37 protein-coding genes and 1 pseudogene (1 of these 38 only partly in view) are annotated in these 57,671 nt (G+C 63.6%); 20 read left to right on the top strand and 18 right to left on the bottom strand.

The window, feature by feature from the left end:
* Positions 1-56: 56 nt before the first annotated feature.
* The 3 genes from CXQ96_RS04600 to CXQ96_RS04590 form a co-directional block, all read right to left on the bottom strand.
* The gene (locus CXQ96_RS04600) at positions 57-602 is read right to left on the bottom strand and encodes a heme-degrading domain-containing protein (protein ID WP_104116866.1); all 546 of its coding nucleotides are present in this window, start codon (positions 600-602) and stop codon (positions 57-59) included.
* Positions 603-676: 74 nt separating this feature from the next.
* Positions 677-1,453: an SDR family NAD(P)-dependent oxidoreductase gene (locus tag CXQ96_RS04595; protein ID WP_104116865.1), complete on the bottom strand. Its 777-nt coding sequence runs from the start codon at positions 1,451-1,453 to the stop codon at positions 677-679.
* Positions 1,450-2,169, bottom strand: coding sequence for a FadR/GntR family transcriptional regulator (locus CXQ96_RS04590; RefSeq protein WP_104116864.1), 720 nt, complete (start codon positions 2,167-2,169; stop codon positions 1,450-1,452). Before CXQ96_RS04590 ends, CXQ96_RS04595 begins: the two co-directional genes overlap by 4 nt.
* Positions 2,170-2,403: 234 nt before the next feature.
* Here CXQ96_RS04590 and CXQ96_RS04585 point away from each other — a divergent pair, with 234 nt between their 5' ends.
* The gene (locus CXQ96_RS04585) at positions 2,404-3,957 is read left to right on the top strand and encodes a GntP family permease (protein ID WP_219816090.1); all 1,554 of its coding nucleotides are present in this window, start codon (positions 2,404-2,406) and stop codon (positions 3,955-3,957) included.
* Positions 3,958-4,053: 96 nt separating this feature from the next.
* Here CXQ96_RS04585 and CXQ96_RS04580 read toward each other — a convergent pair whose 3' ends face one another.
* The 3 genes from CXQ96_RS04580 to CXQ96_RS04570 all read right to left on the bottom strand — a co-directional run bounded on the left by CXQ96_RS04580 (position 4,054) and on the right by CXQ96_RS04570 (position 7,389).
* Positions 4,054-5,025 carry a peptidase gene (locus CXQ96_RS04580; protein ID WP_104116862.1) on the bottom strand — a complete coding sequence of 324 codons (972 nt, stop codon included), beginning with the start codon at positions 5,023-5,025 and terminating at the stop codon, positions 4,054-4,056.
* 269 nt (positions 5,026-5,294) lie between these two features.
* On the bottom strand, positions 5,295-6,068 hold the full coding sequence (locus CXQ96_RS04575) for a glycosidase (protein ID WP_104116861.1): 774 nt from the start codon (positions 6,066-6,068) through the stop codon (positions 5,295-5,297).
* A 292-nt stretch (positions 6,069-6,360) separates the two neighbouring features.
* Complete coding sequence (locus tag CXQ96_RS04570) at positions 6,361-7,389, bottom strand: LacI family DNA-binding transcriptional regulator (RefSeq protein ID WP_104116860.1); 1,029 nt, start codon at positions 7,387-7,389, stop codon at positions 6,361-6,363.
* Between the two features lie 464 nt (positions 7,390-7,853).
* Between CXQ96_RS04570 and CXQ96_RS04565 the strand changes: the two genes are divergently transcribed.
* From CXQ96_RS04565 to CXQ96_RS04540, 6 genes are all read left to right on the top strand, one after another.
* Positions 7,854-9,074, top strand: a complete 1,221-nt coding sequence (locus CXQ96_RS04565; RefSeq protein WP_104116859.1) for an extracellular solute-binding protein — start codon at positions 7,854-7,856, stop codon at positions 9,072-9,074.
* Between the two features lie 7 nt (positions 9,075-9,081).
* Positions 9,082-10,074 carry a carbohydrate ABC transporter permease gene (locus tag CXQ96_RS04560; protein WP_104116858.1) on the top strand — a complete coding sequence of 331 codons (993 nt, stop codon included), beginning with the start codon at positions 9,082-9,084 and terminating at the stop codon, positions 10,072-10,074.
* Between the two features lie 9 nt (positions 10,075-10,083).
* Positions 10,084-10,947 carry a carbohydrate ABC transporter permease gene (locus tag CXQ96_RS04555; RefSeq protein ID WP_104116857.1) on the top strand — a complete coding sequence of 288 codons (864 nt, stop codon included), beginning with the start codon at positions 10,084-10,086 and terminating at the stop codon, positions 10,945-10,947.
* A gap of 26 nt (positions 10,948-10,973) precedes the next feature.
* Complete coding sequence (locus CXQ96_RS04550) at positions 10,974-11,750, top strand: ThuA domain-containing protein (RefSeq protein WP_104116856.1); 777 nt, start codon at positions 10,974-10,976, stop codon at positions 11,748-11,750.
* Entirely contained in the window at positions 11,747-12,883 is a 1,137-nt protein-coding gene (locus CXQ96_RS04545) for a Gfo/Idh/MocA family oxidoreductase (protein WP_308662491.1), read from the top strand. The genes CXQ96_RS04550 and CXQ96_RS04545 overlap by 4 nt, the downstream gene beginning before the upstream one ends.
* Positions 12,884-13,064: 181 nt before the next feature.
* Positions 13,065-16,613, top strand: coding sequence for a choice-of-anchor I family protein (locus CXQ96_RS04540; RefSeq protein WP_104116854.1), 3,549 nt, complete (start codon positions 13,065-13,067; stop codon positions 16,611-16,613).
* Between the two features lie 92 nt (positions 16,614-16,705).
* Here CXQ96_RS04540 and CXQ96_RS04535 read toward each other — a convergent pair whose 3' ends face one another.
* Positions 16,706-18,223 (bottom strand): sodium:solute symporter, encoded by a 1,518-nt coding sequence (locus tag CXQ96_RS04535; protein WP_258058864.1) that lies wholly within the window; start codon positions 18,221-18,223, stop codon positions 16,706-16,708.
* A gap of 70 nt (positions 18,224-18,293) precedes the next feature.
* Complete coding sequence (locus CXQ96_RS04530; RefSeq protein WP_181036354.1) at positions 18,294-19,142, bottom strand: MurR/RpiR family transcriptional regulator; 849 nt, start codon at positions 19,140-19,142, stop codon at positions 18,294-18,296.
* Positions 19,143-19,238: 96 nt separating this feature from the next.
* On the opposite strand from CXQ96_RS04530, the gene CXQ96_RS04525 reads away from it, so the two are divergent.
* Positions 19,239-20,477, top strand: coding sequence for an amidohydrolase family protein (locus CXQ96_RS04525; RefSeq protein WP_104116851.1), 1,239 nt, complete (start codon positions 19,239-19,241; stop codon positions 20,475-20,477).
* Between the two features lie 96 nt (positions 20,478-20,573).
* On the opposite strand, the gene CXQ96_RS04520 is transcribed toward CXQ96_RS04525, so the two are convergent.
* Complete coding sequence (locus tag CXQ96_RS04520) at positions 20,574-20,903, bottom strand: NIPSNAP family protein (RefSeq protein ID WP_104117036.1); 330 nt, start codon at positions 20,901-20,903, stop codon at positions 20,574-20,576.
* 246 nt (positions 20,904-21,149) lie between these two features.
* Between CXQ96_RS04520 and CXQ96_RS04515 the strand changes: the two genes are divergently transcribed.
* Positions 21,150-22,070 (top strand): nuclease-related domain-containing protein, encoded by a 921-nt coding sequence (locus CXQ96_RS04515; RefSeq protein WP_181036353.1) that lies wholly within the window; start codon positions 21,150-21,152, stop codon positions 22,068-22,070.
* Positions 22,071-22,150: 80 nt separating this feature from the next.
* Here the strand turns inward: CXQ96_RS04515 and CXQ96_RS04510 are convergent, their stop codons facing one another.
* The 8 genes from CXQ96_RS04510 to CXQ96_RS04480 all read right to left on the bottom strand — a co-directional run bounded on the left by CXQ96_RS04510 (position 22,151) and on the right by CXQ96_RS04480 (position 32,629).
* The gene (locus CXQ96_RS04510; protein ID WP_104116849.1) at positions 22,151-23,059 is read right to left on the bottom strand and encodes a hypothetical protein; all 909 of its coding nucleotides are present in this window, start codon (positions 23,057-23,059) and stop codon (positions 22,151-22,153) included.
* A 135-nt stretch (positions 23,060-23,194) separates the two neighbouring features.
* Positions 23,195-23,674 (bottom strand): GntR family transcriptional regulator, encoded by a 480-nt coding sequence (locus CXQ96_RS04505; protein WP_219816089.1) that lies wholly within the window; start codon positions 23,672-23,674, stop codon positions 23,195-23,197.
* A gap of 124 nt (positions 23,675-23,798) precedes the next feature.
* Positions 23,799-23,927, bottom strand: a complete 129-nt coding sequence (locus CXQ96_RS18775; protein ID WP_258058861.1) for a hypothetical protein — start codon at positions 23,925-23,927, stop codon at positions 23,799-23,801.
* Between the two features lie 35 nt (positions 23,928-23,962).
* The gene (locus tag CXQ96_RS04500) at positions 23,963-24,784 is read right to left on the bottom strand and encodes a PdxA family protein (RefSeq protein WP_258058860.1); all 822 of its coding nucleotides are present in this window, start codon (positions 24,782-24,784) and stop codon (positions 23,963-23,965) included.
* An 86-nt stretch (positions 24,785-24,870) separates the two neighbouring features.
* Positions 24,871-25,668, bottom strand: coding sequence for a PASTA domain-containing protein (locus CXQ96_RS04495; protein ID WP_181036352.1), 798 nt, complete (start codon positions 25,666-25,668; stop codon positions 24,871-24,873).
* A gap of 263 nt (positions 25,669-25,931) precedes the next feature.
* The gene (locus tag CXQ96_RS04490) at positions 25,932-26,414 is read right to left on the bottom strand and encodes a GntR family transcriptional regulator (protein WP_181036351.1); all 483 of its coding nucleotides are present in this window, start codon (positions 26,412-26,414) and stop codon (positions 25,932-25,934) included.
* Positions 26,415-26,477: 63 nt separating this feature from the next.
* On the bottom strand, positions 26,478-29,762 hold the full coding sequence (locus CXQ96_RS04485) for an exodeoxyribonuclease V subunit beta (protein WP_104116846.1): 3,285 nt from the start codon (positions 29,760-29,762) through the stop codon (positions 26,478-26,480).
* Positions 29,759-32,629 carry a PD-(D/E)XK nuclease family protein gene (locus CXQ96_RS04480; RefSeq protein WP_181036350.1) on the bottom strand — a complete coding sequence of 957 codons (2,871 nt, stop codon included), beginning with the start codon at positions 32,627-32,629 and terminating at the stop codon, positions 29,759-29,761. Before CXQ96_RS04480 ends, CXQ96_RS04485 begins: the two co-directional genes overlap by 4 nt.
* A 1,642-nt stretch (positions 32,630-34,271) precedes the next feature.
* Between CXQ96_RS04480 and CXQ96_RS04470 the strand changes: the two genes are divergently transcribed.
* The 11 genes and pseudogenes from CXQ96_RS04470 (at position 34,272) to CXQ96_RS04430 (ending at position 56,499) form a co-directional block, all read left to right on the top strand.
* Positions 34,272-39,446: a DEAD/DEAH box helicase gene (locus tag CXQ96_RS04470; RefSeq protein ID WP_104116843.1), complete on the top strand. Its 5,175-nt coding sequence runs from the start codon at positions 34,272-34,274 to the stop codon at positions 39,444-39,446.
* A complete protein-coding gene (locus tag CXQ96_RS04465) occupies positions 39,443-42,301 on the top strand; it encodes a helicase-related protein (protein WP_104116842.1) in 2,859 nt (952 codons plus the stop codon). Before CXQ96_RS04470 ends, CXQ96_RS04465 begins: the two co-directional genes overlap by 4 nt.
* Positions 42,301-43,602 carry a hypothetical protein gene (locus CXQ96_RS18595; RefSeq protein ID WP_219816088.1) on the top strand — a complete coding sequence of 434 codons (1,302 nt, stop codon included), beginning with the start codon at positions 42,301-42,303 and terminating at the stop codon, positions 43,600-43,602. Before CXQ96_RS04465 ends, CXQ96_RS18595 begins: the two co-directional genes overlap by 1 nt.
* A gap of 66 nt (positions 43,603-43,668) precedes the next feature.
* Positions 43,669-46,224, top strand: coding sequence for a DNA methyltransferase (locus tag CXQ96_RS04460; RefSeq protein WP_219816087.1), 2,556 nt, complete (start codon positions 43,669-43,671; stop codon positions 46,222-46,224).
* Entirely contained in the window at positions 46,221-49,271 is a 3,051-nt protein-coding gene (locus CXQ96_RS04455; RefSeq protein WP_219816086.1) for an McrB family protein, read from the top strand. Before CXQ96_RS04460 ends, CXQ96_RS04455 begins: the two co-directional genes overlap by 4 nt.
* Positions 49,271-50,512, top strand: coding sequence for an McrC family protein (locus tag CXQ96_RS04450; protein WP_104116841.1), 1,242 nt, complete (start codon positions 49,271-49,273; stop codon positions 50,510-50,512). The genes CXQ96_RS04455 and CXQ96_RS04450 overlap by 1 nt, the downstream gene beginning before the upstream one ends.
* A 9-nt stretch (positions 50,513-50,521) precedes the next feature.
* Positions 50,522-51,343, top strand: coding sequence for a hypothetical protein (locus CXQ96_RS04445; protein ID WP_104116840.1), 822 nt, complete (start codon positions 50,522-50,524; stop codon positions 51,341-51,343).
* A 752-nt stretch (positions 51,344-52,095) separates the two neighbouring features.
* Positions 52,096-52,614: pseudogene (locus CXQ96_RS18770) on the top strand (DEAD/DEAH box helicase); the annotation flags it as partial.
* The gene (locus CXQ96_RS18590; RefSeq protein ID WP_308662539.1) at positions 52,612-53,880 is read left to right on the top strand and encodes a hypothetical protein; all 1,269 of its coding nucleotides are present in this window, start codon (positions 52,612-52,614) and stop codon (positions 53,878-53,880) included. The pseudogene CXQ96_RS18770 and the gene CXQ96_RS18590, both read left to right, overlap by 3 nt.
* An 829-nt stretch (positions 53,881-54,709) precedes the next feature.
* Entirely contained in the window at positions 54,710-55,417 is a 708-nt protein-coding gene (locus CXQ96_RS04435; protein ID WP_104116838.1) for a DUF6308 family protein, read from the top strand.
* Between the two features lie 2 nt (positions 55,418-55,419).
* Positions 55,420-56,499: a hypothetical protein gene (locus CXQ96_RS04430; RefSeq protein WP_104116837.1), complete on the top strand. Its 1,080-nt coding sequence runs from the start codon at positions 55,420-55,422 to the stop codon at positions 56,497-56,499.
* On the opposite strand, the gene CXQ96_RS04425 is transcribed toward CXQ96_RS04430, so the two are convergent.
* Positions 56,486-57,671, bottom strand: partial view of a nuclease-related domain-containing DEAD/DEAH box helicase gene (locus CXQ96_RS04425; protein ID WP_104116836.1) — the 3' portion only. Its footprint extends 512 nt past the window's final position; 1,186 of the gene's 1,698 nt are visible here — the last part of the coding sequence; its start codon lies beyond the right edge, outside the window; its stop codon occupies positions 56,486-56,488. The two genes, CXQ96_RS04430 and CXQ96_RS04425, sit on opposite strands and share 14 nt — an antisense overlap.

The raw sequence follows: 57,671 nt of genomic DNA, 5'->3' as shown, positions 1-57,671 counted from the left end.
GCGACGGAGTACGACGCGACGTCGTCGGCGCGACGTTGTCCGGCGGCGACCTCCGGCTACAGCCCGTCGGCGGCGTGGAAGGTCCGCAGGGCCTCGACGACGAGCCGGTGGTCCTCGAGCTGTGGCAGCCCCGACACCGTCACCGTGGCCACCGGCCCCACGCCCCGGATGTAGAGCGGGAACGAACCGCCGTGGGCGGCGTGGGTCGCCGTGTCGAACATCGGGTTGTCCTCCACGCGGCCGCCGTTGCGGCGTGCCCGCAGGCCGACGAGCAGCGACGGCACGAAGTAGCGCGCGGCCGTCCGGCTCTTCGCGTCCAGCCAGTAGTCGTTGTCCGGCGTGGCACCGTCGAGCGCGGCGCGGAAGAGGATGTGGTTCGGCTTGCAGATGCTGATAGCGATCGGCAGATTGCGGCTCACGCCCAGCTGGACGAGCAGCTGCCCGAGGGCCACGGCGTCGTCGTTGGTGAAGCGCGTGAACTGCAGCTCCGCTACCTCGCCCTCGACCTGTGCGATCAGCGCCTCGAGTGACTCGGTGGGCTGGTCGTCGCCTCCGTCCGGGTCGAAGGGCAGGAGGATCGTGGAAGCGGCGTCATTGCTCATTGGGTAAATCTACGTGCTTCCGGCGGCTCGGCGGACGTCCGGACACCCACGGGAGACGAAGCATTGACACGGACTCAGGAGACCTGCAACCCACCGTTGATGTCGTACGTCGCGGCTGTGATGTAGCCGGCGTCCGGACCGACGAGGAAGGCGATGAGTGCCGCGATCTCGCTTACCGTGCCCACGCGTCCCACGAGGATGTCCCGCGACATCTCGCGCTTGCGTTCCTCCGTCAGCGTGCCGCCCATGATGTCGGTGTCGACCGGACCGGGAGCCACGCAGTTGACGGTGATGTTGTGCTCGCCCATCTCGCGGGCTACCGCCCGGGTGAAGCCGATGATGCCGGCCTTCGAGGCGCTGTAGGCGACCTTGGAATAGGTGCCGCCGCCTCGCTGGGCCGAGATCGAGGAGACGCTGACCACCCGTCCGAGCTTCCGCTCGATCATGCCGCGCAGCACGCGCTGGGTGACGAGGAAGGTGCCCGTCATGTTGACGGCGAAGACACGCTCCCACGCCTCCTTGGTCTCCTGCATGAACTCCGTCGGCGAGCTGATGCCGGCGAGGTTCCCGAGGGCGACGATCGGCGGCAGCTCGGCTTCGACGCGACTGATCGCGGCGTCGACGGATGCCTCGTCGGACACATCCGTCCCGACGCCGATCGCCTGCACCCCGTGCCGGCTGGCGATGTCGGCAGCGGCTTCCTCTGCCGCGGGTCCGTCGATGTCGAGGATGGCGACGGCCCACCCCTCACGGGCGAGGCGGTCCGCCGTCGCGCGCCCGATGCCGCGCGCGGAGGCGGCGCCGGTCAGGACTGCGGTGCGGTCGGTGGGAAATTCTGCTGCGTCGGTCATTCCGGTCTCCTCGGGGTGGTGCGGTGGATGAAATGTTCGTAGTCGCCGTAGGTCTGGTCGATATGGGCTTCCATCGCCTGCCGTGACCGGAGGGGATCCCGGGTGCGGATGGCCTCGAGGACGAGCCGGTGGTGCTCGATGGCGTGGACCTGCACTTCCCTGAACGCCGACGTCTCACGGCGCATCGAGTACAGGAGCTGGCCGAGGGGTCCGAGGACCACCGGGAGGAAGGGGTTGGCGGAGGCGCGGAACACGGCGTCGTGGAACGCGAGGTCCGCCGCCGTGACGGCGTCGAGGTCCTCGGCGGCGTGGGCCAACTCCAGGTCCCGAATGGCATCCTGCATGTGGTCGAGGTCCTCGTCCGTGGCATGGAGCGCTGCCAGTTCGGCTGCCCCGGTCTCCACCATGCGCCGGATCTCGAGCAGGCGGAGCGAGACGTCGGGGGTGTCGGCGTTGGCGGCCGCAACCCGGAGGATCGCCTCCAGATCGGTCCACTGGGCCGTCGGATTGACGTACGTCCCGAGCCCCCGCTTCACCTTCACGACGTTCTGGGCCTGCAGCTTCTTCAGTGCTTCGCGGACCGTCAGGCGGCTCACGTCCGCGGCTGCGGCAAGGTCTCCCTCAGCGGGCAGTGCTTCGTTCGGAGCGTAGTCACCCTGGACGATCCGCTCGAGGAGGTCCTCGAACACGGTCTGCGCAAGCGGCTTCCTGCTCATCGCAGCGACACCCGGAACGGGCCGTCGACGTCGGCGTGAGCCATCGGCGCGGGAGGCACCAGCGCTCCGACCATCCGCATCAACACCTTCGTCGAAATAGCCCTGTCAGACGTCATACTGCCGGTGCTAGTGTGACATCCAGCACAGTGCCCGTCAACGCGTCCGATGGGGCCGTGCGACCCACCTGGACGGGCAACGAGGCCCGCCCAGCGTCCCATCAAGGAGTACGTCATCGTGGATATACAACTTCTTCTGGCGTTGGTACTGGGGATCGCCACCATCATCGTCCTGGTGCTGAAAACGCGCCTCGACGCGTTCGTCGCCCTCCTGATCGCCGCGCTCGTCACAGGCATCGTCGCAGGGCAGGCTCCACTGGACATCGTCTCGTCCATCACCACGGGATTCGGCAACACGCTCGCAAGCATCGGTATCGTCATCGGACTCGGGGTCGGCATCGGCAAGATCCTGGAGGTCTCCGGTGCCGCCAATGCCCTCGCCCTCGCGTTCCTCCGGCTCTTCGGCAAGGGGCGGGAGCCCTGGGCCCTGAGCAGTGTCGGCGCCCTGGTCTCCATTCCCGTGTTCTGTGACTCCGGCTACGTCATCATGAATCCCCTGGCGCGCTCCATCGCCCGGGTCAAGCGCGCCGGGTACATCACGCTCGCGCTCGCACTTGGCTGCGGCATGACCCTGACCCACCACCTCGTGCCACCCACACCCGGTCCCCTCGCCGTCGCGGGCATCCTCGGCGCCGACCTGGGCGCCCTGATCCTCACCGGTCTGATCTTCACGGTCATCCTGCTGCCCGTCGTGGTGTTCTACGCGAAGTGGATCGGACCGAAGATCGAACCGACGATGTCCGAGACGGTGCGCGAGACCGTGTACGGAACGGCTGGTGCGGGAGTGCGCGGGTCGACCGGCACGGCGCTCGCGGACCGCACGGCGGCCGGCGATTCGACTTCGGTCGCCGGGCATGACGACGGCGGAGCGCACGTGCCAGACGGCATCACCTCCGGTACCACGTCCGACGGCAGTGAGATGCCGGCCGACCCGTCGGTGGACCTCGGCACTCCGCCTCCGGGTGCGAAGCCCCATCGTGTCGGGGCATTCGTCGCGTCCCTGCCCCTGCTCGTTCCGCTGTTGCTCATCATCCTCAACACGGTGAGTGGAGCGATCGATCAGAGCAACCAGGGGGTCGTCGGAACCGGGGAGTACGAGCCGTCCGCATGGGCCGTTCCGCTCGCGTTCGTCGGGAATCCGGTGGTCGCCCTCGTCATCGGCGTCATCCTCGCGGTGTACACGCTGCTGCCGCGCTGGACTCCGCGCACGAAGGTGCAGGGCTGGTTCGCGGACGCAGCAGCGTCCGCAGGCCTGATCCTGCTGATCACAGGTGCAGGCGGTGCCCTGGGGCAGGTGCTGCGAAGTTCCGGCGTCGGCGATGCGCTGGCCGAAGCCATCGCCGCAACGCCGCTGCCGGCCTTCCTCGTTCCCTTCCTGATCGCGACCCTCGTCCGCATCGCCCAGGGCTCCGGAACGGTCGCCATGATCACGGCCGCCTCGGTGACGGCCCCGCTCGTCGGGTCACTCGGCATCGACCCGATCGTGGCCGCGATGGCTTGCACAGCCGGATCCATGGTGTTCAGCTACTTCAACGATTCCTACTTCTGGGTCGTGACGCGTTTCGCCGGCCTCGAGGGCACTGCGGCACTCCGCGGGTGGTCGGGTATCACGACGGCGGTGTGGGCCGGTTCCATCCCGCTCCTGTTCATCGCGAACGCCGTGCTCGGCTGATCGGAGAACGCAGAAGGGCTGCCGGCAGAACTATCGGCAGCCCTTCGGCGTTCCCGGGCGCTGGGCCCGGCCTCACGCGAGTCCAGTGGCGCCCTCTCAGAGCTCCGGCACGCAGGGGCCTGCTCCCAGCCGCGCCAGACCGGCCCGGTCGCCCTCGCCGAACGAGACCCGGCCGACGTTCTCGTGGTACATCAGTTCGTTGGGGTCCTCGACGTGGTCGAGGCCGACGACGTGCGCCAGCTCATGCATGATGGTCGCCTTCAGGTAGGCGCGTCCGCCCGGGACCCGGAGGGTCCCGACGGCGTCCGGCGCGTCGAGCTGCACCTGTCCGCCCACGTAGACGAGAGGCTTGCCCGGTGTCTGGGCGTAGTCGCTGCCACCCAGTCCGGCCACGTCCCCCGCGAGGCCCGGGATCTCGGCCGGGCTCGTCCAGGTGATGAGCAGCGGCACCCACGCTTCCCCGTACAGCTCCGGCTGGTACAGGTCGCGCTTCTCGGTGGGCGCCTCCGTCGTCGTACCGTCGTCGACGAACTGCAGTCCGGTGGCGGCGGAGACCTCGGCGACCGCCTCCTGGATCAGGCCCTCCGTTCCGGCGGGTGCGCCGTCGGGCCGGACCACGTAGTGCACCGGACGGCAGGGGTCGTAGGCGACCCACTCCTGCGACTCGACCGGCGATTCCAGGAGGGAGTAGGCCGTCGACGCCGGTGCGCGTGGAGGGGTGCCGAGAGGGGCGTCGTGAGCGCCGACCCCGCGGGGCGGCACGTCGGCGCCGGGAACGTGCGGAAGGGCGACGGGCAGGACGAACCGGTCGAACAGCGACGGCGTGAGGTACAGGACGGCGACGAGCGCGAGAACCGCCGCCGTACCGAGCCGCAGCCGGGCACGAGCGGTCAGTCGGCGCCGGCGTGTCGTCGTGGTCGTCATCGTGGGGGCGGGACGCCAGGCCGGGGGAGCGGCCGGTCGACCGAGGGCGTCGTCGATGGACCACTGGGGGACCCTGCCCGACGGCGACCGGCGCACGCCGTCGGCCCGCGTGCCGCGGTCCTCGTGATACCACTCGCGATCCATCGACCCCATTGTCCTGCTACTCCCTCGTTCCGGCTGCTCTGCTCTATCCTGCGTGCATCTCGTGGTGGTTGTCGTGTTCCGGACGGCTCTTTGGAAAAAGCTGCGCAAAGGCTGCTGTGGTGCCTCCGAATGCGTGGCGGCGAGGCCTGATGCGTGTGGCAGGCGCACCCAGGTGCCGCTGCTCGGGACGACGGCGGAAGGGCCGGGAACGACGACGGCCCCGCCTGCTGCCGGGCGGGCAGCGGACGGAGCCGTCCGGACCAGAAGGCCTAGGAGGTCTCGATGTCCTTCGTGCCGTAGTCGAACCGGAAGGTCACGGCGGTGTCCGAGAGCAGGTGCAGCTCGTGGTTCTCGCCGTCCCGCACACCGAAGCGGCCGTAGTTCTCATCCCAGGAGCCGTTGACGACGATTTTGTACTGGTACGTGCCGGCCGGAAGGCGAAGCGTCTGCTTCCAGGCGTTCCCCGCCGGGTCAAAGGAGAGCTGGAGCTCGCGGACGTCGGTGGACCAGTGGCCGGCTTCGCCGAACAGCGGATCGAAGTCGCCGGAGAGCGTGACGGACTGCGGCTGGTCGTGCCAGGCGTCACCGGCGGTCGCAGCAGGAGCGGGTGCCCCGGTGTCAGTCGACGTATCGGCGGGCGCCCCGGAGCCCGCGGGCGCTTCCTCGGCGGATACCTCGAGGGTCGGTGTGACGTCCGGAGGTGTCGGGTCCTCGGCGAGGGGAGCTTCCGCCTGCACGGCCTGCGCCTCCTCGCCCAGCTGCTCGGGCGACTGCGGCGCGTGCGCGGGAGCCTCCAATGGCTGCTCGGGGATCGGCGCGCCGCTGATCATGGCGTTGACGAAGGAGTCCGGATCGGGGAAGGCGTTCACCGCGCGGACACCCTCCTCGGTGGCGGTCCAGCCGCCGCGGCCCTTGACGAGCCAGCCGGCCTTCACGAGCTTCGACGTCGCCGTCGTCAGCGCCTTGAAGCCGCGCGGTACGCCGCCCGCGAGCAGCTCGGATTCCTTCGCGTCGAAGGGGGCTGCTGCAACGGCCTGCGACATCAGTTCGCTGGGGGAGACGGACGTGCCGGATGCCTGGTGGTCGGCCAGTAGGGCGAGGGTGGTGCGCAGTCGGGCATTGGTGCGATTCCGGGGGGTAATGACGGTCTCCTTCGTGGGGTTCAGGCAGCTGCCTGCCGTCCATCACGACCGCGGGTGCACCGCCCGTGGAGCGGTAACCAGGAGCGAATCCCCACCCTGGCGATCCCGGAGGTGCCAGGGCTGATGACGACAGCACCCTGATTTTATCGGAGCGTCCGCCCTCCAGGCACGAGGCTTCGCCGGATGACGCCTTTTATTCGCGTACCCGGTCGCGACGCGGGCCCGTCGACCGTCCTTCCTCGAGCCTGCACATGACCAGTTCCTGCCGCAAGCCGGAGGCGCGGCCTTCCAGTTGATCGATCAGGGCCTCGACACCCATGCGGCCCAGCTCGGTGCTGGGAGAGGACATGACCGTCAGTTCCGGATCGGCCATAGCTGCCATTTCCGCGGAGGACCCGACGGAGAGGACGGACATGTCGCCGGGAACGTCGATGCCCTGGTGCCGTAGTCCGCTGACGAAGCCCGTGGCGGCCAGCTCGTTCTGGACGATCACGGCGGTGGTGTCGGGGAAGGAGCGCAGGAGCTCGTGGGCGGCTGCCGTGCCGGACTTCGGGCTCGCCTCGCACGTGAGGGCGGCCGGTTCGTGGCCGAGACGGTGCATCTCGGCCTCGAAACTGTGCCGCGACCGGCTGACGGGGCCGAAGGTCCGGAGGTCGCGGCTGCCCACCGAGTCGTCGAGCAGGGCGATCCGGGAGTGCCCGAGCCCCACGAGGTGGCGGACGGCCAGAACGAGCGTCCCCTCGAAGTCGATGTCCACATATGTCAGCGACCGCGGGTCGCGGGTGCGTCCGATAAGCACGAACGGCGTGCCGGACTTCTCGAGCTCCTCGACGCGCGGATCGTCGAACTGGACCTCCATGAGGACGACGCCATCGACCAGGCCGCTCGAGGTCAGCTCCGTGGTCTGGCCGGCGTCGTTGCTGATCGGCCACATCACCAGGTTGTAGCCGAGCTCCTGCGCCGCGGCGGCCGCACTGGTGAAGAACTGCACGACGGTTCCGCTGAAGGAATGCTGCAGCGCGGGAAACAGCAGTGCGATGATCCGCGTGCGTTTGCCCGCGAGGGCGCGACCGACGATGTTCCGGCGGAAACCGAGCTCGTTCATGGCGGCCTCCACCTTGGCGCGGGTGGCGGGGGCGACCGGTTTCGTGTTGTTGATGGTGAACGAGACGGTAGCGATCGATACGTTGGCCAGTCGCGCGACGTCCTGCATGGTGGCCATGGAAACCCTTCTCGGCGTGGAAGCGGCGCGTGTTCCGGCGCCTCGTACATCGTCAGCCCTATCGATGAAGTAAAGCGTTTAGATGCACCCTTGACAAGTCCGAGCGATACCGGGCAGACTCCTTCCCACGGTCCGGTTAAGCGTTTTACCAGCCGCAGAGGACATCCATTCGATGAGGAAGGAGTTGGGTCGTGCCGCAATCGCCCACGGCGTCCCTCCTCGGGAGGCCGTCCGTCCAGGCAGCAGAGTCCGGAGCTCGAACGGCGGCGCCCCGCCCCTTCGACCCCTGCACCCGCGCTGAAGGCCCTGATTCGAAACGGTTCGTCCGCGACCACGTCCGGGTCCGAACGCCTGCCCGGGCCGGAGCCCCGGCGCATAGCCTCCAGCACCACGGCACGTCCTGACAGCTCGTCCACCGTCATCAGTTCATCCGTTCATCAGTTCACCAGGCAAAGGAGCCCCCCATGAAGCGCAGAATGACCGGCCTCACCGCGATGGCAGTCCTCGCACCCCTCACCCTCACCGCGTGCGGCGGGGGCGGCGGCGGAAGCACGGCAGGGGGCGACGTCGAGTCCCTCACCGTCGTCGACTACTACAACAACGAACCCGACAAGACGCTGGTGCAGGAAGCCATCGACCGCTGCGCCACCGAGCTCGGCGTCACCATCGAGCGGGAGACCGTCCCCGGCAAGGACCTCATCCAGAAGGTGCTGCAGCGGGCGTCGTCGAAGACCCTTCCCGACGTCCTCATGATCGACAATCCCGACGTCCAGGAGATCGCCGCGACCGGCGGACTGTCACCGCTGAGCGAGTACGACGTCGACACGTCGGGCTTCGCCGAGGGCATGCTCGAGGCAGCGACGTACGAGGGCGAGGTCTACGGGCTGGCGCCCACGGCCAACACCCTAGGCATCTTCTACAACACCGAGCTGCTCGCGGCCGCCGGCGTCGAACCCCCCACGACATGGGACGAGCTGAAGGCCGCGGCCGCGAAACTCACCCAGGGCGAGACGTACGGCGTCGCGTTCTCGGGTATCGCCACGTACGAGGGCAGCTGGCAGTTCCTCCCGTTTATGTGGTCGAACGGCGGCGACGAGACCGACCTGACGAGCCCGGAGGTCGCCGAGGGCCTGGCGCTCTGGAAGGACCTCGTGGACAGCGGGTCGGCGTCGAGCTCGGTCATCAACTGGTCGCAGTCCGACGTCAAGGATCAGTTCGCGGCGGGCAAGGCGGCCATGATGGTCAACGGGCCCTGGCAGATCCCAGCCCTTCAGGAGAGCCCGGACCTCGCGTGGGACTCCGTGCAGATCCCGGTGAACGAGCCCGGCCAGACGTCGATCGCGCCGCTCGGCGGCGAGGTGTGGACGGTCCCGGTCACCGGGGATGACGCGAAGCAGGCCAAAGCCGCCGAGTTCGTGCAGTGCATCAGCAACGACGAGAACCAGCTCGCCCTCGCCGAGGCGCGCTACACCGTTCCGACGAAGACCACCCTCGCCGAGGAGTACGTCACCCGCGTTCCCGAGATGGAGTCCTTCACCGAGCAGGTGGCGAACGCCCGCTCGCGTACGGGCCAGCTCGGCGAGCAGTGGCCCGAAGCCGCGACGGTCATCTACAACGCCGTCCAGCTCGCCCTGACGGGCAAGGCCTCCGCTGAGGAAGCGTTCGAACAGGCCTCGGCGGGATAGCGCGGGCATGACTCCCCAGCGAGTATCAGAAACGGCGCCGGAGGCGTTTCCCGGAACACGTCCAGCGCCGACGACGGCGGCGCCCACTCCTGGTGCGCTGCCCCCGGTCCGCACGCGGAAGCGGCTCACCCGCGAAGGCGTGGTCCGCCTCCTGTTCGTCGCGCCGGCGGCCCTCTACCTCCTGCTGTTCTTCGGCTACCCCGTGGTCAAGAACGTCACCATGAGCCTGCAGGCCTACACCACGAAGACCTTCTTCACCGGTGAGGCGCCCTGGGTGGGGCTGGCAAACTACGAGGCGGTGCTGAACAGCAGCCTCTTCTGGCCCTCGATGGTCAACACGGCACTGTTCACGGTCGGGTCGATCGCGGGGCAGTTCCTCATCGGGCTGGCGCTGGCCTGCTTCTTCAAGCGGCGCTTCCCGCTGAGCAACTTCCTGCGCTCGATGCTCCTGCTGCCGTGGCTGCTGCCGCTGATCGTGTCCAGCGCCACGTGGCGGTCGATCCTCGACCAGGACTCCGGCATCCTCAACCGGTTCCTCGGAACCTTCGGGCTCGACGCCGTGCCGTGGCTGACCAGCCCGTCGGTGGCGCTCATCGCCGTCGTGCTGGTGAACATCTGGGTGGGCATCCCGTTCAACGTGACCATCATCTACGGGGGTCTGCAGGACATCCCGGACGAGTTGTACGAGGCGGGTGCGCTCGACGGTGCGACGGGCTGGAAGGCGTTCTGGAACATCACGCTGCCCAACCTGAAACCCGTCATCAGCGTGGTGCTCGTGCTCGGCGTCGTCTACACCATCAAGGTGCTGGACATCATCCTGGGCCTGACCAACGGCGGACCGGCGAACGCGACGCAGACGCTGTCCATCCGCTCGTACCAGGAATCGTTCATCAACTTCGAGTTCGGCGCGGGTGCTGCCTTCAGTAACATCCTGATCCTGATCTCGCTGGTGTTCGCCGTCATCTACCTCCGCGCCAACCGGCGCGCGGTCGACGAGTAGGGGAGAGACATGACCACTCTTGAAGCTCCGGCCCTCTCCGTTCCGGCGCAGCGCCGGGCGGGCAGGCAGCGTACGCGCTCCGCCGGCTACACCGCGCTGGGCATCGTGTTCCTCGCCGTCATGCTGTTCCCCGTCTACTGGATGGTGAACGCGTCGCTGCAGCCTTCCGGCAATACGCTCAACGCCAGTTTCTTCCCCTGGAACCCGAGCTTCGACGGGTACGCCCGGGCCATCTCGGAGCAGGGGGCCAACCTGGTGACGAGCCTGATCATCTCGCTGGGCACCGTGGTGTTCAGCCTGCTGGTCGCGGCGCCGGCGGCGTACGCGCTCGCCCAGTTCCGGTTCCGCTGGGTCAACATCGCCCTGCTGGCCATCCTGATCTCGCAGATGATCCCCGGGATCGTCATCGCGAACGCGCTCTACGCGGCGTACAACGACCTCGGGCTGCTCAACAGCATCCCCGGGCTGATCCTCGCGGATGCGACGCACGCCATCCCGTTCGTCATCCTCATCATGCGGGCTTTCATGATCGCGATCCCCACCTCGATCGTGGAGGCGGCGAGGGTCGACGGCGCGGGCCTGGTGCGTGCCTTCGTGTCGATCGTGCTGCCGATCAGCCGCAACTCGCTGATCACCGCAGGGCTGTTCGCCTTTCTGTTCTCCTGGAGCGACTTCCTGTTCGCCCTGACCCTCACCACCACGGACGAGGTGCGGCCGGTCACCCTCGGCATCTACCAGTACCTGGGCACGCAGGTGTCCAACTGGAGCGCAGTCATGGCCACCGCCGTCCTGTCCTCCCTGCCCGCGATCGCACTGCTGATCCTGGCCCAGAAGTTCATCGCTGCCGGTGCAACCGGCGGTGCCGTCAAGTAGTTCTCCATCCGAGAGTTAGGAACACCATGAACACCACACAACCAGTGCGGGTCCTCGTCTGGGGCGAGAACCGCCACGAGCAGGTCCAGCCCGAGGTCCGCGCGATCTATCCCGAGGGCATGCACACCACCATCCGCGAAGGCATCGAGGAGAACCTGGGGGAGCGGGCCCAGGTCCGCACGGCCACCCTCGACGACCCCGAGCACGGCCTCACCGAGGAGGTGCTGCAGTCCACCGACGTGCTCGTGTGGTGGGGCCACGCAGCCCATGCCGAGGTGTTGGACGACGTCGTCGAGCGCGTCCACCGCCACGTCCTGGCGGGCATGGGTCTGCTCGTGCTGCACTCGGGCCACTGGTCCAAGATCTTCGGCAAGCTGATGGGGACGTCCTGCACGCTGCGCTGGCGGTCCGAGCGGGACCGCGAAATCGTGTGGACGGTCAACCCCGCGCACCCGATCGCCCAGGGCGTGCCGCACCCGTTCATCATTCCGGAGCAGGAGATGTACGGCGAGTACTTCGACATCCCCGCGCCGGACGAGCTGATCTTCCTCAGCACCTTCAGCGGCGGCGAGGTGTTCCGCAGCGGCTGCACCTTCAAGCGCGGCTTCGGGAAAATCTTCTTCTTCAGCCCCGGCGATCAGGACTACCCGGTCTACCACCACAAGGACGTACGCAGGGTCATCGCGAACGGCGTCGAATGGGCGAAGACACTGCGCCCGGAGCGCACGGATCCCGTGCTGCTGCGCTACGAGACCGAGGACTTCTACACGGGCCACGGCTACCAGGGGGCGATGAGCACGTGATCACCTTCGCGACCCTCGATATCACCGGGCCGCTGCGCATCGTGCAGGTGGGCGCGGGCGGCATGGGCAGGGCGTGGATCCGCACGCTGCAGGCCAACGACGACGTCGAACTGGTCGGGCTCGTGGACCTCAACCTCGACACCGCGCAGTCCGCGGTGGAGGAGTTCGGGCTGGACGTGGTGCTGGGCACGAGCGTGTCCGAGGTTGCGCTCGCGACGGGTGCGCACGCCGTCGTGAACGTGACCGTGCCGGCGGCGCACCATCCCGTCAACGTCGAGGCGATGTTCGCCGGGCTGCCGGTGCTGTGCGAGAAGCCGGTGGCGCCGACCGTCGCCGAGGGGCTGTCGCTGGCCGCCGCGGCGGAGGTCTCCGGGCAGCTGCTCATGATCAGCCAGTCGCGCCGGTACTTCCGCGGTCTCACCGAGCTGAAGGCGATCACCGGCGGGCTGGGCGACGTCGGCGTGGTGACCACCGAGTTCTTCAAGGCGCCGCACTTCGGTGGATTCCGCGAGGAGATGGCGCATGTGCTCCTGGTGGACATGGCCATCCACCCGTTCGACGCCGTGCGGTTCCTGCTAGACCAGGATCCGGTGTCGGTGTACTGCGAGGAATTCAACCCGTCGTGGAGCTGGTACAGCGGTGACGCCGCGGCCACGGCCGTGTTCACCATGAGCGGCGGCACGCGCTACGTGTACACGGGCAGCTGGTGTGCCGACGGGCTGGAGACGTCGTGGAACGGTGCGTGGCGCGTCAACGGAGCCGGCGGATCGGCTGCGTGGGACGGGGACGGCTCGCCGGTCTCCGCGCTGGTGCCCGACGGCGCTCCAGCCTCGACCGCACCGGCTTCGCACGACGAGGAGATCGCCGGTGCGCTCGCGGAGTTCGTCGCGTCCTTGCGGTCCGGCGAGGTGCCGTCGGGGGAGGTGCACTCGAACGTGCTGAGCCTCGCGATGGTGGAGGCCGCGGTGCAGTCGGCGTCGTCGGGGCAGCGGGTGCTGATCGACGACGTCGTCGAGGAGGCCTACCGGGCCGCTGTGGCATCGGAACGGCGTGCGGACGTGCGCGCTGCGCTGGAGTCGTGGGGCTCCGCGAGGGCGCGCGTCGGGGAGGTTCAGGGCGCCCGGTCCGCGTAAGACCGGGCTGGTGTCGGGACGGCGATGGCCGGGCTGGTTGCAGCCCAGCCGTCGCCGTTCGCGCTTCCACCCCCCCACTGTCCCTGCCGTCGTCACTCCGGGTCCGCCGCGCATTCACCTCCCCGCCATCTTGGATTCGTACACAGGAAGGAACACCACCGATCCATCACCCGGGAGAAGCATGCCTCCGTCCAGTCCGTTTCATCGCGCGCTCACGAAGTGCGCTGCCGCCGGCGTTGCTGCCGCCGTCGCCGGAGCCTGCCTGTTGGCACTCCCGGCGGAAGCCGCCGTCGTGCCCGAACCCATCACCTACTCCGCTCCCGGCGCGGCGCTCGGGCTCACCCCGCTCGGCTCGTACGAGAGTGGCTTGTTCGACGAGTCGGCTGCCGAGATCGTCGCGTACCACGCGGGCACCAAGCGCCTTTTCGTCGTGAACGCACTGCTGGGTGCGGTGGACGTGCTCGACGCCACCAACGCGTCCGCGCCGGAGAAGCTCTTCACCCTGTCGGCACCCGGCGTCGCCAACTCCGTCGCCATCCGCCCCGACGGCCTCGGCATAATCGCGCTCGAATCGACGGTCAAGACCGACGCCGGGTCGCTCGTCTTCTTCGACGCGGCCGGTGAAGGCGCGATTCTCGGGTCGGTGCAGGTCGGGGCGCTGCCGGACATGGTGAGCATCTCCAAGGACGGGACGAGGGCCGTCGTCGCCAATGAGGGCGAGCCGAACGACGAGTACACCGTCGACCCGGAAGGCTCCGTCAGCGTCGTGTCACTGCCTGACACCGTGTCGGCTCCACAGCAGGAGGCCGTCCGCACCGCAGGCTTCGGAGCGTTCGAGGCCGGCGGAGGCAAGGCACTGCCCGACGGCGTCCGCATCTTCGCCGGGATTCCCGGCTCCGCGCGTCCGGTCTCGGAGGGGCTCGAGCCCGAGTACATCGCGATCGACGGTGATACCGCCTACGCAGCGCTGCAGGAGGCGAACGCCGTCGCCGTCGTCGACCTGGTCTCCGCCACCGTCACGGACATCTGGCCGCTAGGCGCCAAGGACCATGGGCTCCCCGGCAACGGGCTCGACGCCTCCGACCGGGACCCCCGGGACGCGCCGACGCAGAACATCCGCACCTACGAGGGACTTCACGGCCTGTACATGCCGGACGGCATCAATGCCTATGCAGCGGGCGGCCAGACCTACCTGGTCACCGCGAACGAAGGGGATGCCCGCGAGTGGGGCAGCTACGCGGAACCAGCCCGTGTGAAGGACCTTGGCACCGGCGATCTGCCGCCGCTGTGCGCGACGAGCCCCCTCGTCGGACTCACGGGTGACGCCCTGCTCGGTCGCCTGAACATCAGCACCGCGAGCGGCCTCACCGAAGCCGGTTGCTACGACGAGCTTCACGCGTTCGGCAGCCGCAGCTTCTCCATCTGGACCACCAGCGGACAGCAGGTCTTCGACTCCGGCCAGGACTTCGAGGAGATCACCGCCGCCGCCAGCCCGGAGTTCTTCAACTCGAACCACTCCGAGTCCAACCTCGAGGGGCGCAGCGACGACAAGGGCCCCGAGCCCGAGAACCTGGCCATCGGCGAGGTCGGCGGGCGTACGTACGCGTTCATCGGCTTCGAGCGCGTCGGCGGCATAGCGGTCTACGACATCACGACCCCTGCAGCCAGTACCTTCGTCACCTATGTCAACAACCGGAACTTCGCCGAGTCCGTCGAGGACGGCGGCAACCTGGCGCTCGCCGGCGACCTCGGGCCCGAAGGGCTGGCGTTCATCCCGGCGGAGGGCTCTCCCACGGGTCAGCCGGTGCTCGCCGTCGGCAACGAGGTCTCCGGAACCACGACACTCTTCGGTATCAACGACCTCACGGCTCCGGAGACGACCACCCTCCAGGTGCTCGGCATCAACGACTTCCACGGGCACATCGAGGCCGATGGCGCCGAGGCCGGAGCTGCCGTACTGGCAGGAGCGGTGGACGCGCTGACGGTGGAGAACCCGAACACGCTGTTCGTCTCCGCGGGTGACAACATCGGAGCCTCGACCTTCACCTCGTTCATCTCCGAGGACAACCCCACCATCGATGCGCTCAAGGCCGGAGGGCTCGACGCTTCCGCGGTCGGCAACCACGAGTTCGACAAGGGCTTCGCAGACCTCACCGAGCGGGTCCTCCCGCGCTTCGGCGGCACACAGTTCGGCCTCGGCGCGAACGTCTACGATGCCGCAACGGGCGAACCTGCGCTCGACGAGTACTACATCGAGGAGGTCGACGGCGTGAGCGTCGGCTTCATCGGTACCGTCACCGAGTCCACGCCGTCGGCCGTATCACCCGCCGGCATCGAGGGCCTGGAGTTCGGCAGCCAGCTCGAGGCAGCCAATCGGGTCGCAGCACAGCTCAAGGACGGCGACGAGGCCAACGGCGAGGCCGACGTCCTGGTGCTGCTGGCCCACGACGGGTCCGAGACCTCGGACTGCGCGACCATCGCCACCGAGGCGACGGTGTACGGCGAGTTGGTCCGTGGTGCGGACGCCGGGATCGACGCGATCCTCTCCGGCCACACGCACCAGCAGTACAACTGCTCGTTCCCCGTGGCAAGCCGGGAGGACGGCCGCGAGCGTCCCGTCCTGCAGTCGGGCCAGTACGGCACCACGCTGGACCAGCTGCAGATCGAGGTGAACCGGGCGGACAACTCGATCGTGTCGGTCACCTCGGCGCTCCTGCCGCTCACGGCCGACGGGAAGCCGCTGTACGCCGCGGATCCCGAGGTCGAGCAGATCGTCGCCGAGGCCGCAGCCGCTGCCGAGGAGCAGGGTGCACAGCCGGTCGGGTCGATCACCGCGGACATCCTTCGCGGCGGCGTCAACGGCTCCGACCGCGGCGTCGAGTCGTCGCTGGGCAACCTCGTGGCGGACATCCAGTTGTGGGCGACGTCGAACGAGGAGTTCGGCGGCGAGCCCGCGCAGATCGCGCTCATGAACCCGGGTGGCCTGCGGGCGGACCTGCTGTACGGCGAGGACGGCGTCGTCACCTACAAGGAGGTGGCCACGGTGCAGCCGTTCGCGAACACGCTGCTCACGATGGACCTCACGGGTGCGCAGCTGAAGCAGGTGCTGGAGGAACAGTGGCAGCCGGAGGGCGCGTCGCGTTCGAAGCTGCACCTCGGTATCTCCGAGGGCTTCACCTACACCTACAACCCGGACGCTCCGCGCGGCGAGCACATCGTCTCCATGAGCTTCGAGGGCGCGCCGATCACCGACAACCAAGTGTTCCGGGTGACGACCAACTCGTTCCTCGCGGCAGGAGGCGACAACTTCGTCACGCTCGCCGAGGGGACCAACCGGGCAGACACGGGCCAGGCAGACCTCGCAGCGACGGTCGCGTACTTCGAGGCGTTCAATCCCGTGGAGTCGGCGCCGCTGGGACGCGCGGCGGTTGCCGGTGAACCCACGCCTCCTACCGGTGACCCGACGGATCCTCCGACGGATCAGCCGACGGATCCGGCAACCGATCCGGCGGGCGACCCCCTCGCTGACGGCGGTGCCGGGAATGATTCCGGCAGTGGTTCCGGGGATGACGACGAATCCTACGGATGGGGCGGGAACCTGGCCCAGACCGGCGCCAACGTCCTGCTGATCGCAGGGATCGGACTCGTCCTCGCACTGCTGGGCGGCGTGCTCCTCCTGCTCCGGCGTCGGCGTCCCGGAACGGCCGAGGGTGGCAGCCCGCAGGGCTGATCCTCCACCCGACACAGAAGATCCCCCGGCGCGCGCTGCGCCGGGGGATCTTCTGCGTCTCTGCCGGTCGGCCCGTCATCGGCCCCGGAGTTCTAGGAGGCCCTGGTCTCCAGCGGGGGTGCGGTCGACGGCGTTCCTGCGTCGTCGCTGTCGTGCGGTACCGACCGGCGCGTCACGAGGCTCACGATCACCAGGGCCGCGACCGCGAGGGGCAGGGCGACCACGACGGCGTTGATCTCGGCGGCCCGGCCCGAGGACTGCCAGACCACGGTCGCGATGCCGCCGACGACCATCCCGGCGATCGCGCCCCACGACGTGGCGCGCTTCCAGAACAGGGCGGCCAGGACCACGGGGGTGATGGCCACGCCGTACATCGTGTACGCGTACATCTGCAGGGCGAGCACGCTCGGGAAGAACTGTCCCATGACGTAGGCGAGGACGGTCACCGCGAGGACGGCCCAGCGGCCGAGCTTCAGGGCACGCTGCGGATCGCGGGAGCTGTTGCGGCGCTGGAGCACGAGGTCGTAGACGATGTTGCCCGAGCAGGTGAGCAGGTAGGACGAACCCGTCGTGACGATCAGCGCGAAGGCGCCGGCGAGCAGGAGTCCGCCGATACCCAGCGGCACCAAATCCGTGCCCGCGAGGCCGAGGATTGCCTGTCCGGGTTCGATGTCGGGCAGCAGGAAGGACGACGACGACGCCAGCAGGATGATCGTGCCCAGGAGAACGACGGCGCCGACGAAGAAGCCGATCGTCGCCTTGCGGGCCGTGCCCTCACTCCGGCCGGCGGCCAGTCGCTGGTGCATGTTCTGGTCACCGAGGATGAGCAGGAACAGGGGCAGGAAGTAGCCCAGCAGCTGCACTGGGGTGAGGGTTCCGGTCAGCGACGTCAGGGCGGGGTCGAGGCGGTCGACGTAGCCGCCGATGCCGCCGACGTCGGCGATGAACACGACGGCCAGCGTGCCCACGAGCGCGAGGACGATGATGATCACGGAGATGAAGTCGGTCCAGGCCACGGACTTCAGCCCGCCGCCGAGGGCGAGGAACGTGATGAGGATGGCCGCGACGATCGTTCCCTGGGCGGTGCTGAGGGGCGTGATGATGCTCAGGATCGAGCCGGCGCCCGTGAACTGGTAGGCGGTGATGCCCACGAACGCGACGAGGATGATGACGGTCGCGATGATGCGCACGGGCCTGCCGAAGCGCACCTCGAGCATCTCGGGGATGGTGTGGTGCGACAGCCGCCGGACCTTCGTGGCCATGAAGTACAGGCAGATGATGCCGACCACGGTGCCGGCGAAGAAGAAGATGCCGGCTACGGGACCGTAGGTGTAGACGAAGCTTGCGCCGCCGATGATCGAGCCGGAGCCGACGAACGTCGCCAGCAGGGTGCCGGCGAGGACGGGCGCCGGAAGGGAGCGTCCGGCCAGCATGAAGTCTTCGCCGTCGGCGACCTTCTTCCTGCGGCTGAACCATGCGCCCACCAGGACCATGAGCAGGATGTAGCCCACGAGGATGAGAACGTGCACGGGTTGCATGGGGGAGAACCTCTCACTGATGCCCGGCGGACGCCGGTGCTTCAGAGCAGTCTGGTGTGATCCAGCTCCCATTGCAATAGATTATGCAATAGTTGTTGCAATTCTTCACGAGGACGAAACACGGCCGGACGGCGCCCGCGGCTCAGATGGGGTCGACGAGGTCCAGTTCGCTCCACAGTTCCTCGGTGTCCCGCAGGGCTGTCATCGTCCGGTCCGGGTCGCTGGAGGAGAGCTCGGCCAGAAGCGCCTGGACAGTCGCGACGGCGGCGACGGTGGAGGGCATGAACGTCACGCCCTCGCTCGGCACCAGCAGGGATTCCTCCGCCAGGTCCGTGATCGCCGTCTGGCGGTCCGCGATCGCCACGATGCGGATGCCGCGCTGAGCCGCGACCCGCACCACCTCGAGGACGAACTTGCTGGCCCGCCAGAGGTTGCAGCTCACGAGGCAGTCGCCGGGCGAGAGCATGCGGAGGCGGTTCACGAGCGCGGTGCCCGAGGAGGTGTGGAGCTCGATGTCACGGCCCATCCACTGGCCGACGTGCGCCAGCTGGAATCCGGCGGCCGCATAACTGCCCGTCGCCAGGACGATCGTCCGGTCGGCGGCGGCGATGATGGCCGCGGCCCGGGCCAGCTGCTCGGGGCTGATGCTGTCGGCCAGCCGCGTCAGGTTGCGGGCGTCGTTGGCGAGGGAGGAACCCGCCAGACCGATGGGTGGGACGACGCGCTCGCTGAGCAGCTTCTCCGCCGTCAGGGATGCAAGATACCGGTGGCGCAGTTCCGACTTGAGCGCGGACCACCCGGAGAAGCCGAGGAACTGGGCGGCGCGCACGACGGTAGCGACGTTCACATTGGCCCGGGAGGCGAGATCCTGCGTCGACATGAAGGAGGCGCGCCCGGCGTCGGTGCGCACGATCAGGAGGACGGCCTCGATCCCCGGACTCGCCTTCCGCCCGAGCGCCAGCCCGTCGAACCATTCCGCGATCTGCGCCATGCCGCCCCCTCCGGTTGTGCAACAAGTGTTGCACCTTCGGTTGATTGTTGTGAGTATCAGCTCAGGCGTATTCCACATCACACCTCGAGGAGCACCATGCCCGCCCCACAACAGTTGCACATCACCAACGCCACGATCCTCGATATCGCCGAGGGCAGCGCGTCCCCGGATTCGAGCATCCTCGTGGAGGACGGCATCATCACCTGGGTCGGCCTGACCGCCGACCTGCCGGCCGATCGTGCCGCGGGGGAGACTCTCGACGCCGGCGGCAAGTACGTCATGCCGGGGCTGATCGACGGTCATGTGCACGTCACGGCGGCGACCGCCGACCTCGCGTCGATGGCGGAATGGTCGCCCACCTATGTCGCGGCGCACACGTCCCGCAACCTCAAGGCGATGCTGCACCGCGGCTTTACGACCGTGCGCGACGTCGCCGGAGCGGACTTCGGTGTGGCCATGGCCGTCGAGGAGGGTCTGTTCGAGGGTCCGCGCGTCATCTTCGGCGGCAAGGCGCTCTCCCAGTCCGGTGGACACGGGGATATGCGGTCAATGGGTGCGAGCGTCATCGACCCGCACCAGTGCTGCCCTTCCATCGGCATCGTCTGTGACGGCGTGGACGCCGTCCGCAAGGCGGCTCGGGACCAGCTGCGCACCGGAGCTCACCACATCAAGGTGATGCTCTCCGGTGGCGTCGCTTCGCCCACCGACCGTGTCGACTCCACCCAGTTCTCCGAGAGCGAGATCCTCGCCGTCGTCGAGGAGGCCGAGGGCGCCAACCGGTACGTCTGCGGGCACGCCTACACGGCACGCGCGGTCAATCGCGGTCTGCGCCTGGGCGTCCGCTGCATCGAGCACGGCAACCTGATCGACGACGAGAGCGTGCGGTTGTTCGTCGAGAAGGACGCGTACCTCGTGCCCACCCTCATCACCTACGAACGCCTGAAGGCCGACGGTGAGGCAGCGGGCCTGCCTGCCGCCAGCCGCGAGAAGGTGGACATCGTGCTGCACGCCGGGCTCGAAGCGCTCGACCGGGCGAACAAGGGCGGCGTGAAGATCGTCTTCGGAACGGATCTGCTGGGCGCCATGCAGATCCACCAGAGCGAGGAGTTCCGCATCCGAGCCCAGGTGCAGACGGCGCAGGAGGTGCTGCGCTCGGCGACGCTGACGGCGGCGGAACTCATCGGCCTCGAGGGCAAGCTCGGTGTCATCGCGGCCGGCGCGTTCGCCGATCTGCTGATCGTGAACGAGAACCCGCTCGACGACGTCACGGTGCTCGCTGACCCCGAGTCGTCGATCAGTGCCGTCATCCAGGGTGGACGGGACATCGGCGCCTAGGCCCCGCCGTCGGGAAGCCCGGCCGTCGGGAAGCCCGGCCGGTACCGGTCGGGCTCCCCTTTCGTGGCGATCGCTGCCTGCTGGGGCCCCGCGGCGTCAGCGTCGCTTCGCGTCCGCGATCGGGTAGAGGTCGGTCGGGTCGAGCAGTACGGACTCGATCGTCGCCGTCAGCGGCCCGTCCGCCTCGGATGCCGCCTTCGCGTCGATCCACCGCTGGTCCGCTGCGAAGGCCGCCCAGTTTGCCTTCGGATCGCCGTCGTGCTCGAGGAGGTAGACCAGGACGTCGTCGGTTCCGACCGGTGTCCAGTAGCCGAGGCTCCTCATGTTGTGTTCGGTGAACAGGTCGATGGTGTTGTCGCGGAAGCGGGCCATCAGGGCGTCCATCCTGCCGGGGTTGGCGGTGTAGGTGCGCAGTTCGTAGGTCATGCGGTGCTCCTGGGTGGCGGTGAGGATGACGGGCACGACGGCGGCCCCAGCCAAGCATAGGCAACCCCGTGGGCCCGGCGTTCAGTCCGACGCAGGCAAGCGTCAGGCAAAAAACTCAGGACGGCGGCACGTCAACCAGCTTGCGGAGGGGATTGTTGAGATCCTGCTGTTCTCCTGTGCTTTTCCTTCAACTCCAGAGCCCTCCTCACTCCTAGGCTTAGTCCGCAGACCTATGGGGGAGAGAACGTGGAAGCAGGACAGGGCGCTGCTGAACAAGCGCAGCGGATCGGTGAGCGGGTCTCCCGGTTGGAGACCGAACTCGAGCAGCTGGAAGCTGAACTAGCGCGGGCCCGTAAGGCGCAACAGGCCTGGCTCGCGGGTGCGGACGGTGAGGCCCGCGTCGGCGAGCAACTGCGTCAGCTCGAGCTTCAGGGGTGGTGCGTGCTGCACGACGTGCACTGGCCCGGCCGGCCTAAGGCGAACATCGATCACATCGCTGTCGGCCCTGGGGGTGTGATCGTCATCGACGCGAAGAACTGGTCGGGCGAAGTGCGCCTTCGCAACGACGAGCTGTTTCAGAATGGCTACACACGGAAGCGTGAAACAGCCTCCGCGCTCGAGCAGTGTGGTGCAGTAGCTGCGTTATTGGAACCGCAGCATCGACGCATGGCACAGGCGTGGATCTGTCTGGTGGGACAACCCGACCTCGTCGGCTCGACCAGCACCGGCGTGCGGGTCGTCGGAATCGGTCAGCTCACTACCGCGGTGCTGGCGCTGCCACCAGTCCTCGAGCAGCCTTTCGTCACCGCTATCTATCACTACCTGCAGGGGCTGCTTACAGGGCCGACGAGCCCAGCGGTGGCGACGACTGCTCTTCTCGATCGTTCGACAGCTGGGTCACCGCTGCTGGCAGCTCGGCGAGCGGCTGCAGCTCGCCCTGTTTCCGGCGGCAGGTCTCAACCGATGCCCCGAGGTCATTCCGGTAGGCCTTCCAATCGAGGACGTCACAAGAATCGGTCGAGCCGCCTTTATGCATTCTGGCGCCTTGTGCTGCTGGTTCTGGTGCTGTGGCTTGGGGGAGGAGCGCTGCAGGATTTTGCAGAATCAGACGCTCCGCCACCGTCGGAGCCGTTACCTGGCGTCGTGCAGCCCGAGGCGCCTCAATAGGGCAGCAGGCCAAGGAGCTAAGCGCGATAGCTGCTCCCGTATAGGTATGGGTACAGGGGAGGGCGGGTTCCTTCGTGGTTTCACCCAACGAAGGTGTGCTCGAAATGCCACCGGAAAGAGGGGGCTGTCGTGTCGTTATGCTGGCGGCACTGGTTGCCGGCGAGTGCGTCCAGAAAGTGCTCGACGTCGGGCGACACGGGGCGGGATGAGCGCACGATATCGCCCGTGGCGCTGACGGCAATCAGTCCTCGTTCGTACAGACTGTCGCAGCCAAGCAGGCAGATCAGCATGGCTACGGCAGCGAAGTCTTTGCGTTCCTCCTCGCTGCATGCCCACCGCGGTTTGATATGCCCGGCGACGAGCAAACTCTCCGGCACCTCGCGGTGGCACATGCAACATCGCAACTCTGATCCCTCGAGCAGAACGCGACGCAGGTACTGCTGTTCCACCCTCCGCTTCGCCAGCACGAGTTTGTCCGTCTCGGTTGGGTCCACTCCTGAGAGGGGCTCCGCATATTCGTCGAAGTTCGTCTCCGGAATCTCGGCGAGTTTGACGCCGGATAGAGTGAGGAGTTGCTCAGCGTCGCTCTCGGATAGTGGAGACAGGTATAGGCCCCGCTTCATCCCTCCGAGCCTGTTGAGCGGGCCGGTGCCACCTAACTCAAGGAACGGCAGGTCCGTGCGCCTATCTATTCTCAGGTCGGTGGCGAGCGACTCGACCAGCACGAACCACCCTTCGTCTTTTTTGTTTCCGCTTTGGCGGCTCTGGTAGGCAGGTGGACGATATGTAGCGACGGGTTCGCTGACGATCCTGCTGACGGTTCTGATGAGCTGCTTGTCACAGTGGAACACCACGTCGCCACGGCTCGTGTTCCTGAGGGCAGCGGAGCCAGGCCGACGAGCGCCCCTTGCGTCGACGAAGTTGGTCCACAGAGTCCCCTGCACCCGCTCGAAATTGTCGGACTGATTCGCCCACCAGTAGCTGGTCATTGCAGCACCCCTAAATCCTGTTAGCGCCGTGTTTCGAGAGGTGGTCGGCAAAGCGAAGCAGCTCGGCACCGAGCCGGCGGGCCTGTTCCGCTACCGCGTCAGGTGCGTTACCAGCAGGGGACGACGCCGGACCGCTCATCGAAGCCGGCGCTGCCGGCTCCCGCTGGATGTCGATGTCGAACACCACGTGGTCGGGTTGGTGCCAGGTCGAGAACACCTCGACGGGCCGACCGTCGACGCATCGGCGTCCTGCACGGTCAGCGACAGCACCTCGGTGCCGACAGCCGCCCCGGTACTCCCGATCTGCGCGGACAGCCCGGACGTCCGGTGCACGAGGCGGTGATGTTCCCTCCGCGGGGCCACCGTGCTGCCGCGTCCGCGGCCCCGCTCGATCAAGCCCTCATCAGCCAGCGCACCGAGGGCCTGGCGCACCACGGACCGGGACACCCCGTACCGCACCTGCAACTGCGCCTCGCTGGGCAGCGAGGTGCCCGGCGGAAGGGAGTGGTTCAGGATCTGCGCCCGCAGGTGCCCGCGCAGCTGCAGATGCAGCGGCTCGCCACTGCCGGCGTCGAGCCGGGTTTTCGAGGCTTCAGGGCTGTCTACGTCAGCCAACGGGGCTGCTCCTTCTCAGGATGATGGTCGGGGCGTCGGAGTTCGCGTCGGTGTCGTCGCTTGAGCGCAGCACCAGGTCGCTCCACCACCGGAAGATGCCGTCGGGTTAGCCGCGACTCGCGGGCTACGCGTCGTCCGCTGGTGATGCGTCGTCGTCGTGCTCCTCGGTGACCTGCCCGTCGTGCACCCGCTTGAGCGTGATGCCCTCGAGGTAGCTGGGGACGGGTGGGTCGAGGTCTTCGTCGCTTGTCATGGTTCCGATCCTAGGTGCCGCGCAGTCCCGAGCCCCTACTTCTTCTGCGCGGTCCGCCACACGTGGTCCCACCCCGGTGCCAGCGCGGCGGCGCGGCGCATCGACAGCACGAGGCTCGCCTCCCGCGCGATGCCCTGGCCCGCGATGTCGAACGCCGTTCCGTGGTCCACCGAGACGCGGACAACGGGCAGGCCGACGGTGATGTTCACGCCGTCGTCGCCGTAGACCGCGCTGAAGGGTGCGTGGCCCTGGTCGTGGTAGCAGGCGATGACCATGTTCCACTTGCCCTTGACCGCGGCGGGGATGAGCGCGTCCGCGGGGATGGGCCCGTGCACGTTAATGCCCTTCTCGCGGGCGGCGGCGACGGCGGGGGCGAGGATGTCGGCGTCCTCGTCGCCGAACAGGCGGTTCTCGCCCGCGTGCGGGTTCAACCCGGCGAGGCCGATCGGCTCGTCCGGGTTGCCGAGCGCCTTCGTGAACGCGCTGACGAGCTCGATGACATTGGTGGTGCGCTCGGGCGTGACGTCCTCAATGGCCTGCCGCAGGGAGACGTGAGTGGTGAGGTGGAAGAAGTAGAGGTCGCCCGCGGAGAGGACGAGGCTGAAGTTCTCCACGCCGAACTCGTGCGCGAGCAGCTCCGTGTGGCCGGGCCACTTGTGCCCGCCGGCGTGCATCGCGGCCTTGTTGAGCGGCGCGGTGACGATGCCCTGCACTTTGCCCTCGCGGGCCAGGCGGCAGGCCTCGACGACGAAGCGGTAGGAGCCGTCACCCGCGGCGGGGCTGAGGTCGCCGAGCTTGACGTCTGCAAGCGACGGGCCGGTCTGCAGGAGTTCGATGATGCCGGGCTCATTCGACACCGTGCAGCAAGCGGCGGTCTACGACCTGCAGGCGAAGTACGCGGAGGTCGCAGAGGCGGACGATCTTATTCGGTGAGCCCGGAGAGTCAGCCTTCCTGCACTGGCATCCAGGTTTCGAACTCTGCATCTGCGGCGATGAACCAAATGACTTCGAATGCTTCAGGAGAGCTGCTCGCTTCGCCTGAGTCACGGTCAAACCCTCCGGTGTAGGACGCTACCCAGCCTGTCGTCTCTTTCTGAGGGATGACATTCAGGAAGTAGTCCTCGCCGTTTTCCTCGATGAAGTCCAAGGTCTTCGACGGGGACTCAGCCTCGGCGATCTCGCGGTCGGTGACGATCTCTACCAAGATCTCATTCGTACCGCTGGTCCTCGCGACGTCAGCAATAAGGAGCTTGATCTGGTCCTTATAAGCATCGGTCGAGTAGTCCAAGGCATCCGTGAAAACCCAATACTGATCGAGCTGTGCCGGCGTCTGATCGCTGTCGACCGAGACCACTTCATACGTCGGCCCTTGATACAGGTACGAGCTTGTGTCGGTTTCGTCTGGTGTCGGTGCGGCGACTTCTGCATCTGAAGTCGGCTTTGCCGTTGCCGTTGGTACAGCGGACGCAGATGCCTCGCCCGATACACACTCTCGTTCAACCGTGACGCGAGGAGGATCTGATAACTCGTCGCCGGTCGCGGGCTCCTGGCTGCAGACGATCCAGTTGGATTCGTCAACGATTCCAAACATGCCGCCACCGAGCACATCGACTTCGTCAGAGATGCCCGCTCGCTCGACGTCGCTGATCGCTACGTCGAGTGTTTTCCCGACGACGTCCGGCATTGTCACTGGACTTTCGTTCGAACAGCTGGTGATTACCAGGATCGTTGAGATGGTCATCAGGAGTTTCATTGATCGGCGCACTGTTCCTCCGGGTCTTGAGATCGCGTGTCGTGAACCACGCTTGTCGGTTTCACACTTTCGGATGCGGGTACCGCCAAGGAAGCACCCTACTGCACGGCGGCAAGCAAGGAGTCTCCCGAAGTCATGTAAAGCTTCTAGTCATGCCATTGAATGAAAGGCATCACGGCGACAGATTCTTACAACGCCCGCTATGTCCTTATCGGCTATACGACGATGCTTACTCAGGCTTATCCAGCATGTTAGTTGCACAATGGAGTGAGTCGCTGCTGAATTGACGCGTCTGCGCGGCGAGCGCACCGCGGTTGGTATTTTAGGGGGCGGGGAACATCTTTGCTCGACGACTGGTGTACCGGCTCCCAGCGGACGCCCATATCGACGACCACGTCGTCGGGGTGGTGCCAGGTCGAGACGACCTCCACCGGTAGTCCGTCCTGATCGAAGCTCGTACCCTCGAGCAGGAGAACGGGCGAGGGCACCTGCAACTTCAGGAAACGTAGGAGGTACCCGTCACCGGGCACCACTCGAATCCGTCGCTTGCCGGTGTTGATCTGCACTCCGAAGTGCCGTCCAAGGGCCGCACGCAGGGATGGCTCGTGCAATGAGCCCGCGGTTTGTTCGGCGAAGGTCGAGGCCGGCAGCAAGGAGTGGATGACGGCGATCGGCACACCGTCGGCCGTGCGCAGTCGCCGGAGCGAGAGCACTTGGATGGCGGAATCACCCACAACAATCAGGAGGCTCCGCGCCCCGGCAACCCGACGTAGAGGTGCTCCTGAGCGCGGTCAATCCTAGCGGGCCACCCGGTACATGACTTCGGCTCCTGCATCTCGGCAGAAGATCAGTGCCAGTTTGCTGACGCGCTGCCTGGTGATGCGTTCGATCATGTCGGCGTAAGTAGACAGCTGGCGCCAGTAGGCGGTGACGGTTGTCTCCTGCGGGGCGCTGTCAGTCTTGAAGTCGGCGATCACCAGGGAGCCGTCGTCTTCCCTGTACATCAGGTCGATGACGCCTTCGACGGTCACTCCGCGGGATGGAGCGACGACGGGAAGTTCCAGCCAGTGCTCGCGCTCCGCCGCGCGACGGACAGGTTCACTGGCGAGGGCCGCCCTTGCCCGCGCGGCCAGTGCTTGCGGGGTAACGCCCTTGGCGAGTCGGGCGACGCTGTCCGCGATGGCTTCCACGTCCGCCGACTCCTGCAGGCCGCTAAGCTCCATCACCCGGTGCAGGGCAGTGCCGAATTCGGCGCCACGCTCAGCGTTGGCGGGGGCAGGAGACGGGAGGGTTTCATCGTCGAGTGGTATGAACTGGAGCCGCTCCTCGCCAGGCTCTCCATGTAGCGAGTCTGTACCCTTCGCGATCGACGTCACGGACGCTGTCGAGGGAATCGCGGATTTCGCCTGCCAATGAGTCCGTTGCCGTTCCCAGTCTTCCCAGGACTCAACGGGCTGAACGGTCGTGCGGTGCTTTTCACCGGGCTCGAGGTCCGTCGCGAGTACGAGCGAGGGGATTGTCGGATCGTCGGTGTCTCTGAGCAGCTGTCCGAGACTGTTCCGTCGACTGACGTAGTGGGAAACGACGAGGTGGCTCTCGGCCCTCGTGCAGGCAACGTAGAGGAGGCGACATTTCTCCGCTTCATCAAACAGCTTCTCGACTGCCTTGGCATCTGCATAACGGGCCGAAGTGATGCCTTCCTTCAGCGAGATATGCAGGCGGCTGTCTTGATCCCAGAGGGCCGCATCGCTGGAGGTTCGGGGGCTGGACCCGGTACCGGCAACGATGACCATCGGAAACTCAAGGCCCTTCGAGGCATGGATGGTCATGATTCGGACGGCATCGACGTCGGTTTCGGGGACGACCGCTTCGCGTACCCGCGTGTTTTCTTCCTGCTGCGTTCCGGCCCAGACGAGGTAATCGCGCAGGCTGCCATGTGTCGCTTCGCTCCAGGCGCGGGCCTGATCGATGACGAAGCGGAGCCGCCGCCACACGTCGCGGTACCGCGGTGAGGCGACGGCGGTTTCCATCATGCGTCGTTCGGTGACCAAGCGGTCCATCAGCTCGGCAGGGGTATGAACGCTGATCCGGCGGCAAAGCTCGGACAGGTAGACCATGCCGCGGGCAACCGGAGAATCATCAAGCCCTTCCGGTGGCGGCGCGAAGATGTTCCACGATCCGCCGGCCGACTTCCATTCGAAGAGTTCGTCGTCACCGCACGCAAACGGAGCCGAGCGCAGGCAGAGCACCAGGGCTGCCTCGTCAGCGGTGTTGGCAATCGCCTTCAGCGCCAGTAACAGGTCGTTCACTTCCTGCGTCGAGTAAACCAGCGAGGAGGCTTCTGCGCGGTACTCAATGCCGGCGCCGTCGAGTGCGTCCTCAAGCGCCGCCAACGCAGTGCGGGTGGGTAGCAGGATGGTGATGTCCTTGAGCCTCAGGTTTTCGGTCTTGAAGCTCTTGTCCGGATCGTCCGAACGCTTAGACTGCTTCTTCCAACCCGGCTGTCCCGTCTGGCCCGAAGCCAACAGGATTGCGGCGGCGACGTCCTTGGCTTCCTGCTTGCGCATTGACTCGGCCGACATCTTCCCCGATTCATCGGGGGTAGCTTCGTCGCGTCCGATGGTTGAGACGGCCGGCCCATACGATTCGTTCCAAAATGGACGCTCGGGATCGGGCGTTAGCGGCTGATAGGACGGCTGAAGATTGCCGTTCTGCTGGATGAGCTGACCGAACACCGTGTTGATCCAGTCGAGTAGTGGGGCGGTCGAGCGGAAGTTGGTGCGCAGCGACGCGATGCGGGAATGGTCGTTGTTTCGGAACCGGCGTTCCGTGCTGAGGTAGGTGGCGATGTCGGCGCGGCGGAACCGGTAGATCGACTGCTTGGGATCCCCAACAGTGAATAGGCGGCCCGCGGGAATGGTGAGCTCTTCCCAGCGGTCCATCCCACAGACGTGCTCCGCCGTGATCCGAGTGGCGATCTCCGCCTGGACCGGGTCGGTGTCCTGGAACTCGTCCAGCATGATGCACTTGTAGCGCACATGGAGTGTTCGGTGAACCGCGATGGTCCGCGCGTCAGTGCCAACGAGCAGGTCACGGGCGTGGATGAGGAGGTCGTTGTACTCCAGTTCTCCGGTGCGCTGGCGTTCCCTGGCTGCGTTAACGAGGAGTTCGGCCATAGCGGCAGCCACCGTATCTACGGCGGGGGATACCAAACTCTCGCGGAGGGCAGCTGCGGCTTGGCCGAGTTCCGCGCAAGCGTTCCGGACTTCTGCAATGTCGATTGCCCAGTTGCCCTTCTTACCCTGCTTGGGTGTGGAAGGTATGTCGTCGAGGATCTCCAGCACCAGGGCAAGTTCGCCGATGCTGGCGTTTTCGAGCCTCCCGTGCCAAGAGCGGATCTTCTCGATGGCGACCAGGAGGAAATCATCAGCGTCGGAGCAGTGCTTGGTGTGCTCAAGCACCTCGGCGGTCTGCTGGAGGAGCGGGCCGAGATTGACCGTGGGGATCGGACGGCGTTGTGGTGGATGGCTCTCCAATCGGTCCCAGTTGGCGTCGAGTGCAGAAGCAACGGTCTCGAGGTGGTTCAGGGAACCACCGACGGCGAGGAGGATGCGGAGCGCCTCATCGAGGGTTTCGTCGTTGAAGAGCTGGTGGCGAATGGCTTCCCATCGGCGGGTGAAGGCGATTTGGGAACGCAATTCGTCGACGATGGTGATGAGCGGTGGAACACCAGCTTGGATGGGGTGCTCGCTGATAACGCGAGCGGCGAAAGAGTGGATGGTGCCGATGGGGGCTGTGTCGAGTTGCCCCAGGGCTCGGTCGCGCGCCTCGGACGGGTCGCTGTCCTTGAGCTTCCGGCGCACGCGGTCACGCAGCTCACCGGCGGCCTTCTCGGTGAAGGTGATGGCGGCGATGTTCTTCAGCTCGACGCCGCCGGTCATCACCAGCGTGCATATGCGTTCGACCAATTCGTGGGTCTTTCCGCTGCCGGCCCCGGCCTCAACGAAGACATTAGTGCCAAGGTCCGTTTCGATCAGCCCGCGGTCGAACTGGTCCGCAAGTTCCAGGGTTTCCTGCGTCATTTTTCAACCTTCAGCAGTTGGGCGTAGGGCCTAAGTTCCGGTGCATCCTGGAGTTCCACCCAGTGCTGGTCCATGCCGAGCTGACCTGTCAGAGAGGTGAAGGTTGCGGCTGTGCGGTCACGGGTAATGTGCTTCGTCGGCTCAGGTTTGGGCGGGAAGACGCCGTTTCGAATCGCGGAAATGATGAGACCTGCGTCCTGCCGCAATTGTTCGATCACCTCGTCGTCAACTGCGTAGCCGATTCTCTGGAAACCGCCCGCGCGGGAGGTGAACCAGTAATCTGCGATGACGCCGTCGCTGGGATTCTGAGCGAGGGACCGGGCGAATAGGCCGTAGACGGGCAGCTGGAATTTTGTCCCAAACGCGGTCGGGTGCTTGTGCAGGTCCCTAAACTTGTCGGTCTTACCGGTCTTGTAGTCCACTACGCGAAGGCGTCCGTCCGAATGCCGGTCGATGCGGTCCACCTTGCCGCGAAAACGCACGACGGAGCCGTCCTCGAGCTGAAGCTCGACCGCTGCGGTTTCCTCGTCCATGCCGAATGCCGCCTCGGCTGCGGCATATTCCCAGCCCTGGGAAGCGGATTCCTCGTCGTCGCGGAAAAGGCGGTGGAAGTCCTGACGCATGCGGGTTTGATCCTGCTCCCAGACATGCTTCAGCCACAGCGGGTTGGCGGATTCCTCGAACGTGGCGTCGGCCAATTCGATCAGCCGGTGCACGTTGCGCGGTCTCTTGTCGTCGGTGATCTCACGGACGTAATCCTCAAGGACCTTGTGCATGAGGTTGCCGCGCTGCATAGGGTTGATTTGGACTTCGAGTTCGACGTCTTCGAAGATGTCGACCTTCAGCACATGGCGAAGGAAGAAGCTGAAGGGGCTCAGCACCCAGTCCTCCAAACGAGTGGGGGAGAGGGCCTTCGATCCCTCGATGATGTTCCCGGCATGGGCGCCTAGGTTCCCGTTAAATCGGGTGAAGGAACCGGTGCGTCGGTCGCTGGTCGCGGCGACGGCGCGTTGCAAGACGGCGTCATCCCCGAGCGCCGCGGTTCCGTTTCCGGCGGTCAGAAGGTAGCGCAGGCGCCATTCCTGTTCGGTGGCCGCCACGGGAACGTCAGTGCTCGCACCGGTGGGAGAGCCGTGCTCGATACCGTGGGCGAAGGACCTCAGATTGTTTGTGATGTCGGTGGTGATCCAGCGGGATGGCAGCTGGTCCCCCGACCCACGAAGGTCACCGCGGGGGCTGATGATCGTTCTTGCCGTTCCGACAGCGAGAGCAGATAGAAACTGTTGATGGGCAGCTTCGGCGCGTTGCTCGACGGTGAGCAGGTCGCCGCCGATCACCTCAGCGACGGCATCGGGGAGCAGCGGGTTCTCGCGGATGCGGGCGGGTGCCAGACCTTCCGCTGCGCCAAGGAGAAACACCTGATCGAGATCGCGCCCGACGGCGTCTGCGTAGTTACCGACGACGACGCCGGTGCCGCTCTTTCCGCTCCATCCGGCCTTTGCCTGAATGCTGTCGTCGAGGGCGCTGCGGATCAGGAGCGGGTTAGGCGTGGGGCCGATTCCGTCGAGCGAGCCCAACCCGCTGACGATCTCTTGGATCGCGGCTCGTGTGATGGCGTTGGTCGGCGCCTCGGTCTCGCCGCGGCGCCCCATGAACTGGGTGAGAAGTTCGGTGAGCGCTCCTGCGACGGCATGCCATGACACTGCCGTAAGAACGCGGCTGACACTGGCGGAAAGAGCGCTGATGAACTCCTCGAACAGGGCGAGCTGTTCAAAGCGTTTGGCATACCGCTCGCACGCCCGGGCGTCGCCGTCGCCCTGGGCGGGCTCCCTGGATGGAGGACTGACGTGCAGGCGCTCGCAGACGGCGCTGCTCGGCAGGTCGTGCTCGCGCCAGACGAGAGTGCCTTCGGCGAGGACGTTGAGGATGGTGCGTCTGTCCGGATTGTTCGGGTCGAGTGTGAGGAGGTGGAGGAGCCCACGTGCGAGGGGTGCGTCGCTGAGTCGTTGCGACGCGGGGCCTACGAAGGTGATGCCTGCCTGGGTGAGGCGTTGGGCGAGGAGGGCACGGTAAGGGTGCGCGGTGGAGTGGAAGATACCAATCCGGTACCCGGGAACACCGGCGCGCAGCTGATCGATGACGAGGCGGACAGTACTGCGGACCTCGTCGTCCGCGTCGGAGGCAGTGAGGACGGTGGTGTTCTGCTCGAAGGTTCCGGTCGCCTGGAGATTGTTTAGACCCGCACTTTCGAGCTGACGCCGGAAAGCAGCAACCGCGGGCTGGGCCTGGACGCCGAGCATGAAACCGATAAGAGTTCCCAACCGTCGCAGCGTGGCAGGGGTTTGGACGATTCGTCCTGCGCGCTCGAACAGGTGGTGATCGGTGTACCAGCGATCGCCGAGTGCTTCCATGGCAGTTTGGTGGATTCGAATGACTTCGCGCACCAGGTCCGGCAGGGCGGCGTCCTGCCGTGGGCCGATGGAGTCCAGCAGCGGGGCTGTTCGGGTGATGGCCCGGGCAGTTGCGGGCTGGTCGGCGACCTGAATGAAATCGCCTGGGTTCTCAGCCAGGACCTTGCTGATCGCTGCTTGGCGTACGGCTGGAGGAAGTGGCGCGCGGTCGCCCAAGGATGTGTCTGCGGCGACGAGTTCCATGGCGAGGTCCTTGAGCGTGAACGCGCGCACGCCGACACTGCCGGCACCGTTGTTTAGCGTTCGTCCCAGGTATCGCGTGACGTCCAGTCCGGACGCATGTGAGGGCACAATGATGGTAATCGGAACAAGTGGATCCGTGGCTTGTGCCGCCGTGATGCGAGCGGCGAGTTCGAGCAGCGCTTCGCTCACTGATGTGGTGGTTTGCACGGTCATGCTGCCCCTTGATCTCTGTATTCTCAACATAGCAGGACCCTCTAACAGTTCTATAGAGACCTTGTTCCGCAGTTATCGTTTTCAACTTCGTCGATATCGACGAGTTCCACACGCCATTGCGCCTACCTACCGAAGCCTGATCGACCACCTCACACCGCAGCAGCTACTCGGTCTGTCGGGAACACCTGAGCGGGACGACTGCGTGAACGTCGCCAACCAGGTCTTCGAGGTCGTAGGGCGAGCGAACTGTGACTTGGGGATGCCCTCGACACCAACCTCTTGGTGCCTTTCCATCTCTTTGATGTGTCCGACGACGTCGACCTCAGCCAAGTCGAATGGGAGCGAGGCAACTACGACCTCTCCCAACTTGACCTCCTCTACGCAGGCAACGACGCCTGCCCCGTCAGAGTCATCCGCGCATGCAGGGAAGGATTTCGGTGTGGGAATGCAACGTATCCCGTTGCTGTCACACGCGATGAAGGTGGGGGAAGTTCTTACTGTGTTGCGGTATGAATCCCTCGAAGCAGGCAAAGACGTGCAGCACCGAGAAGGCTTGCTTGGCGCACGGCGACGTCGACCGACGCCTCTTCGTCACCCTCAATAAGGACCAGCAGAATTACTCTGCGGCAACGATGCACAGAGATTATGCGGTTGACCCTGACCTCTTTCGCTGAGGATCGCAGAATCCGACGTCGATCACCAGCCCTACGGGGCAGGGCTATCTGAATCACAAGTCGCGTGGGTCCCAAGTGCTGCTCTTCACTCGTCCAACCGAGGAGTGGCCGGACTGAAATCCGCACGCTTAGGTGAGGTCGACTACATTCAGCACTCGGGGGAGAGGCCCCATCGCCATCACTGGAAGCTGCAGCGAGCGATGTCGGCCGATCTTTTCGGATCTGCTTTAGTGGCAGCGCCGTAAGTGTCATTCAGCGTTGGCGATTAGCTGACAGCCGAGGGAAGGATTGAAGGTGCTTAGCACAGATGATGACGCGAGGCGGAGTGCGCTTACTTGCCCGCGGTGCGGTCGAAGAGTGCCCAGAGTAGGTAGCGGTCAGACCGTGCCAGCGGAACATCGAGGTGCCAACGGCGGCCTGTGCGTAGTGGCCGGCCATACCAAGCCCAATTGGAGAATCGCAGCGCCACCACTCCACCCCGGAGGCGGTAGCGATCATCGGAACGTCCCAATCTTCGCGCACTGCCCGGTCTGCGGGCTGAAACTTTCCATCTCGCCAAGGAGGCAGATCATTCCAAAGCATCGTACGAAGGGAGCGGAAAGTGAATGCGTCGGGCGAGGAATGGTTCCAGGGCAGACCTGGGCCGGACAAGCGACGAGTCAACAAAAGAAGGCTCAGAAGGCGAAGGAGGCCGAAGCAGCGCGTCCCTCTGTACTACCTCGGAGGACAATTTCTGCCGAGCAGATCAGCTTCGCATCGAAGAGAGCACAAGCATCCGCCCAAAAGCGCGGCAAGTACACCGGCAGGGGGAGCGACGGTTGGCCCTTGTCAACCAGCGTACGCGCTGTCCCAACAAGCCCGCCGGGTACAGGAAAGCGCAGCTGAACCTACAAGGACGTCATGAGCCCAGTTGAAAGCTCAACGAGCATAGAGTAGAGCGAGTGCTGCCAGAAGTAGGGGGATGACGCATGGATGCGTTTGGAATTCGGAATGAACTGATCGACGGCTACAGGTCATTCACCGAGGGGTTCGTCGACATACAGGACGATCGGATTCGGAAGACTGTCAGCGAACTTGCGGACCAAGGACGCCAATGGCCCGACCCTTGGCTTTCTCTCAACCCTTCGTTCCAGAGTGGTGGGAGCGTCGATGAGCTAGTTGATCGCGGCATACTGCACGAGCAGTGCCGGGAAATCTTCCGGTCGAAGAAGGACATGAAGGACCGGGGGAGCGGCTCATTCACTCTCCATAAACATCAGGCGGATGCCGTCTCCATAGCGGCCGGTCGGCACTCCTACGTCCTGACGACCGGTACAGGATCGGGGAAGTCGCTTTCCTACATAGTCCCCATCGTCGACCGCGTGCTCCGCGAGGGCAGCGGCAAAGGCATCAAGGCCATCATCGTCTACCCCATGAACGCGCTCGCCAATAGCCAAATGGAAGAACTCACTAAGTTTTTGGAGTACGGATTCGGCGGGGAATCGCCGGTAACCTTTAAGCGGTACACGGGCCAGGAAAAAGGCGAGGAGCGCGAGTCGATCCTCAAGAATCCCCCGGATGTCATCCTGACCAACTACGTAATGCTCGAATACGTCCTCACGCGTCCTGAGGAACGGCAGTCGCTCATCAGGGCAGCGTCCGGACTGAACTTCCTTGTTCTGGATGAACTGCACACCTACCGGGGCCGACAGGGCGCGGACGTTGCTCTACTCGTCCGCCGTCTTCGGGACGCATGTCACGCTCAGGAGACACTCCAATGCGTTGGAACATCCGCCACCATGTCTTCCGGCGGAACTATGGCAGAGCAGCAGCGAGACATCGCCGAGGTAGCCACACGAATCTTCGGCACCGAGGTGAAGCCCGACCACGTCGTGACGGAATCGCTTGTCCGAGCCACCACGGTAAGAGATCAGACAACCGAGGATCTCAAAGCTGCGGTGTTGGAGCGTGGTGATGCAGAGTTCAGCAGCGCGACCATCAGCGGCGGTTATGTCTCCCTCCGCTCCGATTCCCTCGCGTCGTGGATCGAGGATACCTTCGGTCTGACCACAGAAGCTGAGTCCAGTCGGCTTATTCGCAGCGCCCCCAAAACAATCACTGGAGCCGCCGAAGTATTGGCGGCGAAAACCGGCCAAGACCCAAAAGCTTGTGCAACGGCAATCCGTGCCACTCTTCTGGCAGGCTCGAAGGCTAAGTCGCAAGCAGGGCGCCCACTTTTCGCCTTCCGCCTTCATCAGTTCATCTCAAAGGGCGGTTCCGTCTACACAACGCTCGAACCGGAAGCTACCCGTCTGATCGAAACGGACTTTCAGCTCACGACGGGCGAGCAGGAGAAGCGGTTATACCCTCTAGCCTTTTGCCGGGAGTGTGGCCAGGAATACCTCATGGCCCGCCTGGTGGAGACGGCTGAAGGGTCCCGTTTCATTGCCCGCCATGAGTTGAAACTGCAGGACGACGGCGGGGAGGACCGTGGGATCGATGGTTACCTCTTCATCTCCACAAGACAGGAATGGCCCGACCAGGCGGTTGAGTCTGGTCGCCTACCAGCGTCTTGGCTTACAAACGCCGAGACAGGTCATCCAGTCATCGAGTCGAAGCGCAAGCGTCTGCCACAGCGTTACAGTGTGGGATTGAGCGGTGAAGCGGCCATGGACAACGCAGCCACAAGTTCAGACGGGCAGCTCGCTGCATGGATACCGCGCAGCCTCGGATTTTGCTTGAACTGTCAGGTGACCTACGAATCCGCACGCAGCGGAGAGTTCTCCAAATTGGTCACTCTGGATCAGGAGGGCCGTAGCAGTGCCATGACCGTTATTGCCACGAGGCTCGTGCAGTTACTGAAATCCGACATAGGTCAGGATCTCGCCCCAGAAGCCAAGAAACTCCTGACTTTCGTAGACAACCGCCAGGACGCGTCTCTGCAGGCCGGCCACCTCAACGACTTCGTTCAGGTTGCGCAACTGCGTGCCGCCGTCTATCAGGCCGTCGCTGCGGCAGGAGAAGAGGGCCTCGAAGCAGCGGATCTCGGAACAGCGATCGTCAATACGCTCAACTTGGAGTGGGGAGACTACGCCCAGATCGAAGACCCACTCGACGCTCGACCGACGAGACGTGCGCTCCACGACGTCGTTACTTACCGTGCTCTTCGGGATCTTCAGCGTGGATGGCGAATCACCCTTCCGAACTTGGAACAGACCGGCCTATTGAAAGTTCAATATCCGAACGCGCGACGACTGGCCGAGCAGGATGCGCGCTGGGAGTCTGCCCACTACGTTCTCCGCGTGATGGACGCAGGCAAACGCGAAGAGATCATCACGGTGCTGCTGGACGAGTTCCGCCGGGTGCTGGCCATCGACGCCGAAGAACTCACCGTCGATTGGTTGAACAAGGTAAAGAACCGTAGCCGAGAGTATCTTTCCGGCATCTGGGCCCTTCCAGAGCGGGAACCGGATCCAAATGTGGGGCTCGTATCGACAGAACCTAAGAAGAGCGCGTCCTTCCGCAACATCCTTCCCGTCACAGCCCATGGCACCTTTGGGCGGTGGCTTGCTCGAACAGCGTCGTCGGCTGGAAAGCTTTCGATGGCCGAGACCAATGAGGTCATCGCGTCCCTGTTCGAGATCTTGCACAAGACAGGCCTCATAGCCGAAGTTGTCGAAGGCAAACTTTCGGGTTACCGGCTCAAGTTGTCCACGATGGTCCTGGAGAAAGGCGCAGGGGAGTACGGTGCGCCCGATCTTCTGCGCCGCAGCTACCACGCTGACCAGAAGCCACGTGTCATCAAGTTCTTCAAGGACCTTTACTTGGAGACAGGGAGCCAGCTTGCCGGTCTGAAGGCTGCCGAACATACCGCACAGGTCCGGTCAGAAGATCGTGAGAAGCGGGAGCAAGCGTTCCGACGAGCAGAACTGCCGTTGCTTTTCTGTTCGCCCACCATGGAACTGGGCGTCGACATTGCGAGCCTTAATGCCGTCGCAATGCGCAATGTGCCGCCGACGCCGGCAAATTATGCACAGCGAAGCGGCCGTGCAGGTCGCTCGGGGCAGCCCGCGCTAGTCATTACGTACTGCGCCACGGGAAGCGCGCACGACAGCTACTACTTCGAGCGTTCTGATCTCATGGTGGCGGGCCAGGTTCAGCCACCCCGCCTCGACTTCGCGAACGAGGACCTGATCCGGTCCCACGTTCATGCTGTCTGGTTGGCCGAAGCACTATCGGCCACAAGCCACGGCCTCGGGAAGTCGCTGGCCGGGCTTCTCAAACTGGAGGACAAGACCTACCCCATCCAGCCGCAGATCCGGTCTTTCCTCGAAGACCCGAGCGCGGCAGCGCGCGCAAAGGGATCGGCAAAATCCCTGCTCTCCGCAATCCAGCACGAGCTCGCCGACACGGTCTGGTGGAGCGCGGACTGGGCGGACCATGTCATCGACGATGCTTTCAGCGCGCTCAACGAAGCGTGCGATCGATGGCGGCTGCTCTACCGCAACGCGCTGGCCGAGCAGGATGCGGCACACAGAGCGAGCCAGGATCACTCGGTCACCTCCAAGCAGCGGGAGGAAGCCAACAACCGCCACCGTGAGGCTAGCCAGCGGCTTGAAATATTGCTGAATGACAGTGATTCCCGCGGTCAATCTGACTTCTATACGTTGCGTTATCTGGCGTCAGAAGGCTTTCTGCCTGGCTACTCCTTCCCCCGCTTGCCGCTGGCGGCCTTTATCCCGGGAATCCGCAAGGGACGAGATAACAACAGCACCTGGCTGCAGCGCTCGCGCTTTCTCGCGATCAGCGAGTTCGGCCCGGATGCCCTCATCTACCACGAGGGCGCCCGATATCAAGTGAAACGCGTCAGCCTTCCCCGCGACTCGGATGGAGGCGGAGCGGGGGATGTCGTGTTAACCGAGGCCCGTGTGTGTGAAGCTTGCGGCTATCTGCACGAGCGAAAGCCGGGTATCGACGTCTGCGAGTCCTGCGACAAGCCGCTGGGCGGCAGTTGGTCGAACCTGATGCAGCTCCAATCGGTGATAACCCGCCGACGGGAACGGATCAGCGCTGACGAGGAAGAGCGAAACCGGCAGGGCTTTGAGCTTGTCACCACCTACCGTTTCGCCCCTCACGGCAAGAAGCCGGGGCGTGTGGACGCAGGCATCTACAACGACGGGGACCTCCTCGGCGAAGTCCGTTACGGTGACGGAGCCACCGTCCGGGTAACTAACCTGGGCCGGCGCAACCGCGCGGATCAGGACAAGCACGGTTTCTGGCTGGATCTGATCACCGGTGAATGGCTCTCCGAGAAACGCGCAACCGAAGAGTCCGGAGACGGTGGCGACGTTGATGACACCACGGTGGAGCAGTCAAAAAAGAAGCAGATGATTACTCCGTTCGTGGAGGACAGGCGCAACATCGCGATCTTTAGGTGGGCAAAGGAAGTCACTGATGAAGCGGCGACCACTATGCAGTACGCCATTGAGCGGGGGATCGAGGCGGTCTTCCAGCTCGAGGACTCAGAGCTGGCAAGCGAACGCCTGAATGACGCAGATGACCGTGGCCGTCTTCTGTTCGTAGAGGCCGCCGAAGGTGGAGCCGGCGTTCTGCGGCGCCTGCAAAGCGAGCCTGACGCCATAGCCAAGGTGGCCGCCAAAGCGCTCGAAATCATTCACGTAAACCCTGCCAACGGAGAAGACGATGACACCTCGTGTGTTCGCGGCTGTTACCGCTGCCTACTGTCGTACGGTAATCAGCGTTCCCATGAAGCCATCGACCGGCGGCTGGTGATCGACTTGCTCCAGCAGATAGCGCAAGCAACGACGAAACCGATGTCTGAACCCAAAGCAGCGCAACCAGACCCCATGAGCGGCAAGCAACCCGTCAGCCCGCGGGCAGAGGACTTTCTGAGGCGGCTGACGGACGGCGGCTATAACCTTCCCGACGACGTCGGCCCGACCATAGCCGGGAACGTCGTGGACTTCACCTTCACGAGCAAAGTGTCACTGCCAACCGCTGTAATTGTGGAGGACGAGTCGAGGCCCTCTATCGATGCTCTGGCGCTCACGTTCAGCAGTTGGAACGTGATCACCGCAACCTCCACTGATGACCTCGACGGTTTCATCTCCCGCCACCCGAACGTATTTGGAGTATCCACGTGAGTATTACTGCAGCGGAAACTACTTTCGCCGTCGGTTCTTTGGTTTCTGCCCGTGGACGGGAATGGGTGGTTCTGCCCGGAAGCGATCAAGAGTTCCTCGTCCTTAGACCCATCGGTGGCACCGATGAAGACATCGCAGGTGTCATCCCCGCAATCGAGGAAGTGCGGTCCGCGTCATTCGGACTACCTTCTCCCACAGACCTGGGCGATGACCGTAGCGCCCGTCTCCTGCGGGACGCCCTCAGGATAGGGTTCCGCTCAAGCGGCGGCCCATTCCGCTCCCTTGCCGGGCTGAATGTCTCCCCTCGCCCCTACCAGCTGGTGCCCCTACTCCTGGCGCTCCGCCAGGAGACGGTACGGCTTCTGATTGCTGACGACGTCGGCATCGGCAAGACGGTAGAAGCTGGGTTGGTTGCCGCTGAGCTTCTTGCCCAAGGCGATGCCAAAGGGCTGACGGTTCTTTGCCCGCCCAGCTTGGCGGAGCAATGGCGGCAGGAGCTGTCCGCAAAGTTCGGCATCGAAGCGCAGCTGGTACTGCCGGGCACGGCGAGAAAGCTTCAGAGAGCGGCGGGCTACGACAGCTCAATCTTCGAGCACTTCAAGCACACCATAGTCTCGACCGACTTCATCAAGTCCGAGTCGAAGCGGCACGACTTCCTGCGTACTGCTCCCGATCTCGTCATCGTTGATGAGGCCCATGGAGTAACCGCTGATGACACCGGCAAGGGCAGCTCCGGCAGAACCCAGCGGTACGAGCTGGTGAGAGGACTGGCCGACGACAAAAGCCGACACCTCATTCTCGTCACAGCGACCCCTCATAGCGGTAATGATGCCGCCTTCCGCAACCTCATCGGGTTGCTCGATCCAAGCCTCAAGACCGCTGACCTTTCCCACGAGTCTGGACGTCGCAAGCTGGCCGACCACATGGTGCAGCGTCGGCGCGTCGATATCCGCAGCTATCTCCAGTCGGACACCAAGTTTCCGAATGACCGCGAGACGATAGAGCTGCCCTACAAGCTGTCCCCGGAGCACCGGGCGTTCTTCGATGCAGTTCTCGAATACGTGCGCGGTCGTGTTCAAGACACCACGGGAACAAAGCTGGATCAACGCATACGCTGGTGGTCAGCTCTCTCTTTGTTGCGTGCCATGGCCTCCTCCCCTGCTGCTGCAGCAGCAACACTCAAAACCCGTGCCGCTACCGAGGAAGCGGAAACGGATGCTGCAGCCGAGAAACGCGGCATGGCCGTTGTGATGGATCAGGTGGAAGACGACGGCGGCGAAGCTATCGACGTCGTCCCCGGCTCCCGCCTGGAAGCGATTGAGGAGTCAGAGACAGTCAAGCGCCGTCTAAACTCGTTCTGGAAAACCGCTTCTGAGCTCGTAGCTGTACCGGCGACCGACGCAAAACTGCAGTTGCTGCAGAAACGGGTGCAGAAACTGATCGCAGAAGGATTTCAACCGATCATCTTCTGCCGGTTCATTCCCACGGCACACTATGTGGCTGACTTCCTACGTTCGGCCAGCCGAAACAAGTTCTTGGTCGAGGTCGTGACCGGCGAACTGCCCGCAGAGGAGCGCGCTGCACGGGTGGCGAACCAGGCCGAGCAGGCCGGGAACATGCCCAAGGTGCTCGTGGCGACCGACTGTCTTTCGGAGGGTGTCAATCTCCAGGACGGATTCCAGGCAGTCGTCCACTATGACCTGGCGTGGAACCCAACTCGCCACGAACAACGAGAAGGCCGGGTAGACCGCTTCGGTCAGACCTCAGACACTGTCCGTGCCGTGACCATCTACGGCGATGACAACGGCATTGATGGAATTGTTCTCGACGTTCTGCTGCGAAAGCACGAGAGTATCCGGAGGGACCTGGGTATCAGCGTGCCTGTACCGCCGAAGAGTGATCAGGTTCTCGCTGCTTTGCTTGAGGGCATCCTGATGCGGGGTAAGCAAGGCGACCAGATGGAACTGTTTACTCTCACGACGGAGGCCGAGCAGCTGGAAACCGAGTGGCGTAGCAGCGCAGAACAGGAACGGGCCAGCCGGTCACGCTTTGCCCAGAATGCCGTGCGGCCTGATGAAGTGCAGAAGGTCGTCGACGCCGCTCGGCGCAGTCTTGGCGATCCGGCGGATGTCGAGAAGTTCATTCGTGCAGCTCTGGAAGAAACCGGAGCCCACACACAGCCCACGCCGGCCGGACTCGTTGCAGAGCTTGCCACTGCGGCACCTGGCATGCGTAACGCTCTGGGCGGCCGCACATCCGTGCAGTTCGTCCGGGACTTTCCGGCGCCGCACAACACATCTGTCTTCGTCCGAACCGACCCGATGGTCACGGCAGCAGCCCAATATGTGCTCAACTCCGCCCTTGACGATCAGCTCGACGGTAAAGAACGCCCTGCTCGCCGCTGTGGTTTCATTCAAACCAACGACGTCGACGCTCTCACTGTGGCACTCCTAGTCCGCTTCCGCACCAAGCTGGTTCTCCCTGCCCGGCTGGGAGATCGGACCGATATGGCAGAGGAAGCACGGGTCCTCGCGTTTCAAGGGAGCCCGATGAATCCCATGTGGTTGGACGAAGCAGGGGTAGAGGCTCTACTCGCGGCGAAGCCCGCCGGCAACGTCGGCGATGTCACTGAGAAGATGGACAGCATCCTGAAGGCGATTCCCCTGCTCCAAGATGCCCTGAACGAGAAGGCAATAACGGTGGCAGAAGAGATACGCGATGCGCACCGTGAAGTCCGAATTTCGGCCCGCGGGGACCGTGCGGGACAGCTAGGCATTCGGGGACTTGCGGTAGAGCCGAACCTGCCTGCCGACATTCTCGGCGTCTATATTTACAATCCGATGGGAGCGGCGTAGTGAGTACAGCATTTCAGGCGATCACCGTCGTTGGCGGAGTTGTACCGCCGTCCCTTCTGGGGCGGATCCAATCCGGCCAAGTGAGCGATCCCAAGAGCCTCCAGCCCACTACGTATCACCTCATCGGAACGGAGACGGTACGCGACGCTGCCTCCCGCTCCTGGATGTACCTGAAATCCGCGTGGCAGGCATGGCGTGAACTCGATGCTAGAAAGCGCCCCGATGCCAAAGGTCCTGGTACCGGTGATGCCCGGCAGAAGTGGCTGCTGGTCATGCTTCGGGAGTTCGGCTATGGGCAGGTCCCGACGACCAGCGGCGGCTTCCACGTCGATGACGCGGCATACCCCATCTCTCATCGATGGGAAGCCGTACCCATTCACCTGTTAGGCCCGGGTGTGGACCTGGACCGCCGCAACCCCGGGGTCGAGGGAGCCTCCCGCGCGCCCCAAGCGATGGTGCAGGAGTTCCTCAATAGGGAAGAGGAGCACCTCTGGGCGATATTGAGCAACGGCCTCAAACTGCGCCTGCTGCGCGACTCCACAGCGCTCGCCGGATCTGCGTACATCGAATTCGACCTTGAAACCATCTTCGACTCAGACCTCTACCCCGAATTCCAGATTCTTTGGCAACTCGCGCACCAGTCCCGTCTGGCTAAGCGCGGAGGGCCGGATGCTCCGCCGGCTGACTGCTGGCTCGAATCCTGGCGCAGCGAGTCCATTGACGCAGGCGCCCGGGCACTCGACAAACTCGGACTCGGGGTCGAGAAGGCCCTCATGCACCTGGGTACTGGTTTCCTCCGTCATCCAGATAACGGCTGGTTGATGGACGCGCTGCACAGTGGAGAGCTGAGCCCGCGAGAGTTCCACAAAGCGCTACTGCGCACCGCGTATCGACTCTTGTTCTGTTTCGTCGTGGAAGACCGGGGAGCGCTGCTTTCGCCGGACGCATCCACGGCTGCCCAGGAGCGATACGCGACCTACTTTTCCACCCAACGACTTCGCAAGATGGTGCGCAACCGAGACGGCGGCCCGCACCCTGACCTATGGCGGACGCAGAAGATCGTCTTCAATGCACTTGGCGGGAACGGACTGGATGCTGTCGGACTGCCCGCATTGGGCGGGCTATTTGACCCGGACAGCCGTGCGGTCCAGCTTGAACAACAGCCGAATCCGGATCTGCTGCTCGGCGCGGAACTGGCAAACCGGGACTACCTTGCGGCCATACGCAAACTGAGCTGGGTGGTCGGGAGAACCGAGAGGCTCCAACCTGTCGACTACCACCATTTGGGTGCCGAGGAATAGGGCTCGGTCTACGAATCGCTGCTTGAACTTATTCCGCGCATTGACACTGAAAGCCGGACATTCGAGTTGGTCCGACTGTCCGGAAATGAGCGCAAAACCACAGGCTCCTACTACACCCCACCGCGGCTTGTGTCTGCCCTGCTCGATACAACCCTAGACCCGCTGCTGAATGAGGCTGTCGACGGTGGAGTCGACGCCGCGGATCGTGAAGCACGTTTGTTGGCACTTACGGTATGCGACCCTGCCTCTGGATCCGGAGGTTTCCTGGTGGCGGCAGCCCGCCGCATCGCCCGACGTCTCGCTGAAGTGAGGGCCGGAGAGGACGAGCCTACTCCAGCGCAGATTCAGCATGCTCTTCACGACGTGGTCGAGCGTTGCATCTACGGTGTCGATATGAATGACCTGGCAGCAGAACTGGCGAAGGTCTCGCTATGGCTTGAAGCTATGGAACCAGGCAAACCGCTCGGGTTCCTTGATGCCCGAATCAAGATCGGCAATAGCCTGCTCGGAACCACGCCGGCACTGTTGTCGAATGGCGTACCCGACGAAGCCTTCGGCGTCATTGAGGGCGATGACAAAAAGGTTTCCGCAGAGGTCAAGAAGCGGAACAAAGTGGAGCGACGGGGACAGGAAGCGTTCAGCTTTGGTGCGCCCACGGCCAGCGTCGCGCAGCTGATTGACCGTCGCCAAAAACTCGTTCAGCCCGTGGCAAGCGTTGAGGATGCACGCTCACGCGCCAAGGCGTACGAGGCGTTTGACCACTCCAACGAGATGGAACAGAAACGCCTCCATGCCGACGCCTGGTGCGCTGCATTCGTCTGGCCGCTGAGGGCAGGTGAACCGGAACCGCCAACCTCATCGGTAGTGAGGCAGCTCGGTGACTCGGGCGAATCAGCGGGCTTCGCGGAGACGGTAACGAAAATCCGAAACCTGACCCGGGAGTACCGCTTCTTCCACTGGCACCTCGAATTTCCCGAAGTGTTTGGCGATCCCGACGCTGGAGAAAACGGGGCCGAGGGCTGGCCGGGCGGATTTTCCTGCGTGCTGGGCAACCCGCCCTGGGAACGGGTGAAGCTTCAGGAACAGGAATTCTTCGCAGCCCGGAACGAAGCAGTCGCGAAAGCTCCGAACGCGGCGGCGCGTACCCGCCTGATCAAACAGCTTGCCGAAAACGATCCGATTCTGCATCGAGAATTTCTCGCAGCCAAGCGCAATGCTGAAGGGCAAAGTGTCAGCATGCGCTTATCCGGCCGGTACCCGTTCAACGGTCGTGGCGATGTGAACACCTATGCGGTGTTTGCGGAGCTATTTCGAAACCTGACAGGTCCTCACGGTAGATCGGGCATCATCGTGCCAACCGGCATCGCTACGGACGCCACGACGCAGTACTTCTTCAAGGACCTGGTGGAAAGCAGCACTATCGCGGCGCTCTACGACTTCGAGAACGCCGCTCCAATCTTCGAAGGCGTTCACCGCAGCTTCAAATTCTCTCTGCTCACGATGGCCGGCCGGTTCTCGAAGTCTGAAGTGGCCTCTTTTGCCTTCTTCCTTCACGACCCGGCACACATTGATGGCACGAAGTTCGCACTCAGTCCTGACGAGATCAAACTGATCAACCCGAACACGGGTACGCTCCCAATCTTCCGAACGCGCCGGGACGCGGAGATCACTCTGAGCATCTACCGTCGGGTCCCGGTCCTGGTGGACGAGACTGATCGGTTTGGGGGGAATCCATGGGGTGTCTCATTTGGCGAAGTGATACATATGGCTAACGACAGCGCGAAATTCCTGGACCAACCTGGTGACATGACCGTGCCACTTTACGAATCGAAGATGGCGCATGCCTATAACCATCGGTGGCAATCAGTAAAAGGAAACAAACCGGACCCACTGGATAGAGGATCATTTGCAACGCCGCGGTACTGGGTTGCGGCTGACTTCGCTCGTGAAGCATTGACGAGGAGGGGCTGGACTCGGGATTGGGTTCTAGCTCTTCGTAAAATCGCGAGAGCTAGTGATGAACGTACCTTGATCCCTCTTGTGTTACCCATAAGCGGCGCAGCCAACAGTATGACGTGTATGTTCACGCGATCTGACATGTCTGACCTGTTGTCCCTAGTGGCCATTCTAAATTCGTTTGTAGCTGATTACGTGATGCGCCAGAAGTTAGGAGGAACAAACGTAAGCGCATACATCCTGAACCAGCTCGCCGTGCCCCGACCGGAGGCCTTTGCGGACAGCTTCCTCGATCCGCGCGACTATGTGCTGGAACTCATTTGGACAGCCGATGATATGAGCGATTTCGCAACCGATTGCGGCGACGAAGGGGAGCCGTTCCGGTGGGATAGTGATAGACGGGCGGCGTTGAGAGTCGAGTTGGACGCACACATGTTCCACCTCTACAAGCTTTCTCGTTCCGACGTCGACTACATCATGGATACATTCCCGATCGTGAAGCGCAAGGACGAAGCTGCATACGGCGAATATCGAACCAAGCGGCTGATCCTCGAGGCATACGACGCCATGCAGCTAGCCCTCGACACCGATGTTCCCTACACTTCCACACTGAACCCCCCACCGGGACAAGGTCCGCGACATCCTGCTCGGGAGGTGATCGTATGAGTAGCGAAGCGTGGACACAGTTCATGTCGTATGCAAGCCGCTTCGCTCGATCCGTCGACTTGGACAACGAAGAGTACTTCTACAAGCTCGCGCTGGCCGAACGTCTCAGCAGGACGAGACAGCTGTTCCTCGCAGATGAGGCTGGGTGGCCACAAGCCCTGGTGAAAGACGTCGGATCTTCTAATCTGATCGATCAGTGGTTCAAGATGCGTCTGACCGCTATGGCACGGACTAAACCGGACCTCCTGCGGTCAGCCATTGAGGTGCTATGGATTGGCGAACCCGATCCTGGAGCGATGAGCACCTTCGGAGATCGATTGCGATCCGCGGACGAAGAACGTATCCATTACGGCGCGATAACCATGTTTGCTTCCGTTCTACTTCTCGCTCGGGATCCGCTCATGTGTCCGCCCTACAAACCCCAAACTGCGAAGGACTTCCTCAAACTCGTCGGCTGGGCGGACCGCGGTATCAATGGGCCACCCTCGGAGCGTTACGCCGTCTTCCTTCAAAGCATGGATCAATTGCTGCATCTAGCGCCAGACTACGGGATCCAACTTCGGAGCCGTCTGGACGCCCAAGGTCTTATGTGGACGGTTCTCAACGTCGATCCTGACTCCACTTGGGACGCCGACGAAGCGAAGGCTTTTCGGGAATGGCGGGGAGATAAAGTGAAAGCGCAGGGCACGGAAAGGGATCTACTGCGAGGTAGTAGCAAGGCTCCTGAGGTTGAGACAGCGGCTTGGCTGATCCTAGGCGCGGGACTACGGGGTGAACCTTCCGCGCTGGACAACAGCACCACCACGTGGACCGCAGAGGCCGCCGCGGATCTAGGCAGCCGCAGTGCCCGGACAGACGTCGGTCCGGGAAGCTTCATGGCGAAGCTTGAGCGCCAGCTGGCGGGTGCTAGCCGTGCCACCGTGCTCCTGGCCGCTGAGCTCCTCTATCTGCAGGTGGTGCCACTGGCCAACGTCACCCCTGCGACCAAGATCGCCCGCATCGAGAAGGTTCTCTCGTGGGTGCCTGGTGAGCCGGTGAAGCTCACCCCTGAGCTCGAAGATGGGCTTGAAGCGACAGGCTCGTTCAACGGTGGCGTCGGCTTCAACATTCAGGTCGCTGACCACATCGCTTGGCTCACGCGTTTCATTCAACACGTCGTTGCTCAGCCCATGAGCCTCATTGAGGCCGCCCTCGCCGATCCATGGACTTTCATCAGGATGACCCAGTCCGTGGAGAGCGATTGGCCCACAATCCGCTACAGCATCGAGTACCTCGCATGGCCCGGATACCTCCAACCCGTCGTGAAGAAGGATCACCGTATCCGTATTCGCAACGCCTTCGCTCCAATCATTGGCGGACCAAGTGGCGGGTCAGAGACGGATATCGCGAAGGACCTTCACGCCATACAACAAGCGCAGCGAGGCGATTCTAGTGACTACGTGGAGTGGTACCTTGAGCCCTATCTCAGCGAATGGCAGACGCCCGGCGAGGATGTAGGACAGCGGGCATGGCTGGTGCGGCAGAGTCAGGCAGGGGTAGCGATGCTCGACACTTGGCTGACGAACGGCTTCGTGTCGACCCGCGCTCAGCACCTAGGATCGCCAGCGCCCGGCGCCAGCTTCGATGAGATCCAAGCCGCCGTAAACACGGGATACCAACACATCGACTACTCCGAACGCAAAGCTCGCGCGCACGAGTACTACCGCTTCCTCAGCCAGATGAAGGTGGACGATTTCGTCCTCACCCAGTTTGAGAACAGGCTTCATTTGGGTGTAGTGACCGGCGCAGCGGAATATGTCGATGACGAGACGTCGCGGCTGCGGCGGAGCGTGGCCTGGCGCAAGGCGCCGATCAGCAACGCTGATTTGACCGCGCCGTTACCGCGTCTGTTAGAGGAACAGGGCTCCGTAGTCGATCTCACCGACGGGCTATCTGCCATCAGCGACTGGTACTCCGAGGAAGATCCGACTGAACCAGGCACTGAGGAGGAGCCTGCCGCCAAGCCGCAACCCGCCGTCGTACCTCAACTTCGCCCGGCCTCGACCGAGTTGGCGGCAAAACTCCACGTCGATCTGGAGAGCCTGCAGGAGGTCGTTCGGCTCCTGCAGACGCGGCAGCAGATCGTGTTCTATGGACCGCCTGGAACGGGTAAGACCTACCTTGCCGGAAAGATCGCGCGCTACCTCGCTGGTGAAGAGCACGGTGACCACGTCAAGACCGTGCAATTTCATCCGTCGTACGCTTATGAGGACTTCTTCGAGGGTTATCGGCCGGCGCAGACGAACGGTGATTCGGTGGGATTCAGTCTGGAGCCCGGTCCGTTGCGCCGGATCGCCGCCGAGGCATCGCTGGACGGGAATCGGGATAAGCCGTATTTCCTAATCATCGATGAGATGAACCGGGGCAACCTGGCCAAGATCTTCGGTGAACTCTACTTTCTCCTTGAGTACCGAGACCAGGGAATTAACCTGCAATACAACCCTGAGAAGACGTTCGTGCTGCCGCCGAATTTGTTCATCATTGGCACGATGAACACGTCGGACCGCTCGATTGCCATGGTGGACGCAGCTATTCGCCGTCGGTTCGCTTTTGTGGAACTTCATCCGCAGGAGGGCATGATTTCCGGGATGCTTGAACGGTTCCTCGACGCCGATGGCAAGCCCCGGCTGAGAGCGGACCTTCTCAACGCCTTGAACAGGGAAATATCGCTGGAAGCTGGCAACCGGGACCTGATGATCGGCCCGTCCTACTTCATGAAATCCCATGCCGAGACTGACCAAGGGCTGGAAGAGATTTGGAAGTACGAACTTCTCCCATTGTTGGAGGAGCAGTACTACGGGCGGCTCAACCGGGACAAGGTTCGTGAGAAATTCGGCCTGCAAGCGATGCTCCGCAAGTCCGCGCCGGAAACCGGACCGGTAGATTTGGCGTTTGCCGCCGAACCGTCAGCGGAAGGCGGGAATCCGGAGCTTGACCGCAGGCCGGGAGAGGACCTCCAGGAGAAGGCCGGCGACCCAGCTTTCAGGCAACCGGGCGCACAATTCTAATGATCCGCACGATCGTCCTCGACGAGCTGCAATTCGCAGGTAATTTGGTCGATATTAGTTCCGAGGAAGCCGCGACGTTACGCGAGACGGGTCTTGTCGCCGTCGCGCCCGCTCACAACGACCGCATGCTTGTTACACCAGCCGGCAGAGTGGGCGCGGTGCAAGTCGGAGACCTTCTGGTGGAAGTGAAACCCAAGCAGAAGGTCGGGCTAAGCCGACTGCTGTTTCTGCTCGGATACGCGAAGAGTCCGGGTTTCCGACCGGATGACGTTCAGGGAGTCGAAGATACGGACTTGTTTGCCGCGCTCGGAGAGTCGGTGGCTCGGCAAGGCGAACGTGCACTGGAACGGGGGGCTCTGTGCGGGTATGTCCATGTGGAAGAGGCGTTGAGGACCGTTCGTGGACGGATACGTGTTGGTGATCAGATGACACGTCGGCCGGGGATGCTGTTGCCGCTTGAGGTTTCATTCGACGACTTCACGGCGGACATCCCGGAGAACCGCATCTTGAGGGCAGCTATTCGGTTGATGATGCAGGTCCCGAGGCTTTCGGAATCCATTCGATGGCGGCTGGCGCATCTCGACTCGAAACTCGATGGCGTGTCACTGTTGCGTTTTGGAGCGCCGCTACCGTCGTGGACCGAGTCTCGGATCAACGAGCGGTATGTGCCAGCACTGCGTCTTTCTGAGGTCATTTTGCGGAATATGTCTGCAGAAGCTGGAGCGGGGCGCTATTCGGTCGCTTCATTCGTCGTCAATATGGCTACTGTCTTCGAGGATTTCCTGACCACGGCGTTGCGAGAGGCCTTGGATCGATTCCCGGGGGAGACAGCGGGGCAGTACGAGGCGTTTATGGACGAGCTCGAGCCGCAACGTCCTCGCGACCGGGTGCAGATATACGTCGATATTGTGCACTCGGTAGCTGGCCGGCCGGCGCTCGTGTTCGATGCCAAGTACAAGGCGGCTTCGCCGTCGGGCGCGTACCCCAACGCGGACCACTACCAGATGCTCGCGTACTGTACCGCTCTCGAAGTATCGCGGGCCTGGCTCGTTTATGCCGGTCCTGGTGAACCCCTTGAACGGAGGATGCGAAACACCGGCGTTTCGGTTGTTGAGTTTCCCATAGATATTTCTCAGTCGCCGGAGACGCTACTGAAGCGTGTCGATGAGCTCGCTCGTGCGGCCCACGATGCTTGGCACACCGAGCGAGCCCTGGAGATTAGGCAAGAACTTTCAGCGTGAGGAGAAACAGTGGTTGACGAAGATTGTTCTCGCCGGATTGCTGAACTAGCATCTTTCATATTGCCGAGCGACGCATACGCCATATCTTCTGGTTTGGACGGGGATACGAGAACCTGGTCAGACAGCGCCGCTTATGAGCTCGGTAAAGCGATATGGGATGGGCAGCATAGTGACGACTTTGAGTTCCATTTTGCTGAAAGCTTGGCAGGGTGCAGCCGCGAAGTGTCGCTTCTCGCGGTGGAGTTGCTGGCATTGGCATTGTTACCTCTTAGCGGCGTTGCCGGAACTCAGCTCAAGCTTCTCCAGGACCTTACAGGCGCAGTGCCGGGCGATCCAATACTGATGCCGGATGAGCTTATTGCCGGCGTCGAAGGAACAGGATATCGCGCCTCAAGACCGGAAGATGACCTTGGCCAGCGGCTCTCATGGCTCGTTGAGTACGTGCAGGCGTACGGTAAGTGCCCCCAGTACGCGCGCGTCGTGGAGGAAGGCTACGACGAATACCTTGGCCACGAAGACCTGCATGAACGCTGTCCCTACGAATGGATCGCCGAGAGTCCATGGGTGAGTGCTGACTTTTCACTATCCCTGGAGGGGGAGGACTGCGGAATGCGATTCGACCTCGATCACATGCGCTGGCCGGATTACCTACCGCCACTCGATGTAAGGCAAGCCGGTGAGCAAATTTGTGCGAACACGCGGGCACTGCTCGGCGATGTGAGCGGCGACGATGCGGAGGGAATCCTGAAAGACCTCTACCTTACCAAACAGCTTGTAGGTTCCTGGGAGGAATTGCTTGAGTTCCGTCTGCAGGAATGGAGTCCGTTCTAAGCGTCGATGTACCGCTGGGCGGTCGGCTGGATGTTGAGGTGGAAGCAGGGTGGGGTCCCCGCCCCGCGCTGCCAGCTCATGGTGGCGCTATGGCCTGCGGATTGAGGGCCACCTCGGAGAGGTGGTCAAAGCGGCTTCCCAGCCTCGGTCAGTCCGTAGGGGCAGCCGAATGTTGATGCGCGGCGCGCGTGGACAACCTCGGGAAGTTCGAGGAAACGGCGGGATGTGGCGTAAGTCCGCTGTCTTGTGTTCACACCGGCGAGGAGAAGGCCCCAGTGATGACGCAGACGCCTAAGTACAAGCCTTAGTGTGACGACCATATTGAGCGTCATCGAAGCCGCGCGTCTCGATGTTTATACATTGAGGGAGAGGACAATCGGCAGGACTCGTCCGAGCTGAGAGTCCTAAACTGGAACGACTGAGGGAACACGGTAAGGCTTCCTTTGAAGATGCGCAGTGACGGACCGCATCGCAGACTGCGTCGTCGTGAGAATTGTTCATTTGTATGAGGGTGAGGAACAAGTTGGGCAACATCGAATTGTCGCTGGAACGATACACATCCTGATGAGCCGCTTCTGGGCATCGCGTAACTCCTCTTGGCGAGATGAAGAGGCTGTATGCCGATGCGGGCTCGCTTATTTTGGGTGTAGGAAATAGCGAGAAGGCTAAAAATTTATACAAAGGCTGATTGAGGAGCGCAATGATTTTACCCACTGTTACCTGGGGGCAGCTGAGAGCGACGTCAGGACGAATCGCTCATCGCGTTCAGTAATCAGCAGTACTACGACAACAAGCTGTCCTCCTTCCCGGCGCCGGTCCACGGACCGGCCAGTGCAGGCCCTGGAGGGTACGGCATCAACCTTGTCCGGGTGGATGGCCGTTTTCACCGATCAGGGGTGGGGAAACTCCTGCGGACCAACCCCGTTGAGGCCGTCGCGGTGGTCGAGGAGATCAAGCGCCGCTTCGACGCCTCGCCCGCCGTAGCGCCGTCTATCGGGGTCGTCACGTTCAAGCTGCAGCAGCGGGCCTACATCGAGGCGCTCCTTCGTGATTCGGAGGATTCGCGCATCGCTGACGCGCTCGACGTCGCCGATGGTCTGTTCGTGAAGAACCTCGAGAACGTGCAGGGCGACGAGCGGGACACCATCCTGTTCTCCACGGGGTTCAGCAAGAATGACCGTGGGTACCTCCCGCTGAACTTCGGTCCGCTGAACCGTAGCGGCGGGGAGCGTCGACTCAATGTCGCCGTCACCCGTGCCCGGCGCCAGGTGATCGTGTTCTCCAGTTTCGATCCGGCCGACCTCCGAGCGGAGGAGACGTCGTCTGTCGGGGTCAAGCACCTCCGAAGCTACCTGGAGATCGCGGCTCACGGGCCAAGTGCACTGCCGTTCGATGGACGCCGAAAGCCTGCAATCGACCGCCACCGAGAGCAGATCGCCACGGCGCTCCGTGAGCAGGGATTTGCTGTCACCACGGACGTCGGTCTGTCGGACTTCAAGGTGGACATCAGCGTCGCGACCGCGGACGAGCCGGAGCGGCCGCTGATGGCAGTGTTGCTGGATTCGCCAGCATGGGCTGCCCGTGCAACTGTGGGGGACCGGGACGGACTGCCTTCCGATGTCCTGTCACGGATGCTCCGCTGGCCGGCCGTGGAACGGGTCTGGCTCCCGGAATGGCTGGTCGGTTCCGCTGCGGTGATTGAGCGCCTTCGTGCCGCGATGGCGTCTGCACAGCAGGGCATCGCTGACGGGTCCGAAATTGCGTCCGAGGAGCCTGACGGTGATCCGGCTGCTCAGGGAACCGACGCCCAGTTGGGCGTACCCCAACAAGAAGGACCCACTGCTCCACTGTCCAATGTCCATCTGCCCGTTTCGGAGATTGAACAGGCGAGCGATCGCGTGAAGGACTTCGAACCGGTTCGCCCTGGGCAGGCGGTGGCAACGGACACCACCGCCGCAACGGGCACCACCAATGCCAGCATCTACCAGCCATGGATGCCTAGGGTGCTCGGCGGGATCGAGGTGCTCGATACCCTTTCGTCGTCGGCACGGTCGAGGGCGCTGGTTGCGGCTGTCCTGATGCAGATCATTGACGCGGAAGGCCCGATCCATACCGTTCGTCTGGCGAAACTGGCATGCGCCGCCTTCTCATTGAATAAAGTCAACACTCAGCGCGCCGCAGCGGTCATACGGTTGATCGATCAGGAGAGGAATCCCATTGATAGCGATTCCTTCGTGTGGTCTGTTAGGCTCTACTCCGACACATGGCGTGGTTATCGCGAAAACGGGCCCGAGGTCGACCGCAAGATCGACCATGTCAGCAAGGTGGAGATCGCGAATGCCATGGTGGCTGTCTGCCGTGAGGCGCACGGCATCGAGTTGGAGGACCTCAAGGGCAGAGCGATTCGGGTCTTCGGCGGCATGCGGGTTACCGCCGGCATAAACGAGCGGCTGAATGAGGCAGTGCGGGACGCACAGGAAAGCGGAAAGCTGCACGCCGATGACGCCGGTTTCATACATGCGTCGCGAATCGGGTGACTCTGAAGGAAAACTCTTCCTTTGCCTGGGAGTGAGGTTCTTATGCCTTTTTCGATCACGTACTTTGTTACTGCGGGACGCGGTGAGTGGGGCACCGCGTCAATGATCTGCGCTCCACGTTTCACCCTTACGCGGAAGCGTTTAAGAGAAGACGGATGGACGGGTTAGCCGAGTGTGAGGAGCTTCATCTGCGCAGCTTGAGTAGGGTCGAGCGGAGAATGATGCAAGCTGCCGCAGCGGAGCTACTAGCTGAACTGAAGTCCGTACCATCCAACCTGCGGCCGTACGTCGTGGCAGAGCGCCCCCGTCTAAGTGCCGGAGTCTGAGGACTAAAGGCCTCAACCGCGCCTACAACAGGTCAGGTCGGGTCGTGGATCCAGCTGCCTGAGGTTGCAACTGAGCTGTCATGGTGCAGGCCGAGGAGCAATTACAAAAAACGCTTTGCAAGTCACTGAGCGGATGCAACATGAGATGTCACCGGGTTGCAATAGCCTCTGCTTATGACAACCGTGAAAGAGAAAAAGGATCAAGCCCCGAGCTGTCCCATGTGCGGCCACACTGCCTGGCCCATCATGTATGGCATGGTTCCACCAAGTGTTTACGAAGCTCATCCTGAGACGGTCTTCGCGGGCTGTGTGATTACCGAAGAGCGGCGGACCGACCCATTCACTGGTGTGGCTGACTACGGCGTTCCCGAGTGGGAGTGCCAGAGTGATAGGTGCGGGCATCGGTGGTGGTAGAAAACCCGAATTTCTGCCAGCGCCCGGCCCCTGATGCCTGTTGACGGTAGACAAGAATTCTCCCTGCACCAACTATCGGAATGAGCCCTATGAACTACCCGGAGATCCTTGACGCAAAGCATATTGATGAGGCAGCGGAGCTCGTTAGACGGTACTACCGGCCTATTGAGGGCAACACAACCCCTCGCACGGGCACCCGCTTCGATGACTGGGCAGGAGGCGGTGACCACACCGAGGTCGCTAACCGGATCACCGCCGATGATTTGGTGGCTGTGTCCTTCCTGTCAGTGGAGATTAAGGGACGTGCAGCTATCGGTTTGCTTGAGAAGCACGCAGGCGAGGTCACTGATCTGCTTCGGCAGATTCCGGTCGACGTCGACCTGTGGGATGCAGACATCAAGGAGCTGAATGCGCCGGGTAATCCCGCTGACGAGCTGTGGCACCTCCTTCGTGGTAGGGAGTACGGGCGGTGGGGCATTGGTCCTACCAGGGCAAGCAAACTAATGGCCCGTAAGCGTCCACGGCTGATACCTATCTATGACTCAGTGGTCCGTCCGCTTATGGGACTGCAGCAATCCGGAGGACAGTGGTCTGCCTGGTATTCGGCGCTCACCGATGGTACGAATCTCCCGGGGCGCCTGGAAGTCATCCGTGAGCAGGCAAACGCCTCGGAGGACATGCCTCCGTTGAAGCACATCTCTATGCTGCGAGTGATGGACATCGTGCTGTGGATGCATGGCATCGAGCTTGGGCTCAAGCCTGACGGTGATGATGACATAGCGGACCCCGAGGAGTAGGGATGTCCTCTATCCTCGTGCGTCCGCTGGATGGCTCCTGGAGCGAGCCTCTGCAGGTCAGCTACGAGCGTGAGGCCGATCTGCAGCAGATTCTTGCCGACCATCCCGGTCTCATCCCGGGGGTAGGAGAGGACGCCGTTGCCTGTAAGGAGCTGCAGTCCGGTGCAGGCCCTGCCGACCTGATCGTTGTGGATCAGACGGGCAGCCTCACATTGGTCGAATGCAAGCTCGCCGCAAACCGCCAGGTGCGGCGCGAGATCATCGGGCAGATGTTCGACTACGCTTCGGCGTTCTGGCGGATGCCGCTGGCCGATTTCGAGCAGCGATGGCTTGCTCGGTCCGGCATAAGCCTCTCCAATAGCGTCGCCTCGGCGAATCCTGACTTCGCGGGCGCCGTCGCTGCCAACTTGGAAGAGGGGCGCTTCAATATCGTTCTCGCAGTGGACGCCATCAACGACGACCTTAAGCGCATTGTCGAGTACCTGAACGCGACGTCCGGACCGGCAACGTCGGTCATTGCCGTCGCCTACAAGCGGCTGCTGACCGAGCACACCGAGATCCTTATACCGACCACGTACGGGAAGGAACTCGCCGAGGCTAAGACTGCTGCGGCGGAGCGGACCCACGGGCGCTGGACCGAGGAGGAATGTCGTTCATGGATGCGGGACAACGACCCGGAGAACCTGTCCAGGTTCGATCTACTCCTCAAAGAGGCCCGGCACCGCAGTATTCCGTTCGTCGGTTCAGTGAAGCGGGAGAAGGGCGTGCCGGCCGGGTCCCTTCAGATCGTGTTGGACGATGTCGGCACAACCGGGCACGTCTACGTCTATCACTACACGGCAAGGTCAACGTCCATTGAACTCAGTTTTACGGCAGTACCGAAAGCGGCCGGATCGAATGCTTATCACCTTCGCATGGGCGCCTTCCTCAGACACCTCGAGGAGATTGAGGAGTTCCACCGCGCTGCTGCAATCCTGCGCGAGTCCGAATGGAAACGCCGCCCAAACGTACCGCTGTCCGAGCTGTCCTTCGATTCCGTGAGACGTCTCGTTGCGGTCGTCGCGGACGTCAGGCCCGAGTAGCCGGTGTGCCGGCGGCGGGGAGCCATTGCTCTGCGCTCCGCAGTGCCAGGTCAAGATTTCGGCCGCCAGCTGCCGTAATTTCGTCATCGTCACCGACGATGACGAGAAGACTTCTCGCTCGGGACAGCCCGACGTACAGCTGCTCGGCCGCCCGTTCCATATCGCGGAAGCCGTTGACGCACAGAATGATGACGGAGCGTTCAAGACCCTTGAACCCGAGGACGTGTCCGTAGAACTCGGCGTCGTCCTGATGGAACTCACGCCAGTAGTCGGCAATGGTGCCGTTGTCGAAGTGTTCCTGGTGCACGGGATGGCGGTGGCGCGTGGTGAGGAGCGCTATCTGATTTGTAGCCCAGCCCTCCTCGATGAGGGCATCGACGCAGTCCCCGGCCAGATCGAGGGCGTCCTCGTTTGAGCAGCGCACGCGGCGGACAGGCAGGCCGGTTGCACCTCTGGGTCTGAAGTGGGGGCCAGCGAAGCCCTTGAACGTCTCCGCAATCCTGCGGGTATTGCGGAGGTTGTCATCGATGTGAATCGGGACGAGATCGGCATGCGCAGCGCTTCCCTCTTCAAGCGTGTGAGTCTTCCAGCGCCGGTACACGTCCTGCTGGTCATCCATGAAGGCGTAGATCTCGCCCGCCTCCGGGTTCTTCAGGCACATCTTCAGAGCCTGCCACCACAGCGGGGCGAAGTCCTGCGCTTCGTCCACGACGACGGCGTCGAGCTTGTCTGTTGGCGGCAGAGACTCTGCAAGAGCCAGGAGCTCCTGAGGAAGTTGTTCGTCGAAGTACTCCTGTCCTTCTCCATCCCGCAAGCCGAGTGTGAGGGCATATTCGTGGAATTCGCCCGTGAAGACCGGCGCTGCTTGGCGCCAGCCATGCACTTGGTTTCGGAGGTGCTGGCTGAGCCCCTTGTTGTAGCAGAAAAGACCTACCCGTTTGCCTTCCTTTGCCAGCCGCTTTGCCTTCTCGATGGCCAGCCAGGTCTTACCGCTTCCGGCGCCGCCCACGTAGCGCACGCGAGGCAGTGAGCGCGTGGCGGCGAGGAGGATCGCCTGGCGTTCAGTCAGGTGGTCTTGGTTGTCCTCAGCTTCGCGAGCTGAATAGGACAGGTCAACTACTGATTCGAGTTGCCCTAGCTTTGGCAGCATGCGCTCCATGAAGGAGGTGGCC

Origin of the sequence: Arthrobacter sp. B1805, from assembly GCF_002929745.1 — a bacterium.
In the GTDB taxonomy this organism is placed as follows: domain Bacteria; phylum Actinomycetota; class Actinomycetes; order Actinomycetales; family Micrococcaceae; genus Arthrobacter_D.
The sequence above is the reverse complement of the archived record's forward strand: the minus strand, read 5'-3'. Positions and strand labels throughout refer to the sequence as shown.

Coding starts and splice junctions, on each gene's coding strand:
- CXQ96_RS04600 (WP_104116866.1), bottom strand. CDS start 602: ATGAGCAATGACGCCGCTTCCACGATCCTCCTGCCCTTCGACCCGGAC.
- CXQ96_RS04595 (WP_104116865.1), bottom strand. CDS start 1,453: ATGACCGACGCAGCAGAATTTCCCACCGACCGCACCGCAGTCCTGACC.
- CXQ96_RS04590 (WP_104116864.1), bottom strand. CDS start 2,169: ATGAGCAGGAAGCCGCTTGCGCAGACCGTGTTCGAGGACCTCCTCGAG.
- CXQ96_RS04580 (WP_104116862.1), bottom strand. CDS start 5,025: ATGGATCGCGAGTGGTATCACGAGGACCGCGGCACGCGGGCCGACGGC.
- CXQ96_RS04575 (WP_104116861.1), bottom strand. CDS start 6,068: ATGTCGCAGGCCGTTGCAGCAGCCCCCTTCGACGCGAAGGAATCCGAG.
- CXQ96_RS04570 (WP_104116860.1), bottom strand. CDS start 7,389: ATGGCCACCATGCAGGACGTCGCGCGACTGGCCAACGTATCGATCGCT.
- CXQ96_RS04565 (WP_104116859.1), top strand. CDS start 7,854: ATGAAGCGCAGAATGACCGGCCTCACCGCGATGGCAGTCCTCGCACCC.
- CXQ96_RS04560 (WP_104116858.1), top strand. CDS start 9,082: ATGACTCCCCAGCGAGTATCAGAAACGGCGCCGGAGGCGTTTCCCGGA.
- CXQ96_RS04555 (WP_104116857.1), top strand. CDS start 10,084: ATGACCACTCTTGAAGCTCCGGCCCTCTCCGTTCCGGCGCAGCGCCGG.
- CXQ96_RS04550 (WP_104116856.1), top strand. CDS start 10,974: ATGAACACCACACAACCAGTGCGGGTCCTCGTCTGGGGCGAGAACCGC.
- CXQ96_RS04540 (WP_104116854.1), top strand. CDS start 13,065: ATGCCTCCGTCCAGTCCGTTTCATCGCGCGCTCACGAAGTGCGCTGCC.
- CXQ96_RS04535 (WP_258058864.1), bottom strand. CDS start 18,223: ATGGGAGCTGGATCACACCAGACTGCTCTGAAGCACCGGCGTCCGCCG.
- CXQ96_RS04530 (WP_181036354.1), bottom strand. CDS start 19,142: ATGGCGCAGATCGCGGAATGGTTCGACGGGCTGGCGCTCGGGCGGAAG.
- CXQ96_RS04525 (WP_104116851.1), top strand. CDS start 19,239: ATGCCCGCCCCACAACAGTTGCACATCACCAACGCCACGATCCTCGAT.
- CXQ96_RS04520 (WP_104117036.1), bottom strand. CDS start 20,903: ATGACCTACGAACTGCGCACCTACACCGCCAACCCCGGCAGGATGGAC.
- CXQ96_RS04510 (WP_104116849.1), bottom strand. CDS start 23,059: ATGACCAGCTACTGGTGGGCGAATCAGTCCGACAATTTCGAGCGGGTG.
- CXQ96_RS18775 (WP_258058861.1), bottom strand. CDS start 23,927: ATGACAAGCGACGAAGACCTCGACCCACCCGTCCCCAGCTACCTCGAG.
- CXQ96_RS04495 (WP_181036352.1), bottom strand. CDS start 25,668: ATGACCATCTCAACGATCCTGGTAATCACCAGCTGTTCGAACGAAAGT.
- CXQ96_RS04485 (WP_104116846.1), bottom strand. CDS start 29,762: ATGACGCAGGAAACCCTGGAACTTGCGGACCAGTTCGACCGCGGGCTG.
- CXQ96_RS04480 (WP_181036350.1), bottom strand. CDS start 32,629: ATGACCGTGCAAACCACCACATCAGTGAGCGAAGCGCTGCTCGAACTC.
- CXQ96_RS04470 (WP_104116843.1), top strand. CDS start 34,272: ATGGATGCGTTTGGAATTCGGAATGAACTGATCGACGGCTACAGGTCA.
- CXQ96_RS04455 (WP_219816086.1), top strand. CDS start 46,221: ATGAGTAGCGAAGCGTGGACACAGTTCATGTCGTATGCAAGCCGCTTC.
- CXQ96_RS04450 (WP_104116841.1), top strand. CDS start 49,271: ATGATCCGCACGATCGTCCTCGACGAGCTGCAATTCGCAGGTAATTTG.
- CXQ96_RS04435 (WP_104116838.1), top strand. CDS start 54,710: ATGAACTACCCGGAGATCCTTGACGCAAAGCATATTGATGAGGCAGCG.
- CXQ96_RS04430 (WP_104116837.1), top strand. CDS start 55,420: ATGTCCTCTATCCTCGTGCGTCCGCTGGATGGCTCCTGGAGCGAGCCT.